The 56549-nt window shown below is 60.9% G+C and carries 59 protein-coding genes and 1 riboswitch (1 of these 60 cut by a window edge); of the genes, 24 read left to right on the top strand and 35 right to left on the bottom strand.

The window, feature by feature from the left end:
• Positions 1-336 precede the first annotated feature (336 nt).
• Entirely contained in the window at positions 337-744 is a 408-nt protein-coding gene (locus tag Clow_RS04690) for a DUF3040 domain-containing protein (RefSeq protein WP_055177582.1), read from the bottom strand.
• A 104-nt stretch (positions 745-848) separates the two neighbouring features.
• A complete protein-coding gene (locus Clow_RS04695) occupies positions 849-1310 on the bottom strand; it encodes an SAV_6107 family HEPN domain-containing protein (protein ID WP_055177020.1) in 462 nt (153 codons plus the stop codon).
• A 147-nt stretch (positions 1311-1457) separates the two neighbouring features.
• Here Clow_RS04695 and Clow_RS04700 point away from each other — a divergent pair, with 147 nt between their 5' ends.
• The 3 genes from Clow_RS04700 to Clow_RS04710 are packed head-to-tail and all read left to right on the top strand — an operon-like array spanning position 1458 to position 4699.
• Positions 1458-2084, top strand: coding sequence for a GNAT family N-acetyltransferase (locus Clow_RS04700; protein WP_055177023.1), 627 nt, complete (start codon positions 1458-1460; stop codon positions 2082-2084).
• A gap of 40 nt (positions 2085-2124) precedes the next feature.
• Positions 2125-3231 (top strand): polyprenyl synthetase family protein, encoded by a 1107-nt coding sequence (locus tag Clow_RS04705; RefSeq protein WP_055177026.1) that lies wholly within the window; start codon positions 2125-2127, stop codon positions 3229-3231.
• 7 nt (positions 3232-3238) lie between these two features.
• Positions 3239-4699 (top strand): alpha-(1->6)-mannopyranosyltransferase A, encoded by a 1461-nt coding sequence (locus Clow_RS04710; protein ID WP_055177029.1) that lies wholly within the window; start codon positions 3239-3241, stop codon positions 4697-4699.
• Here the strand turns inward: Clow_RS04710 and Clow_RS04715 are convergent.
• Complete coding sequence (locus tag Clow_RS04715; protein ID WP_055177033.1) at positions 4668-5036, bottom strand: Rv2175c family DNA-binding protein; 369 nt, start codon at positions 5034-5036, stop codon at positions 4668-4670. The genes Clow_RS04710 and Clow_RS04715 overlap by 32 nt on opposite strands.
• A 62-nt stretch (positions 5037-5098) precedes the next feature.
• Here Clow_RS04715 and pknB point away from each other — a divergent pair, with 62 nt between their 5' ends.
• On the top strand, positions 5099-7279 hold the full coding sequence (gene pknB, locus Clow_RS04720; RefSeq protein WP_055177036.1) for a Stk1 family PASTA domain-containing Ser/Thr kinase: 2181 nt from the start codon (positions 5099-5101) through the stop codon (positions 7277-7279).
• 25 nt (positions 7280-7304) lie between these two features.
• On the opposite strand, the gene Clow_RS04725 is transcribed toward pknB, so the two are convergent.
• Complete coding sequence (locus Clow_RS04725) at positions 7305-8693, bottom strand: class II 3-deoxy-7-phosphoheptulonate synthase (protein WP_055177040.1); 1389 nt, start codon at positions 8691-8693, stop codon at positions 7305-7307.
• A 44-nt stretch (positions 8694-8737) separates the two neighbouring features.
• Complete coding sequence (locus Clow_RS04730; RefSeq protein ID WP_055177043.1) at positions 8738-9262, bottom strand: polyadenylate-specific 3'-exoribonuclease AS; 525 nt, start codon at positions 9260-9262, stop codon at positions 8738-8740.
• A gap of 154 nt (positions 9263-9416) precedes the next feature.
• Between Clow_RS04730 and Clow_RS04735 the strand changes: the two genes are divergently transcribed.
• The gene (locus tag Clow_RS04735; protein WP_156334641.1) at positions 9417-10649 is read left to right on the top strand and encodes a glycosyltransferase 87 family protein; all 1233 of its coding nucleotides are present in this window, start codon (positions 9417-9419) and stop codon (positions 10647-10649) included.
• Between the two features lie 98 nt (positions 10650-10747).
• On the opposite strand, the gene Clow_RS04740 is transcribed toward Clow_RS04735, so the two are convergent.
• From Clow_RS04740 to ctaC, 13 genes are all read right to left on the bottom strand, one after another.
• The gene (locus tag Clow_RS04740) at positions 10748-10954 is read right to left on the bottom strand and encodes a hypothetical protein (RefSeq protein ID WP_156334643.1); all 207 of its coding nucleotides are present in this window, start codon (positions 10952-10954) and stop codon (positions 10748-10750) included.
• Between the two features lie 34 nt (positions 10955-10988).
• Positions 10989-12143, bottom strand: coding sequence for an acyltransferase family protein (locus Clow_RS04745; RefSeq protein ID WP_169786567.1), 1155 nt, complete (start codon positions 12141-12143; stop codon positions 10989-10991).
• A 191-nt stretch (positions 12144-12334) separates the two neighbouring features.
• On the bottom strand, positions 12335-13075 hold the full coding sequence (locus tag Clow_RS04750; RefSeq protein WP_055177055.1) for a lysophospholipid acyltransferase family protein: 741 nt from the start codon (positions 13073-13075) through the stop codon (positions 12335-12337).
• A gap of 39 nt (positions 13076-13114) precedes the next feature.
• The gene (locus Clow_RS04755) at positions 13115-14080 is read right to left on the bottom strand and encodes an ROK family protein (protein WP_055177057.1); all 966 of its coding nucleotides are present in this window, start codon (positions 14078-14080) and stop codon (positions 13115-13117) included.
• 40 nt (positions 14081-14120) lie between these two features.
• Positions 14121-15257 carry a glycosyltransferase family 4 protein gene (locus Clow_RS04760; RefSeq protein WP_055177060.1) on the bottom strand — a complete coding sequence of 379 codons (1137 nt, stop codon included), beginning with the start codon at positions 15255-15257 and terminating at the stop codon, positions 14121-14123.
• A gap of 22 nt (positions 15258-15279) precedes the next feature.
• Positions 15280-16530, bottom strand: a complete 1251-nt coding sequence (locus Clow_RS12050; protein WP_055177064.1) for an NlpC/P60 family protein — start codon at positions 16528-16530, stop codon at positions 15280-15282.
• A gap of 225 nt (positions 16531-16755) precedes the next feature.
• The gene (locus tag Clow_RS04770) at positions 16756-17406 is read right to left on the bottom strand and encodes a C40 family peptidase (RefSeq protein WP_055177067.1); all 651 of its coding nucleotides are present in this window, start codon (positions 17404-17406) and stop codon (positions 16756-16758) included.
• 10 nt (positions 17407-17416) lie between these two features.
• A riboswitch (cyclic di-AMP (ydaO/yuaA leader) is annotated at positions 17417-17617 on the bottom strand.
• 573 nt (positions 17618-18190) lie between these two features.
• Positions 18191-19810 carry a cytochrome bc1 complex cytochrome b subunit gene (gene qcrB, locus Clow_RS04775; protein ID WP_055177071.1) on the bottom strand — a complete coding sequence of 540 codons (1620 nt, stop codon included), beginning with the start codon at positions 19808-19810 and terminating at the stop codon, positions 18191-18193.
• The gene (qcrA, locus tag Clow_RS04780; protein WP_055177075.1) at positions 19810-21030 is read right to left on the bottom strand and encodes a cytochrome bc1 complex Rieske iron-sulfur subunit; all 1221 of its coding nucleotides are present in this window, start codon (positions 21028-21030) and stop codon (positions 19810-19812) included. The genes qcrB and qcrA overlap by 1 nt, the downstream gene beginning before the upstream one ends.
• Positions 21027-21914, bottom strand: coding sequence for a cytochrome bc1 complex diheme cytochrome c subunit (qcrC, locus tag Clow_RS04785; protein WP_211256927.1), 888 nt, complete (start codon positions 21912-21914; stop codon positions 21027-21029). Before qcrC ends, qcrA begins: the two co-directional genes overlap by 4 nt.
• 70 nt (positions 21915-21984) lie before the next feature.
• The gene (gene ctaE, locus Clow_RS04790; protein ID WP_082418523.1) at positions 21985-22599 is read right to left on the bottom strand and encodes an aa3-type cytochrome oxidase subunit III; all 615 of its coding nucleotides are present in this window, start codon (positions 22597-22599) and stop codon (positions 21985-21987) included.
• Between the two features lie 460 nt (positions 22600-23059).
• Positions 23060-23491: an aa3-type cytochrome oxidase subunit IV gene (gene ctaF, locus Clow_RS04795; protein WP_055177080.1), complete on the bottom strand. Its 432-nt coding sequence runs from the start codon at positions 23489-23491 to the stop codon at positions 23060-23062.
• Positions 23492-23508: 17 nt separating this feature from the next.
• Positions 23509-24585, bottom strand: coding sequence for an aa3-type cytochrome oxidase subunit II (gene ctaC, locus Clow_RS04800; protein ID WP_055177083.1), 1077 nt, complete (start codon positions 24583-24585; stop codon positions 23509-23511).
• Positions 24586-24926: 341 nt separating this feature from the next.
• Here ctaC and asnB point away from each other — a divergent pair, with 341 nt between their 5' ends.
• On the top strand, positions 24927-26849 hold the full coding sequence (asnB, locus tag Clow_RS04805) for an asparagine synthase (glutamine-hydrolyzing) (protein ID WP_055177085.1): 1923 nt from the start codon (positions 24927-24929) through the stop codon (positions 26847-26849).
• A gap of 52 nt (positions 26850-26901) precedes the next feature.
• Here the strand turns inward: asnB and Clow_RS04810 are convergent, their stop codons facing one another.
• Positions 26902-27246, bottom strand: coding sequence for a HesB/IscA family protein (locus Clow_RS04810; protein WP_055177088.1), 345 nt, complete (start codon positions 27244-27246; stop codon positions 26902-26904).
• Positions 27247-27423: 177 nt separating this feature from the next.
• Between Clow_RS04810 and Clow_RS04815 the strand changes: the two genes are divergently transcribed.
• Positions 27424-28143: a DUF3043 domain-containing protein gene (locus Clow_RS04815; protein WP_055177091.1), complete on the top strand. Its 720-nt coding sequence runs from the start codon at positions 27424-27426 to the stop codon at positions 28141-28143.
• A 62-nt stretch (positions 28144-28205) separates the two neighbouring features.
• Positions 28206-29210 carry a nicotinate-nucleotide--dimethylbenzimidazole phosphoribosyltransferase gene (locus Clow_RS04820; RefSeq protein ID WP_156334645.1) on the top strand — a complete coding sequence of 335 codons (1005 nt, stop codon included), beginning with the start codon at positions 28206-28208 and terminating at the stop codon, positions 29208-29210.
• 45 nt (positions 29211-29255) lie between these two features.
• Here the strand turns inward: Clow_RS04820 and Clow_RS04825 are convergent, their stop codons facing one another.
• On the bottom strand, positions 29256-30377 hold the full coding sequence (locus Clow_RS04825) for a branched-chain amino acid aminotransferase (protein WP_055177097.1): 1122 nt from the start codon (positions 30375-30377) through the stop codon (positions 29256-29258).
• A gap of 73 nt (positions 30378-30450) precedes the next feature.
• Between Clow_RS04825 and Clow_RS04830 the strand changes: the two genes are divergently transcribed.
• On the top strand, positions 30451-31953 hold the full coding sequence (locus Clow_RS04830; RefSeq protein WP_055177100.1) for a leucyl aminopeptidase: 1503 nt from the start codon (positions 30451-30453) through the stop codon (positions 31951-31953).
• On the opposite strand, the gene Clow_RS04835 is transcribed toward Clow_RS04830, so the two are convergent.
• Positions 31950-32360 (bottom strand): hypothetical protein, encoded by a 411-nt coding sequence (locus Clow_RS04835; protein ID WP_055177103.1) that lies wholly within the window; start codon positions 32358-32360, stop codon positions 31950-31952. The genes Clow_RS04830 and Clow_RS04835 overlap by 4 nt on opposite strands.
• A 149-nt stretch (positions 32361-32509) precedes the next feature.
• Here Clow_RS04835 and sucB point away from each other — a divergent pair, with 149 nt between their 5' ends.
• From sucB to Clow_RS04870, 7 genes are all read left to right on the top strand, one after another.
• Positions 32510-34168, top strand: a complete 1659-nt coding sequence (gene sucB, locus Clow_RS04840) for a 2-oxoglutarate dehydrogenase, E2 component, dihydrolipoamide succinyltransferase (protein WP_055177106.1) — start codon at positions 32510-32512, stop codon at positions 34166-34168.
• Between the two features lie 126 nt (positions 34169-34294).
• Complete coding sequence (gcvP, locus tag Clow_RS04845; protein ID WP_281175650.1) at positions 34295-37231, top strand: aminomethyl-transferring glycine dehydrogenase; 2937 nt, start codon at positions 34295-34297, stop codon at positions 37229-37231.
• Complete coding sequence (gene gcvT / locus Clow_RS04850; protein ID WP_055177109.1) at positions 37224-38354, top strand: glycine cleavage system aminomethyltransferase GcvT; 1131 nt, start codon at positions 37224-37226, stop codon at positions 38352-38354. The genes gcvP and gcvT overlap by 8 nt, the downstream gene beginning before the upstream one ends.
• A gap of 44 nt (positions 38355-38398) precedes the next feature.
• Positions 38399-38791 (top strand): glycine cleavage system protein GcvH, encoded by a 393-nt coding sequence (gene gcvH / locus Clow_RS04855; RefSeq protein ID WP_055177111.1) that lies wholly within the window; start codon positions 38399-38401, stop codon positions 38789-38791.
• A gap of 27 nt (positions 38792-38818) precedes the next feature.
• Complete coding sequence (gene lipB / locus Clow_RS04860; RefSeq protein ID WP_055177115.1) at positions 38819-39574, top strand: lipoyl(octanoyl) transferase LipB; 756 nt, start codon at positions 38819-38821, stop codon at positions 39572-39574.
• Between the two features lie 41 nt (positions 39575-39615).
• Complete coding sequence (gene lipA, locus Clow_RS04865; RefSeq protein ID WP_055177118.1) at positions 39616-40668, top strand: lipoyl synthase; 1053 nt, start codon at positions 39616-39618, stop codon at positions 40666-40668.
• 45 nt (positions 40669-40713) lie between these two features.
• The gene (locus tag Clow_RS04870) at positions 40714-41496 is read left to right on the top strand and encodes a DUF4191 domain-containing protein (protein ID WP_055177120.1); all 783 of its coding nucleotides are present in this window, start codon (positions 40714-40716) and stop codon (positions 41494-41496) included.
• Here the strand turns inward: Clow_RS04870 and Clow_RS04875 are convergent.
• Entirely contained in the window at positions 41493-41966 is a 474-nt protein-coding gene (locus tag Clow_RS04875; RefSeq protein ID WP_055177124.1) for an RDD family protein, read from the bottom strand. The genes Clow_RS04870 and Clow_RS04875 overlap by 4 nt on opposite strands.
• 130 nt (positions 41967-42096) lie before the next feature.
• Here Clow_RS04875 and glnA point away from each other — a divergent pair, with 130 nt between their 5' ends.
• On the top strand, positions 42097-43533 hold the full coding sequence (gene glnA, locus Clow_RS04880) for a type I glutamate--ammonia ligase (RefSeq protein ID WP_055177129.1): 1437 nt from the start codon (positions 42097-42099) through the stop codon (positions 43531-43533).
• A 208-nt stretch (positions 43534-43741) separates the two neighbouring features.
• On the top strand, positions 43742-44398 hold the full coding sequence (locus Clow_RS04885; RefSeq protein WP_082418526.1) for an excalibur calcium-binding domain-containing protein: 657 nt from the start codon (positions 43742-43744) through the stop codon (positions 44396-44398).
• 35 nt (positions 44399-44433) lie between these two features.
• On the opposite strand, the gene Clow_RS04890 is transcribed toward Clow_RS04885, so the two are convergent.
• Positions 44434-45174, bottom strand: a complete 741-nt coding sequence (locus Clow_RS04890) for an N-acetylmuramoyl-L-alanine amidase (RefSeq protein ID WP_082418527.1) — start codon at positions 45172-45174, stop codon at positions 44434-44436.
• Positions 45175-45639: 465 nt separating this feature from the next.
• Here Clow_RS04890 and Clow_RS04895 point away from each other — a divergent pair, with 465 nt between their 5' ends.
• Positions 45640-46134 (top strand): GNAT family N-acetyltransferase, encoded by a 495-nt coding sequence (locus tag Clow_RS04895; protein WP_211256928.1) that lies wholly within the window; start codon positions 45640-45642, stop codon positions 46132-46134.
• A 78-nt stretch (positions 46135-46212) separates the two neighbouring features.
• Here the strand turns inward: Clow_RS04895 and Clow_RS04900 are convergent, their stop codons facing one another.
• Both Clow_RS04900 and Clow_RS04905 read right to left on the bottom strand, forming a co-directional pair.
• Positions 46213-47379 (bottom strand): trypsin-like serine peptidase, encoded by a 1167-nt coding sequence (locus tag Clow_RS04900; protein ID WP_169786568.1) that lies wholly within the window; start codon positions 47377-47379, stop codon positions 46213-46215.
• 117 nt (positions 47380-47496) lie between these two features.
• Complete coding sequence (locus Clow_RS04905) at positions 47497-48168, bottom strand: SDR family oxidoreductase (protein WP_055177142.1); 672 nt, start codon at positions 48166-48168, stop codon at positions 47497-47499.
• A gap of 254 nt (positions 48169-48422) precedes the next feature.
• Between Clow_RS04905 and Clow_RS04910 the strand changes: the two genes are divergently transcribed.
• The gene (locus tag Clow_RS04910) at positions 48423-48656 is read left to right on the top strand and encodes a hypothetical protein (protein WP_055177146.1); all 234 of its coding nucleotides are present in this window, start codon (positions 48423-48425) and stop codon (positions 48654-48656) included.
• 64 nt (positions 48657-48720) lie between these two features.
• On the opposite strand, the gene Clow_RS04915 is transcribed toward Clow_RS04910, so the two are convergent.
• From Clow_RS04915 to Clow_RS04920, 3 genes are all read right to left on the bottom strand, one after another.
• Positions 48721-49251, bottom strand: coding sequence for an NUDIX hydrolase (locus tag Clow_RS04915; protein ID WP_055177149.1), 531 nt, complete (start codon positions 49249-49251; stop codon positions 48721-48723).
• 65 nt (positions 49252-49316) lie between these two features.
• Positions 49317-49733: a hypothetical protein gene (locus Clow_RS11705; RefSeq protein WP_156334647.1), complete on the bottom strand. Its 417-nt coding sequence runs from the start codon at positions 49731-49733 to the stop codon at positions 49317-49319.
• Positions 49734-49829: 96 nt separating this feature from the next.
• A complete protein-coding gene (locus Clow_RS04920) occupies positions 49830-50201 on the bottom strand; it encodes a roadblock/LC7 domain-containing protein (protein ID WP_055177152.1) in 372 nt (123 codons plus the stop codon).
• 268 nt (positions 50202-50469) lie between these two features.
• On the opposite strand from Clow_RS04920, the gene Clow_RS04925 reads away from it, so the two are divergent.
• Complete coding sequence (locus Clow_RS04925) at positions 50470-51096, top strand: hypothetical protein (protein WP_055177155.1); 627 nt, start codon at positions 50470-50472, stop codon at positions 51094-51096.
• Positions 51093-51533: a roadblock/LC7 domain-containing protein gene (locus tag Clow_RS04930; RefSeq protein ID WP_055177158.1), complete on the top strand. Its 441-nt coding sequence runs from the start codon at positions 51093-51095 to the stop codon at positions 51531-51533. The genes Clow_RS04925 and Clow_RS04930 overlap by 4 nt, the downstream gene beginning before the upstream one ends.
• A gap of 70 nt (positions 51534-51603) precedes the next feature.
• On the opposite strand, the gene Clow_RS04935 is transcribed toward Clow_RS04930, so the two are convergent.
• Both Clow_RS04935 and thrC read right to left on the bottom strand, forming a co-directional pair.
• Positions 51604-51996 (bottom strand): VOC family protein, encoded by a 393-nt coding sequence (locus tag Clow_RS04935; protein ID WP_055177161.1) that lies wholly within the window; start codon positions 51994-51996, stop codon positions 51604-51606.
• Positions 51997-52001: 5 nt separating this feature from the next.
• Positions 52002-53444, bottom strand: coding sequence for a threonine synthase (gene thrC, locus Clow_RS04940; protein WP_055177164.1), 1443 nt, complete (start codon positions 53442-53444; stop codon positions 52002-52004).
• A gap of 80 nt (positions 53445-53524) precedes the next feature.
• Here thrC and Clow_RS12055 point away from each other — a divergent pair, with 80 nt between their 5' ends.
• Together Clow_RS12055 and Clow_RS12060 are read left to right on the top strand one after the other, a co-directional pair.
• On the top strand, positions 53525-54262 hold the full coding sequence (locus Clow_RS12055; RefSeq protein WP_245625700.1) for an MFS transporter: 738 nt from the start codon (positions 53525-53527) through the stop codon (positions 54260-54262).
• Between the two features lie 3 nt (positions 54263-54265).
• On the top strand, positions 54266-54820 hold the full coding sequence (locus tag Clow_RS12060) for an MFS transporter (RefSeq protein WP_281175651.1): 555 nt from the start codon (positions 54266-54268) through the stop codon (positions 54818-54820).
• Here the strand turns inward: Clow_RS12060 and Clow_RS11710 are convergent.
• From Clow_RS11710 to Clow_RS04955, 5 genes are all read right to left on the bottom strand, one after another.
• Entirely contained in the window at positions 54817-55071 is a 255-nt protein-coding gene (locus Clow_RS11710) for a hypothetical protein (RefSeq protein WP_156334649.1), read from the bottom strand. The two genes, Clow_RS12060 and Clow_RS11710, sit on opposite strands and share 4 nt — an antisense overlap.
• 95 nt (positions 55072-55166) lie before the next feature.
• Entirely contained in the window at positions 55167-55295 is a 129-nt protein-coding gene (locus Clow_RS12140; RefSeq protein WP_281175653.1) for a hypothetical protein, read from the bottom strand.
• Positions 55296-55304: 9 nt separating this feature from the next.
• Complete coding sequence (locus Clow_RS12145) at positions 55305-55433, bottom strand: hypothetical protein (protein ID WP_281175654.1); 129 nt, start codon at positions 55431-55433, stop codon at positions 55305-55307.
• A gap of 47 nt (positions 55434-55480) precedes the next feature.
• Positions 55481-56173 (bottom strand): biliverdin-producing heme oxygenase, encoded by a 693-nt coding sequence (locus Clow_RS04950; protein ID WP_055177167.1) that lies wholly within the window; start codon positions 56171-56173, stop codon positions 55481-55483.
• Positions 56174-56279: 106 nt separating this feature from the next.
• On the bottom strand, positions 56280-56549 hold the end of the coding sequence (locus Clow_RS04955; protein ID WP_055177169.1) for a bifunctional [glutamine synthetase] adenylyltransferase/[glutamine synthetase]-adenylyl-L-tyrosine phosphorylase. Its footprint extends 2925 nt past the window's final position; 270 of the gene's 3195 nt are visible here — the last part of the coding sequence; its start codon lies off the right edge, out of view — the gene reads right to left on this strand; the stop codon is at positions 56280-56282.

Raw genomic sequence — 56549 nt, forward strand, 5'->3', positions numbered from 1 at the left:
TCGCCCCACAACCCCCTACAAACCCCTAAGCCCCAAGAGACATCAGCCCTCACCAGCAAAGCCCCCACCGCTTCCCTTCAGGCACCCTCCGCCAGAGAAAAAAGAGAGTGGGCAGCATGGGTGGGGGAAAGTGGGGAATACGCCGGTACATCCCCGACGCCAACAACGCGCCTGTCCCAACGCGCCCGCCCCGACCCACCTCGAAACAACAAAACCCGTGCCACGACTTCCAGCATCGGGAAGCCCAGGCACGGGCATGGCCAACCGCAAAGCGCAGCGGCCACTAAAGCGCGCGATCAAGGCAGGCAATTAAGACAAAGGCCGCGCGCCACGGCTTTACTCAAAGCGGCGTCGGAAATCTTCTTCCATCCGCTGTGCCACAGAGGAGCCGCCGCCCCGCGATTGCCTATCACGGGTTTCATTGGGCCCGCTCGCTCCCCGACGGGACAATCCCGCCTCTCCCGAGGAGGAACCGCGCAGCACCCACACGCCCGCTCCGAACATCAGCAGGAAACCCGCCACGCTCAGCACAATAAACCACAACGAGTTTTGAGCAAGTGCCACTCCGCCGACCAACAGCACCAAGCCCAGCACCCCCAAGGCGACGCCTCGCAAAAGCAGACCGGGAGAAGCCGAACGGAAATCGGAGCCTCCCGATACTGCCGCACCAAAGCGCGGGTCCTCCGCGAGAAGAGACTGCTCAATCTCTCGTAACACCCGCTGTTCCTGCTCTGATAGCGACACGATTCCTCCCAGTCCTTCCTGGCCTTGCGCGCCATTCACGCCGACCTTATGGCCGTTCATAGAATCTCAACGCCTCAACATGCGCCAGTGTTCCCCACCACGCATTAGGCTGCGGCGATAGCAGACTCCACGGCAGCCTCCACCTCATCGAGGAACTCAGAAGCTAAAGCCAGCAAGCTATCCACCACGCGTTCTTCCACTCCCGATTCTAACCCGGAATTAAGCCGCGAGCGCAGACGCGAGAAGGCTTCAAACTCATCGGCCCAATCCCCTCCACGGACATCTACCAACCTCAGCCTGGCCCAAGCCCCCGTGGGCAACCTCCGCCGCTTCCCCACGGGCGAGGAGGCGATCACCGCACCCGCCACGCGCAGAGCACAACGGTACGCAAACTCAAAAGCCTCATCACCCTGCCCCCGTTGGCGTTCAGCCCGAGCCCGATCAAGCAGCGCCCCCGCCTTAACAAGAAAAGCCTCCGGGCTCACCTCAGAGCGGCGCGAGCGCCGCGCACCGCCACGACTTTCTCGATACGCCTGCAAAGCAGTAGCGGAAATAACTTGCACCATGATCCGGCCTCCTCAATTCATCACCTTCAACGACGCTCACCTTAAACAGCCCGCGTGACCACACAGCCTCCATTATAGAACATATTTTCGAACACCCTCGTGGCACCTCACTACTGCTCATAAACATCAACGTGATTGCATAAGAGAATGAGCATCAGCATCCATGCGCTCACCGCCGAAGATTTTTCCGCCGCCGCCCCCACCTTGGTGGACCTCTATATCACGGCGATGAAGTACCCGCCGCGCATCCGCTCCACCCGCATTGAGGCATGGAAGAAAGACAGCACCTTGCCAGGATTCCGGGCTTTTTGTGCCCTTAATCGCGGTGCTTTAGCAGGGCTCGCATATGGCTTCCACGGCTGCCCACACACCTGGTGGCACGAGCAGGTCCAGCGCGGGCTGCGCTCACGACAAAACTCACAGCAAGGCGCGCAGTACAACAGGCAACAAGCCCTGTTGCCGAACGAGGGGAGCAATCCCCTCACCTTGCTAGAAAACTACTTTGAGGTGGCAGAAGTCCACGTAGCGCCACCCCATCAAGGGCAAGGGGTGGGGCGTCGCCTGCTTTCTCATCTCCTCCACGGCCTTCACGAACCCCTTGCCCTCCTCTCCACCCCCGAGGTTCCGGGCGAGGCAAACAAGGCCTTTCGCTTATATCGTTCCTTTGGCTTCCAAGATCTCCTGTGTTCCTTCTATTTCCCGGGGGATTCCCGCCCCTTCGCCGTCCTCGGCGCCCCACTGCCCCTCCCGGCTCAGAACAACCCCCTCCACTAGGTATCGTGTGAGTATTAACTTTGCGCTCTTCCCCGGAAGGATGTTCCCCGCCGTGGCCCATGATGCTTCCTCGCTTCCCCTCCGCGATGTTCCCGCAGCAACCCATGAGATCCTTTCGGATTATCTCGATTCCCGATTCCCAGAGGTCACAACCATCGGCAGTCCCGTCGCGGAGGCCGCCGAGCACCTGCGCTCCTTCGTGCTCGGCGGGGGTAAGCGCATTCGTCCCCTCTATGGGTGGGCGGGTTTTCTTGGAGCTGGTGGTCTAGAAAGTGGCGAGGACCCCGAGGCCGTGCTGCGCGCAGTCAGCGCCCTGGAGTTCATTCAGGCCTGCGCTCTCATTCACGATGACATCATTGATTCCTCCGATACCCGGCGCGGCTCCCCCACGGTGCACCGCCGTATGGAGCACCAGCACCGCCGCGAGGACTGGCTGGGGGCCAGCGATCACTTTGGGCGCTCCGTGGCCATTCTCATCGGGGACCTGGCCCTAACCTGGGCGGAGGATATGCTCAACGATTCCGGGCTTTCCGACGCCGCCCTGCGCCGCACTCGCACTCCCTGGCGCGCCATGCGCACGGAGGTCATCGGCGGCCAAATCCTCGACATCTCCCTAGAGGCTACCGCCAGCGAGGACATCGCCCTGGCGGAATCGGTGAACCGCTTTAAAACCGCCGCCTATACCATCGAGCGCCCGCTCCACCTGGGCGCGGCCATTGCCGACGCCCCCGAGGAGGTCACCCAGGCCTTCCGCCACTACGGCCGCGAGGTGGGCATCGCCTTCCAGCTGCGCGATGATGTGCTGGGAATCTTTGGCGATCCCAGCATCACCGGCAAGCCCTCGGGCGATGACCTGCGCGAGGGAAAGCGCACGGTCCTGCTCGCCCTGGCCTTAGCCGCTGCCGACGAGCGCGACCCTGCGGCGGCGGCGCGGCTGCGGGGGGCCGTCGGCACGCATCTCGATGATGAAGAACTCGCCCGCATGACGGGGATCATCGAGGCCTCCGGTGCCCTCGATGAGGTGGAGCGTCGGATTCACACGTTGGTGGAATCGGGTATCGCACACCTCAACGTTTCTTCCCTCTCCCCGGAAGTGCGCACGGCGCTGGCGGAACTCGCCGTGCGTTCCACGGAGCGCAGGAAGTAAGCCCACCATGTCTTTTCGCCCGCTTCACTTAGGTACGGTAGGCACCGCCCTCATTGCTCTTGGCTCCTTTGGTGCCGGGGCCACGCGCAATCGCGGCGGGGTTCTCCATGCCATTGGGCTCGACTTTTTCGCCTATGGGCACGGCGCGGGCCTCGCCAATACCATGCTGTGGGCGGGAATTATCCTGCTCATAGCCGCCTGGGTGTTGCTGGGTAAGCAGGTACTCAGCGCCTCTGAAACGGCGTGGCGGCAGGTGCGCTCCTGCCTCACCGCCTGGGTGCTGCCGCTCGTGGTGGCCGCCCCCATTCTTTCGCGCGATGTGTATTCCTACCTCATGCAGGGGGCCATGCTCCGCGATGGCTTTGATCCCTATACCCAGGGTGCGGCGATTAACCCCGGCCCCATGCTCCTCGAAGTCTCCCACGACTGGCGCAATACCACCACGCCCTATGGCCCCCTCCACCTCTGGATTGGTGAGGGCATCACGAGGATTGTGGGCGATAACATCACCGCCGGGGTACTGCTCTACAAGGTGCTTTCCATCCTCGGCTTTGCCGCGATTGCGTGGTCGGTACCGCGCATTGCCCGCGCTCTGGGGGCGGAGCCCGGCCTGGCCCTGTGGATTGGTGTGGCCAATCCGGTGATGATTCTGCACCTGGTGGGCGGCATGCACAACGAATCCATGATGGTGGGGCTGGTCAGCCTCGGCCTGGTCTGCGCGGTGAACCACCGCTACGCCGGGGCCATTGCACTCATCGCCGTAGCCGTGGCGCTCAAGGCCACGGCGGCCTTTGCCCTGCCCTTCGTGGTGTGGATGGCGCTGTGGCATTACACCACCAAGGAGGCGAGCCTGGCCCGGCGCGCAGGGGTTTTCACCCTCATCGCCACTCTCGGGGCGGCCCTCACCATCGCCGTGGTGGCGGCGATCACCTGGGTCTCGCGTTCCTCCTGGGGGTGGCTGGCGGAGATTTCCGGTAATTCCAAGGTCATTAATCCCCTGGCTCTGCCCTCGCTGCTCGCCGGGGTGGTCACGGATTTCCTCTTGCTCTTCGATGGCTCCCTAACCTTCAACGTCCCGCTGGGATTCCTGCGCACCGCCTCAATGGTGGTCATGGGCTTGGGGTTGGTGGCGGCCTGGTGGTTCTTCCGTTCCTCGGCGGTGCAGGCCATGCGCGGTATCGCGGTGGCCTACTGCGTGGCCTTCCTCTTTAACTCCGTCACTCTGCCCTGGTACTACGCCAGCCTTATTTCCTTGGTGGCGGTCACCCCGGTACCGCGCTGGGTGCTGCCTTGGGCCACGGGGCTTTCCATCGTGGTCACCCTCTCCTTTGCGGGTTCCGGTAACCACCAGCTCTACAACCTTCCGTGGATGCTCTGTTCCACGCTGGTGGCCTGGGCGCTGACCACGTGGCTATATCGCCCGGAGGAAAAATCCTCTAAAACGCCATCGCCTGCGCTCGCCGCATAACCTCGCGGGCTAGGTGCCCGTGCAGGGCGTCGATGGGGCGGCCCGGCAGGGTGTCGTCGGGGGTGAAGAGGTAGCGGATGATCTCCTCGTCGCTGTAGCCGCCGTCGGAAAGCAAAGCAATAACCCCTGGAACAAAGCGCTGAATGGTGCCTTTCTCCCCAAAGAACGCCTCCGGGATCACCTTGGCTCCCTCGTGGGAAAGGGCGATGATCTTGTGTTCCCCGATCATGTCCAGCACGCGGGTGACCAGAATACCCAACCGCTCCGAGGCCTCTTCCAGAGTGAGGAAGGATTCGGGGGCGGGCAGAACCTCGGAGGAAACAGTTTGAACACTCACGGCACACGATTCTAGACGATCCGGCTACCGCTCCCTTCGCTCCTTCGACCATACTGGGGGCCATGACTCAACTTCAGGTGGGAGACGTCCTTGAGGGCCGGTACCAGATAGATCACCCCATTGCGCGCGGTGGCATGTCCACGGTGTACCGCTGCGTGGATCTCCGCCTGGGCCGCGCGGTGGCGGTGAAGGTCATGGACGAGCGCTACGTCAATGACCCGGTGTTTCGCCAGCGTTTCCGCCGCGAGGCGCGCGCAATGGCGCGCATTAATCACCCCAATATCGTGGGGGTATATGACTTCGGTTCGGATGGCAACGATGTATTCCTGGTGATGGAACTCATCACCGGCGGCACGTTGCGCGAACTCATTGCCGAGCGCGGCCCCATGCCGCCCCACGGTGCTCTGGCCGTGATGCGGGCGGTGCTCACGGGCCTGGCCGCCGCACACCGCGATGGGCTCATTCACCGGGACATCAAGCCCGATAACGTGCTCATCAGCGCCGATCACTCGGTCAAACTCGCGGACTTCGGCCTGGTCCGCGCCACCGATTCCGAGCAGCACACCACCGCGCACATCGTGGGCACCGCCTCCTATCTTTCCCCGGAGCAGGTGCGCGGCACGGAGTTGGGACCCGCCAGCGATGTGTACTCCGCCGGAATCCTGCTCTTTGAACTTCTCACCGGAGAAACCCCTTTCCAGGGCAACACTGATCTCGACTGCGCCTATCAGCGCCTAGACAAGGACGTTCCCGCCCCTTCCTCTCTCATCGAGGGAATCCCCGCAGAGATCGACGCCCTCGTGGCCCAGGCCACCCTGCGCGACCCAGCCCAGCGCTTTGCCGACGCCCCCGCCTTCCTCGACGCCGCCGAGAGTACAGCCCAAGAACTGGGCCTGCCTCCCTTCGTGGTGCCGATCCCTCGCAATGCCGCCGCCCATCGCGCGGCTGCCGTTCCCACCGATACCAGCACCCTGCCCACGGAAATGCTGGCCACCGGGGTGATTGAGGCCCCGGTACCTCCCGAGCCTCCCGCGGGCGAGCAAACCTCTCTGCTGCCGGAGGCTCCTGCGCCGGCCCCTACCCCAGTCCCGGTTTCTGCACCGCAGCCCGCACCTACTCCCGAACCCGCTCCGGCCGCGGATACCCCTCCCCCGGTCAAGCCCTATACCAACCGCTCCCCGGTGCGGCTTACGGTGTGGATTACCCTGGTGGCGCTCATCATCGGGGCCGTGGCCCTGGGCGGCTGGTGGCTGGGTTCCGGGCGCTATGGGGATATTCCCCAGGTGATTGGCTCGGAGAAGATTCAGGGGCTCACCTTAGTAGAAGAAGCCGGATTCGAGGCCACCTCCCGGGATGTTTACGACGATGAGGTGGAAAAAGATCACGTCGTAGATACCGAACCCTCGGGTTCGCGCGCCGTGCGCGGTTCCGAGGTCACCCTGCTCGTCTCCCAGGGCAGGCCCTCCGTACCCGCCATTCCCGAAGGCGCCGATGTGCAGCGCTACGAGCAACTTCTCAGCGAGCGCACCCTGCACGCCACCGTGACAGAGCGCGAATACTCCGATGAGGTGCCCGCTGGCGGGGTCATCTCTACCTCCCCTTCCGAGGGGAAAACCGTGGATACGGAGAGCACCGTCTCCCTCACGGTTAGCAAAGGTCCGGCCCCGGTGGAGGTACCCGACGTATCCGGCATGAGCCAGGAGAAAGCGGAAAAAGCCCTGGAAAAGGCCGGGTTGAAGGTGAGCGCGGTGGAATGGGCTTTCGACGCCGCCCGCGATAACGGCGAGGTATCCTCCACCACCCCGGCCGCCGGTGCGGAGGCCGCGCGCGGCGATGGTGTACACCTGGTGCTTTCCACCGCGCTCACGGTGCCGGATCTCTCCGGTCTCGATACTGAGGAGGCCGCCGAGCGCCTGACCGAAGAGGGCCTGGTACTGGGCGAGGTGCTGCGCGATGAAAACGCTACCGGGGATAGCGGCGAGGTGCTGCGCTCCGAGCCGCGCTCCGGCGAGCGCGTAAACCCCGAGTCCCCGAACGTCAATGTGTACCTTCCCGGCAAGGTGCGCACACCCTTGTTGTTGGGCAAGACGGTGGCCGAGGCCGAGCGCATCGCCGAGGAGGAGGGCCTGAGCCTGGATACCGGACGGCAGGCCTCCCGCAATGCGCTGGTGATAACGCAGTCCCCGCTGCCGGGGAAGTCTCTTTCCCCAGGCTCCCCGGTGACGGTGACCGCCCTGGGTTAACCCCCTATCTGGTGGTTAACCGCACTTAGCGGCGCAGCATCTCTGCCACGAGGAAGGCCAGTTCCAAGGACTGCTGGGGGTTCAGACGCGGGTCCACGGCGGACTCGTAGCGCCCCGGCAGGTCCACATCGGTGATGTCCTGAGCGCCACCCAGGCACTCGGTGACGTCCTCACCAGTGAGTTCGATGTGCAGGCCGCCGGGATGAGTACCCAGAGCGCGGTGCACCTCGAAGAAGCCCTGCACCTCGTCGATGATCTTGTCGAAGTGACGGGTCTTATAGCCATTCGAGGCCGTGAAGGTATTGCCGTGCATGGGATCGCACTGCCACACCACCTTGTGCCCGGCGTTTTCCACGGCATTAATCACGCCGGGGAGTACGTCGCGCACCTTGCCGTAGCCCATGCGGGACACGAAGGTCAGGCGGCCCGGCTCGCGCTCCGGGTCGAGTTTCTCCGCGTAGGCCACGGCCTCCTCCGGAGTAATCGAAGGGCCGATCTTCAAGCCCACGGGGTTAGCGATCATCGCGGCGAAGTTGATGTGGAAGTCCTCGATGCCGCGGGTGCGCTCACCGATCCACAACTGGTGCGCGGAGAGATCGTAGAGGCGGGTGACGTCCTCGGCATCCTTACCCAGGCGCAGCATGCCGCGCTCGTAGTCCGCGAGTAGAGCCTCGTGCGAGCAGTACACGGTGGCGCTGCTCAGGGAGTCATCGCGCACCTGGCAGGCCTCCATGAACTTCAGCCCGCGCTCAATCTCCTTGGCCAGGGCCTCATAACGGGCTCCAGCCGCCGAGGTGGCCACGAACTTGCGGTTCCACTTGGTCACGCGGTGGAGATCCGCCATGCCCGAGGAGGTCAGGGCGCGCACCATATTCATCGCCGCGGAGGAATTGGCATAAGCACGAATCATGCGGGCGGGATCGTGCTGGCGTGCTTCCTCCGTGGGCTCCACGCCATTGACGATGTCACCGCGGTAATTAAGCAGGCCATTGGCGTCACGATCCTCGGAGCGCGGCTTGGCGTATTGTCCGGCAATACGGGCCAACTTCACCACGGGAGTGGAGGCGCCGTAGGTGAGCACCACGGCCATTTGCAGCAAGGTCTTAATATTGGCGCGGATATGCGGTTCGGTATTGGACTCGAAGGTCTCCGCGCAGTCACCGCCCTGGAGCAGGAAGGCCTTGCCCAGGGCGACGTCGGCAAGCTGCTGCTTAAGTTCGCGTACCTCGGGGGCGACGACCACCGGGGGGACGGATTCTAGGATCTTGCGCACGTTGTCCGCGCTCACGCGATCCCAGGTGGGCTGCTGGTGGGCGGGGCGGGCGATAACGTCCTCGAATACCTCTTGAATCCCGTCCGGCAGGGGTGGAAGATCGGGCAGGGCCTCTTTAGGAATGTCTACGGTCCAACTCATTCCCTCAGTGTAATCAACAAGCCCATCTTTATGCCTCTATTCATTCATCTTCCCCAGTTCAGGCCGCGTATTTGGTTATCCTCTCCGAGGAAAAGGCGTTCCTGGCATATCCGAAACTTCACGAGATTATGCCGCGCGTCCACCAAAGCATCGTGAACTCCCGCGGGGGTCTTGGGGAGTTCTGGGCGGCCCGCCATCTCCCAGAGCTGCTTCAATTCCCTGGTATAGCGCGGCACCTCCCTGGGCAGCCCCGCCATGTCCCCCCACAGCTGCGCCAACACCACGTGGTCATAGGCCCCCACCCAGGCCCATAGCTCCGGCCATTCCGGGCCAGCGGTGATGAAGTCATAGACTTCCTGGCGGATCTGCTGCTGCGGTTTCCACTCCTTCGCATGAGGGCTGGGGAGTTTACTCAGCACGTTCTCGCGCACCCAGGGGTTCGCGCGGCGCTCATCGAAATCGGTGGACACCGCGTAATACTCGCGCCCGTCCTCGGCAACGATACCGATGGAAACAAGATCTATCGTGCGGCCATCCTCTATAAACTCGGTGTCATAGAAATACCGCACAGGTAATCCTCATTCCCTTTGGCTACTCGTTGTTCTTTCGGGGCGCGGAAGCGCGCTCTCCGTTGAGAGCCTAGCGTGTGGCCTCATTCAATCGCTCGTCGCCCCTCGCCGCAGCCATTCCTTCCCCCATCGAGAGTATGCCTATAATACGCAGGTGATCGAAGATATTTCCCAGGGATCACCCAGGCCGCTGCGACCCCCGCGATGGGCGTGGCGAGCCGGAATCGGGCTTACCCTGCTCTTGGCCGCGTTTTATCTCTTTGCCGATGCGTTCCATCTTCGCTACTTCCTCGACTTTGAAGTGTACCGCGCCGGCGCCCGGGCCTTCTTGAACGGCGAGGCCATTTATGAGCGCGATTATGACATGGGCATTATCACCCTCCCCTTCACCTATCCGCCCATCGCCGCTCTTCTCTTCGCACCGCTGGCCTGGCTGCCTTCCGCCGTGGGCGCGATTGCGCTCCTAGGCATCAATATCTTCTGCCTCTGGTGGGGCAGCACCCTCACCCTGCGGCACTGCTTGCCGCTTCATCACCGCCAGGCGGCCTCCCTCTGGGCGCTCTGCGTTCTCCCCCTCGCCCTCCTGGCGGAGCCGGTGCGCGAGACCCTCGTATTCGGGCAGATCAACCTCATCCTCATGGCCCTGGTGGCAACGGATATATTAGGCCGCCACCGCCTGCCGCGCGGCGTGCTCGTGGGCCTGGCTGCGGCCATAAAACTCACTCCCGCGGTATTTGGCCTCTACTTCCTCGTCAAAAGGGATTGGAAGGCCGCCGCGTGGTCCGTGGCTTCGGCTCTGGGCCTCAGCGCCCTCTCCGCCGCCCTCAGCCCCGGCAATTCGATTACTTACTGGACCCATACCCTTGCCGATACCAACCGCATCGGCTCCCCCTTTTATGCCTCCAACCAGTCGCTTCAAGGCTTTCTCTACCGCCTCAACCTGGACCCCGGTGTGATCTCTCTGCTGTGGGTGGCAGCCAGCGTGCTCTGTGTCTTGGCCGCAGCCTGGACCATGCACCGCTTGCTCAGTGTTGGCGCCCTGCCCGCCGCGCTGGTGGTGAACTCGCTTGTGGCCCTCATCTGTTCCCCCGTCTCCTGGAGCCACCACTGGGTATGGTTCGTTCCCGCAGCGCTTGTCACCGGTTGCGCAGCAATCCAGGGCAGAAAGGTCATGGCGGGGCTCAGCGCCGCCATCGCCGCCGCGGTGATCTTCGCTCCCCATTGGCGATTGCCTAACGACGGCCCCGAACTCCACTGGCCGCTGTGGGCACTGCCCCTGGGAAACTCCTATTTCCTCCTCGCGCTCATCTTCTTGTGCTGCGCGATGTTCTTCCCCCGGTTATTCACCCCCGCCGCACCTGCTGAGTCCGCCGTATCGAGGGATTAGGTTTTCCTCGCGGCGCTGCACACAGGATTTTCTACGCAGCGACGCTGCTCGCTGGCCCTGCGCGGCTGGCCCTCCGTCCCGGCTATCCGCGCTATCTGTTAGACCTTTGCGGAGGAATACTCGGATTCCTCCTTCGCGCGCCGAGACCCCGGCAGCGGCACAAACATCACGGCGGCGATGAGCACAAAAAATACCGGCCCGGCTTCCAGGTAATAAAAATCTGAGAGAGCCATGACCAAATATGCGACGATCAGAACGACCGCCACGATCATGCGCCCCACCAGAATCTTCTTCGTTTTTTCCACGTATTCTCCCCGCCTGGTCTCTCCGTTGTCTCTCTCAAACCCGATCATCGGGTAGTGTACGCGGCCCCCGAGTTTCCTTGGCAGGGGCCTCAACCTCACCATGAGTATTCGCCGCAATCAGTCCCCGCACCTTCTGCGGAAGCCCCACGAGGGAGGGCGGCTTAAGAGTCCAACCAATCACCGGTATTCGTTGAAGCCCCCACATCACCAGGCCGCCCACAAAACTAAAGGCCAAGCAGGCCACAATCCAAAATTGGGTGCTGTGCAGCAGTTCTGTGGAATCAAGGTTAATTTCCAGGCCTTCGGCGTGCGCCATAGGAACGTGGAAAAAGAGCGTGAGAGCAATGGGGTGCCCCAGATAAATGGGCAGGGTGTGGCGGCCCAGGAATTGCAGCCCCTCAGAAAGATAGCGCACCTGAGAAAGCCCCATCGCGGCGAGCACGGCGATGGGAAGCATCAGCATTTGCCCGACCATCCGCACCAAGGTCCACACATCATTGGCTTCTACCACGGCTCCGGGCCACAGAGGCCAATTCATGAGTTCGGGGCCGTCCGCAGAAACGAGGTACCACATGGCATAAGTACCAAAGCCCAGCACATAGGCCGTGGTGGCACCGACGATCTTATTGGGTGTCATCGCGCTGCTGGCAAAACTGCGCACCAGGCTAGAAAGGTGTGCGCCGGCCATGAAAATCGGCAGGTACATGATGAACTTCCCCACCGTATCGCAGTACGAGTTCAGCGGAAGAGCCAGAATCGTGGTGAAGGAAAGGGCCACCGCCACCCACGGCGCGCATTTGCGCGTAGCCCAGAGAATCAGGTTAAAGGGCACCAGCACGTAGAGGAACCAATACATGTTCTGGCCCATCAGCAGGGCATCAAGGTAGAAATCGAGATCGGCCGGGGTGGCGCCATCATAGGCGGCGCGGTACCAATCCATCAGGCCTACCTCGATAGGGGTCCACAGCACGTAGGGAACCAGGAAGAACCACAGGCGCCGGCTAAAAAGCTGCCACAGCGACATCCGCAGCACTTTGGTGGAAAACATCCCGCTCACGAGGAAGAAGAGCGGCATACGCAGCGGATCGAGGATGTGATTGACCTGCGCCGCCAGCGTATCCATGCCAAAAGGCACCGCGAGGCACACGTGCAGGAGCACCACCCCCACGATGGATACTCCTTTGGCCACATCTGGCCACGCCAAACGCTCTCGATGCTGCGAGGTAGTTCGAGCGGGAGCGGTAATGTGCGGAGCCATAAGCATGGGAAACGGGAGAGAATCCTATCGTGAGGCCAGGGACTGTGAAGAAACTTATGGGTCTTACCCTACAATGGATTCCGCCTGGGAACTAACTCCCTCCCCAGGCCGGGGGTTCTCACTCAGGAGAAGGAAGGTTCCGCACCGCGCGGGTAGCCGTGGCCTGCTTCTAGAGATTTCTTCACCTCAGAGGCGTACATATCCACGTACTCATAGCCCGTCAGTTCCACCAGGGTGTGCATGACGTGATCGGTCAGCACCCGCACCGCCTCCTGGGAATCCGGCTCTAGGCCCTGCTCTTTCACGTAGGCGATCGGATCAATCGGCTTGCCCACTTTCATCCGCACCTTCTTGGGGCGCAGCAGCCAGGAGCCAATGGGGTTGGCATCGCGGGAGCCAATCATGCCCACCGGAATGATCTTCTCACCGGTAGCCAGGGCAATGCGCGCCATGCCGGTGCGGCCGCGGTAGATACGTCCATCGGGGGAACGGGTGCCCTCCGGGTAAACGCCAAAGAGATCGCCGCGATCAAAAACCTTCTGGGCCGCCTTATTCATGGTTTCTGCCGCGCCCGCCTCATTGCGGTTCACGGCCACCTGCCCCACCGAGGTAAAGAACCAGCTCTGCATGCGGCCCACCACGCCGGGGGTGGTGAAGTATTCGGACTTCGCGGGGAAGGTGATCTGGCGCGGGCACATCAGTGGGAAGAAGAAGGAGTCCATCACGGACTGGTGCGAGGAGGCCAAAAGCGCAGATCCCTTGGTGGGAATATTCTCCAGCCCCTCAATTTCCGGGCGATTCCACACGCGCAAGAATGGGCCAAACAGGATGTACTTGAAGGTCCAGTACCACTTATTGTGCATTGCTCGTCCTCCATCAACGGGGTTGGTCTTATCCGATGGCTAACCGGCCACAAGCCCCCGGGCCAAATCGGCTACGCCAATCATACCCGCATCGGCGCCCAATTCTGCGGTGGCTACCCTCGCTAGGGGGCGATAACCCGTTCCCACAATCTGTGAGGAGAATTGTTCTCGCGCCTGATCCAGGTATAAATCAGCGTCGCGGGAAACCCCGCCGCCGAGCAAAATCAGCTCGGGATCGAGCACATCGGCCACGATGGAAAGCCCCCGGCCAAGCCAAGTGGAAAACTCCTCGACCACGGCCATGCCCGCGGCGTCGCCCTCGCGGGCTGCCTTCATGATCTGCAAACCATCCACGGAGGTGGGATCGCGGCGCACCTGCGCGGCCAGGGCAGAGCCGGAAAAACGGCTGCGGTGCACCAATTCCACCGCCGAATCCATAAGCGCCGTGCCCGAGCAATAGCGCTCTAGACAGCCAAGCTTGCCGCAGGGGCAAGGCCGTCCCCCCGGAACCACCGTGAGGTGACCAAACTCCGGGGCCGTTCCATAGGCACCGCGAAAAATCTCCCCCTTGGTCATCAGCGTGGCACCGATTCCCGTACCCACTGCGAAGAGCACCCAGGTATCCACGCCGCGCGCCCCACCAAAGCGATATTCTCCCCAGGCGGCGGAGTTAGCATCGTGCTCCAGGCGCACGGGCAGGCCCAGACGCTCCTCTAAGATCGCGCGCACGGGGGCGTCGCGCCACGGCAGGTGCGGGGCAAAGCGCACCACCTCGCAGGAGGGGTCCAGGAACCCAGCCACCGCCACGCCCACGGCGGCAATATCGTGGTCACGGCGCAGCAGCTCCACCAGGCGAGCGATACTCGCCTCCATACCCGCAGCGTCGCGCGGGGAGGGCAGCGAGCGGGCGTCGATAATGCGCCCACGGTCATCGACCACTCCGGCGCGCATATTGGTGCCACCGATGTCGAAACCCACGGTGAGGCTACTCGACGTCTCGGACATGGCTTCTCGCCTCCGTCACACTGGCTTCTAGATAACCGTCTCAGTATAGAGGGCTACCCAGAAGGCTCCGCAATCGCTCTCCCATGATCTCCCAGGTCCAATTCTCTTCCACGTAGCGACGCCCCGCCTCCCCCATCTGCGCGCGCCGCTGCGGGGAGGCCAATATAGCCACCAGGGCGTCGGCTAGCTCCCGTTCATCATTACCGCGCACCACGATTCCCGATTCCTCGTTCACCGTCTCCGGCGCACCCCCAGAATCCCCTGCCACCACGGGAATACCGCAGGCCTGGGCTTCCAGGTACACGATACCCAGCCCCTCCACGTCGAGGCCGCCACCGCGCGTGCGGGCGGGCACCGCCGCGACGTCGGCAGCCCCAAGGAGTTCCACCATCTCGGCAAAGGGCAGGGAGCCGGTAAAAATCGCAGAGGGATCGTAGCGCCGCGCCAGGGTTTTGAGGGTGGCCTCGTAGCGCCCCTGCCCCACAATCACCAACTGTGCCTGGCCCAGTTCCGCGCGTACTCGCGGCATGGCCCGCAAAAGTTGATCTTGCCCCTTGCGCGGCACCAGACGGGAGACGCACACGATAAGCGGCACCCCCTGCGCTATCCCCCAGCGCTGACGCACCCGATCTTTAGCTGCGACGTCAAGGGGCCGAAAGACCTCCACGTCTACCCCCGAGGGCAAATGCGCGAACTCCGGGCCCTGCCCGAAGGCTCGGCGGAAACGCCCCAAAGTGTAATCGGAGATATAGGTGACCACATCGGCGCTGCGCCCAATGCGGCTCAATACCTGGCGGCTGCCCGGCAACATCGACCACCCCACCTCATGCCCGTGGGTGGTGGCGATAACCCGCTGCGCCCCGGCCTTCTTCGCCGCCGCCCCCATCACCGCCAGCGGGGCCGCGGCCCCGAACCAGACGGTGTTAATCCCCCGTTGCCGAATCAACTCGCACATGCGGCGCTGCGTGGCCGGGGTAGGCAGCATGACCGACCGCGGCCAGCGCACCACCTCGTAGGGGACCTCGGCGTCGTGCTTCTGCGCCGCCTCCGCGTCCTGGGTAGAGGCAAAGACCACGATCTCCTCGGGGTTCAGCAGAGAAACAAAGTCCCGCAAATATGACTGAATCCCGCCTACGCGAGGCGGGAAGTCATTAGTTACCAGCAGCGTTGTGGGCATAGCCCCACTGTAATCGGTATCCCTAGAAGCGTGCGGCACCAGCCCACGGCATAGAATCCACATCAACCACCTGCACCGGAATACCGTAATCGGAAGCATGCACGATCTTGCCGTCACCGATATACATGCCCACGTGCGTCACACCGGGGTAATAGCCCACGACGTCGCCCGGCTGAAGCTGATCGCGGCTCACCGGAGTGCCGCCAGCCAGCTGCGCCTGGGACGTGCGCGGCACCGTCATTCCCTGCTGCTGGTAGGCCCAGTAAATCAGGCCGGAGCAGTCAAAGGCATCGGGACCCGTGGCACCCCAGCTGTACGGGGCGCCGATCTTGGAGAGGGCGGCCTGCACGGCTCCCAACGCCGAGCCCGAACCCGTGGGCACGCTGGAACCCTGCGAGGAGGAACCCGTGGAGTTAGAAGAGGAGGTGCTCGGAGCCACCGGCCCCTGCTTGGGAGCTTCCTCTGCCGGTGCGGAACTAATCTCCTCCGCAGGCTCTTCCACGGATTCCGTGACGATGGAGGAAAGCTCGGCGGGAGCCTCGGGGGTTACCTCCTCAACGGTCTCCTCAACCACCTGCTGCAACTGCTCGGTGATGATCTCAATGTTGATCTGCTGAGGCTTATTCTTCTCTTCCCAGCGCTGACGCTGCTCCTCGTTGAGAGAATCAATGCGCTCCTTCACCTCGCGCACCTTGGCCTCTAACTCATCTTTTTCCTCGCGCAGGCCTTCAAGAGAATCTTCGAGCTTCGCGCGCTCATACTTAGCGGCCGCTGCCTCTTCCTCTGCATCATCCTGAGCGCTCAAGGCCTTCTGCGTCGCCGCGGCAAGATTGCGCACCACGCCATCCGCCTGCCGGGAAAGCGTGCCCAAATACGTGGCGCGATCAATAGCGTGCTGAGGATCATCCGCACCCAGCGTGCTTACTTCACGGTTCAAGTTCGACAAGCGATAGCGCGAGCCGGCCAACTTATCGAACTCTTCCTTGGCACGCTGCTGCTGCTCCTGCGCTTCCTCAGCGAGCTTCTCCGCAGCATCGGCGGCTTCTTGGAGGCTATCGACCCGCTCTGTTTCCTTATCCAGGTCATCTTCGAGCTGTTTCACCTCCTCATTCTTTGCCGCCGCCTCGCGGGATAGTTTCTCCATCGAGGCGATGAGATCATCGGTCTCATCCGCCTGAGCCACGGAGGCACTGCTGACGGTAAGGGCAAGGACGGTACCAGTGCCAATAAGCAAACGCTGGGTATAGCTCACGGCGCGACGCGGCTTAAACACGCTTGAACTCCATGTGAAGAGAGGAAGGATAACGAAAAGAACTATAGCGGGCCAAGGGCCATTCTGCTAGCGGGGCGCGAAAAAATCTTTCAAGGATCTCCGCCACTGAGATGGACCTCAACCTTCCTGCACAAAAAGGCCCCAAACCTCTTGATTGCTAAGGGGTTTGGGGCGATCGCTGCCTAGACCAACCACCACATATCGGCGGCGAGTGGCACTTTCAGCTTAGAAACGCACCGCGGAGTGGAAGGGCATCATATCCAGCGGACGCTCTGCCACCGGGGAACCGGAATTGAGGGCATCAATAATCATGCCGTTGCCCACGTAGATTCCCACGTGGGAAGCTCCACCATAGAAGGCCACGATGTCACCGGGCTGCAAGTCACCGTAGGCCACCGGAGTACCGGAGGAAGCCTGGGCCTGAGAGGTGCGGGGGATGGACTTACCCACCTGGGAGTAAACCCAGGAGGTGAAACCGGAGCAGTCGAAGGCGTTGGGGCCCGCAGCACCATACACGTAGGGGGAGCCAATCTTGGCGCGAGCGACGTCCACGATGCTCTGCCCGTTGGAGGAGGACGGAGCCTGCGGAAGGAAAGAAGCCTCTTCCGCACCCTCAGCCGGTGCAGCCGGGCTGGACAGCTCGGAAACGGCAGCCGGAGTGAACTCCGCCGGAGCCTGGGCGTTCTGGTCCTGCACGTACTCATAGCCCGGCAGGTTCTCCAGACCCGGAACCTCAACGGAGAAGTCCGTGTTGGGGACGGTCAGGGTGGCGGCGTTAGCGGCAACCGGGGCTACCGCGGTGGCTCCTACAGCGAGGGCAGAGGCCGCTGCAAAACGACGGGCAGTGGCGTTGTCCTGCCTACGGTGCTTAGTCACGAATGATCTCCAAATCTTCCTGTCATGCCTACCGGGTTAGCTGTCGAGTGAGGAAACGGAAGCTCCTCCCCTCAGTCCATCCGATCCTTCCCCACCGCTCAGTGCGGCTTAAGAAGTTCCAGACTCTCCCGAGGGGTAAACCCCAGAAGCGAGTGGTTCCCCGGCCCCCTGGAGAGCCTTTGCTCTCCGAGGGATTCGGCTTTAGTTTTCAGTTCATGCACTTGCTCCAGGGCGCTGCCCCGCTGCAATGTCTCAATTAGGTTACGAAACGGCCACAAAACTTGTCCAGTCGCCACGCCACCGGAGCATCGTTACCGAACCGTTATCAAAAAGATACTGAAAGTTTCCCTAGCGCCATCTTCAAGACACAAAGACGTCTCTTCTCCATCCGGAAAACTCAATAAGTGCAGGTCAACGGAAAATTATCCAAGGCCAGCCCGTCACCCCACGCTCCCTTGCCCCGGAAAAATCCAGGAAAGGCTAAGGTAAAAATATCGGCTATGTGACCTTTGACACATAGCAAAATGGTGGCTCTCATACGTCCCTATAACCACACATATAACAGTATGCCGTGCACTGCCTAGGGCTCGCCAAGTAGCTCCACGCATGGACAGTTCTGGTCACGGCTCCACGTACGGCATCACCCGTAACACACAGTGCTCTCCTACAAGGAGGAATCCTGCTGTGCTACCACCACTGACCCAATCTCCCCCTACGCCCCCTACGACAAGAAGGAGGCCCCGCGCCTGTGACGCGGGGCCTCCTTCTCTCTAGTATCTAAGGCCTATTCGCCAGAACGACGATCCTTCTCCTCATTGGCCTTATTGAGGTTGCTCAACATCTGAGTCTCCTCATGATGGTTCTCCTGCGCAATCTTGCGCTTGCGCTCCTGGATCCCCTCGGGATCGGGAGAGAACACACCGTAGGACTCGGAATCGGCAAAGCCCAGTTCATTGAGCTGCTTGGGCACCTTGGCGCCAGAATAAGGCAGCGGAATGGCGTGACCGTGCTCATCCACTCCCCCAAGCGGCTGGTGCACCTCGATGAAAGCACCATTGGGCAGCTGCTTGATAATACCGGTCTCAATACCGTGCTCCAGCACCTCGCGGTCAGAGCGCTGCAAACCGATGCAGATGCGGTAGGTGATGAAGTACGCCAGCGGCGGGAGCACCAGCAGACCGATGCGGCCAACCCAGGTCATCGCGTTCAGCGAAATCTGGAAGTGGTAAGCGATGAGGTCGTTACCACCAGAAAGCGTGAGCAGGATGAAGAAGGTCAGGCCCATCGCGCCGAGTGCCGAGCGAACCGGCACGTCGCGGGGACGCTGAAGCAGGTTGTGGTGAGCGTCGTCGCCAGTGATCTTCTTTTCAATGAAGGGGTAGGCGAAGAGCAGCGCCACCATTGCGCCCGCCAGGAGAGCTACCCAGAACACACCCGGAATGGTGTAGTTACCCAGGTACAGCTCCCAGGCCGGCATAACACGGGCGGCACCGTCCGTCCACAGCATGTAAATATCGGGCTGGGAACCTGCGGAAACCTGCGAGGGGTTGTACGGCCCCAGGAGCCAAATGGCGTTGATGGTGGTCAGACCGGCCATGAGGGCCAGCACACCGGCAGTCAGCAAACCGAAGCCCACCGACTTCACCGCGAACACCGGCATAATGCGGATACCCACCACGTTCTGCTCCGTGCGGCCAGCACCCGGGAATTGGGTGTGCTTCTGGTACCACACCAGGGCGAGGTGCGCGGCGATGAGACCCAGCAGAATACCGGGGATAATCAGCACGTGGGCGATGTAGAAGCGATCCAGCATGATCTCGGAGGGGAAATCGCCACCGAAGATCAGCCAGTGCAGCCAGGTACCCACGATCGGCAGGCCCACGATGATCGCGGACATAATGCGCAGACCCACACCGGAGAGCAGGTCATCCGGCAGGGAGTAACCGAGGAAGCCCTCGGCCATACCCAGCACGAGGAGGGTGCAACCGATGATCCAGTTCGCCTCACGCGGACGGCGGAACGCGCCGGTGAAGAAGATGCGCAGCATGTGAGCCACCATCGAGAACATGAACATCAGCGCAGCCCAGTGGTGCATCTGGCGCACAAACAGGCCACCGCGCACCTCGAAGGAGATGTTCAGCGCGGTTTCATAGGCGCGGGACATCTCCACGCCCTTGAGCGGAAGATAAGCGCCGTCATAGATCACCTTGGTGATCGAGGGGTCAAAGAACAGGGTGAGGTACACGCCCGTGAGCAGCAAAATGATGAAGCTGTACAGGGCAATCTCACCGAGCATGAAGGACCAGTGAGTAGGAAAGACCTTGTTGATCTGCGGGCGCAACAGGCCCGAGATGGTGTATCGCTCATCGACGTTATTGCCAATGTGGGCAAGTTTATTACTCATTATGACTTACGCTCCCAGAATGCCGGGCCAACGGGCTCAACGAAGTTGTCCTTGGCGATGAGGTAGCCTTCCTCGTCCACCGTGATCGGCAGCTGCGGCAAGGCACGGGCGGCCGGACCGAACACCGGCTTGCCATAGTGGAGGGCGTCGAACTGCGACTGGTGGCACGGGCACAGAATACGGTTCGTCTGCGCCTCGTACAGCGAGGTGGGGCAACCGATGTGCGTACAGATCTTGGAGTAGGCGTAGTAATCGCCGTAGTGGAACTCCTCCTGCCCTTCGCGCTCGATGACCTTAGCGGCGTCGGCGGAACGCAGGCGGATCAGCATGACGGCGTTACGCGGGCCGTGAATGGAGTGCATGTGGTTGGTGTACACATCGCGCTTGGGATCGTAGCGGTCCCCATCGTTCACGTCCTCGTCCGCCAAGGGGAATACCGTCTCCATCGCGGCGGCATCCAAATCCTCCGGACGCATGCGCACCAGGCGGGAAACACCCTCGGTGGTCATGTGCGTGCCGGTCTCGCCCTTGTGTTCCTCGGCCACCGCACCAGTGTCGCGGCCAAGGTACAGCTTGACCCCGTTCTCGTGCAGGGTCCAGCCGGAGGTCCACAGAGTTCCGTCACCGTTATAGTTCAGTTCGTGGCGCTTCCAGGGGTTCTTCACCATGCCGCCGAGCGGAGCCACGACGATGAGGCCAGCGAAAACGGCACCGGCACCCAGCAGGCCCTGCATTGCTTTACGACGCCCCAGCGTGGAGGTAGTCCACGCATCGTTGAGGAGGGCCGTCACAGTGCGGCGGTCGATCTCATCCGAGGGACCGTCGTGGCGCTTCTGCACCGAAATCTCTTCAGGAATAAAGGACTTCACATACTGAACGCTGAAGATACCCAGGCTCAGAATGCACAGGCCAGCGGTGAGGCCTAGCAAGGGGGTGTAGAACGTGTACTGCCACAGCCCCTCATCGCCCAGGCCCTTGTACTGCCACGGCCAGAAGAGGTAGGTGGCCAGGAAGCCTGCGCCGGAAAGAATCGCAATAATGAGCCACACGTTCAGCGTGCGGGCGGCACGCTTTTCTGCGGGATCATTGGGAACCGGGAAGCGCTCTTTACGATACGCCACCGTGACGCCATCGAGCTCGGTGCCCAGACGTGCCAGTTCCTCATTGCTCATGGACTTGAGCTGCTGTTCCGTATATTCGTGATGCTGTGCGTTACTCATGAGCGCGTTCCAATCCAGATAGCGGCGGCGATGAGCGCCACGATGCCAACGAACCACACAAAGAAGCCTTCCGACACCGGACCCAGGCCACCCAGCGACCAACCACCGGGGCTCGGGGTTTCCTTGGCCGACTTAATGAAGGCGATGATGTCCTTCTTCTCGTCCGCGGAAAGCTGGCGATCAGAGAACTTCGGCATGTTCTGCGGACCGGTCAACATGGCCTGGTAGATCTCCTGCTCATTGGCGGGATCCAGAACCGGTGCGTACTTACCAGAGGAAAGCGCACCGCCACGACCGGTAAAGTTGTGGCAGGAGGCGCAGTTCAGGCGGAAGAGTTCCGAGCCGCGAGCAACGTCGGCGGGGTCAATCTTGCCGTCGTAGTTAGCGCCGCGCAGTTCCTCCATCGCAATGGAGCCATCCTCGTTATAAACGAGTTCCGGGCCGCCACCATTAGCCGCCACGTAAGCAGCCATAGCGAGCGCTTGCTGCTCCGTGTAGCGCGGGCGCTTACGCTCCGCCTGGGCGTCGTTAGACATCATGGGCATGCGGCCAGAGTGCACCTGGAAGTACACCGAACCTTCACCCACGCCGATGAGGGAAGGACCGCGATCCTTCACGCCCTGGAGGTTCGCTCCGTGGCAGGTGATACAAGCGACATCGTAAATGTCCTTGCCCTCTTGGATCAGAGCCTGATCGTCTCGGCTAGCGGAGGCCGTCTGAGCATCGGGAGTGAGTGCACTGGCCAACACACCAGCGCCCGTGAGGCCGATGGTGAGCGCAAGCGCCCCACCGGCGGTCCGGCGCATCTTGCGACGGTTCCGGACCTTCTTAGCCGAGGCGGAGGAATCCTGCCGCTCGGTGTTATTTGGGTTGGTATCCATCATTTCCCTTTTTCTTTGTGCGGGGTCATGGAGGCATCAGGGGAATCCAGGTGCAGTGTCTGGATCGTCTCCCCTAATGAATCACATAAACGACCACGAACAGACCGATCCAAACGACGTCAACGAAGTGCCAGTAGTAGGACACCACCATGGCTGCCGTTGCCTGCGCGGGCGTGAACTTCGACTTTGCTACGCGCAGCAGGATCACCACGAAGGCAAGCACACCGGCCAGCACGTGGGCAGCGTGGAAGCCCGTGGTGATGAAAAAGACCGAAGCGAACACACTGTTCGAGATGGTCACCCCATTCATAATGAGGTGTGCGTACTCGTATCCCTGGAGGCAAAGGAACACCACCCCCAGCAAGATCGTCAGTGCATACCACTTACGCAGCCCGTATACATCACCCCTTTCCGCCGCAAAGACGCCGAACTGCGAGGTCACAGAGGAGGTAACCAGGACGACGGTAATCATCAACGCGTACCACACGTTGAGATGTTCGGCCTGGTGTGCCCAGTCCCCAGACTGGCCATTAGCTCGCGAGGTGAAATACATCGCGAACAGTCCGGCGAAGAACATCAATTCCTGCGACAGGAACACAATCGTGCCGACGCTGACCATATTGGGGCGGTTCAGCGTCGGTACACGCTGCGGTGCTGCCGTGCCTGAGTTTGAAATTGCGCTCGTCACGCCTATTAGTATGACTGCTCAATCCATAGAAGTCACTTCGGCTCCCCCGCCCTTTTCAGGCTCAACCGGGCCTATCTCCAGACTTTCCATCCACACCCCTCCTCCACCCCTCGCCCGCCGCCTCTCCCCGTACCCCTATCAATGCAGGTCACCGCAACAGCGAGTAGATAGAGCGAAAAGTCCTGGTAGCCACACTTAACGCAAAGACCCAACCAAGCACATACCGCGGCTCCATACACAGTTCCCAGGGGAGACATAACTCACAAAAAGCGAGGCCCATTCCCCCTTCGGCTCAAACTTTCGGATAACCCCCGGCACTCATCCTTTTTATCGAAGCCTCAGATTTCCGCACACAGCACCCCACCATTGCCCAGTATTCTTTTTGCTGAATTTTTCAGATAATAAAACAAACCTCATCGCGATTACCGCGATGAGGCAATTAATGGAGAAACGTAGATCTCTAGTGCTTTTCCCTTGGCTGACCGTACTGGAGGCTCAACTTCGTCGTCGTGTAGATGAGAAGAACCGCACCCAACGCGATCATCCACCACTTCAGATAGATAATTCCCAAGCCCAGCACGAGGATGGCGCCGGACATCGCCGCCGGCCAGATCGAACTGGGGCTAAAGAAGCCCAGGGTTCCCGCCTTATCGGCAACCTCGGCCTCCTCCCAATCCTCGGGAAGAATATCCACGCGGCGCTCAGTGAAGTGCAGGTAACCACCCAACATTGCGGTCAAGGCGGCAGAAAGAACCAATCCCACAACTCCGGCCCATTCCGTACCGTGACGGTAGCCGTCATCCTGGACGTACGTGGTGGCAAGAATGTAGATCACTGCCATGACAACCAAGAAGGCCGTCATCGCGTACATGATCTTAGTACTTGATTTCATGATGCAGCTCCTGCGCCTTAGGCGTTGTTGTCCACGTAGTTGTCACCGTCGCGGGTATCGCGATCGGAGTTGAAGGGATGCGTGCTGGTGGCATACGGCTCTTCACCAATAGCCTTGAGGGCATCCGAGTTCGGTGCCTCCGGGTTCGCCGTACGGAAAGCCATGTACTCACGGAACTGCTCCGGGGTCACCACGCGCAGCTCAAAGTTCATCATGGCGTGGTAGGTACCGCACATCTCAGCGCAGCGGCCCACGAAGGCGCCTTCCTTTTCAATTGCCTCGACCTGGAAGGAGCGCTCCTGCTGGTTGGACTCGGGGTGAGCATAAGCGTCGCGCTTGAACAGGAACTCGGGAATCCAGAAGGAGTGCGAAACATCTCCGGAGGCAAGGCGGAACTCAACCGGCGTCTGGCTCGGGAGCACCAACACGGGAACCTCTTCCGTGGTACCCAAGGTCTCCACGGTGTTGTAGTTCAGGTAGGACATATCGCGCTTGGACTTACCGTGAATCGGGTTATCCCCATCGGGATTCACCTGCGTCTCATCCGCCAAACGCTGACGCTCCGCATCGGTGCCCACATAGTCCTGGCCATTGGGCATCAGATTGCCGTCCACCTCGGCGTAACCGAACTTCCAATTCCACTGGAAAGCGGTCACGTCCACGGTCACCTCGGGGTTCTTATCCAAGGCGGTGACCTTCTGTTGCGTCTGCACCGTGAAGAAGAAAATGACCATCACGATCACAACCGGCAGCGTGGTCAGCACAAGCTCCAGAGGAATGTTGTACTGAGTCTGGCGGGGGAACTCTCCCCCACCCTTCTTCTCGGCACGCTTGGCACCCCATCGGAAGATAGCGGTGAGGAACAGACCCCACATGATGATGCCGATGATCCATGCCGCAACCCATACCCAGACCCAGAAGTTGCCCATAGCGGTAGCCTCCGGGGTAATTCCCTCGGGCCAGCCCATGCGCAGCAAATGATCCACGGCTTCTGGCGGAGCAACATCACAGCCGGACAAGGCGAGACCCGCAGCGGCAACGATGCCACCCAGGGCTACCTTCCGGCCGCGGCCTGCTCGATTTCGCTGTTCCACGTGTGTCTGCCTTTCCTTCCACACAGCTTTTAAGAACACTGCGGTTCATTCCTAACCAGCAGGATAGCCGATGAGAGTCCTGAAACCACGCTGAACCCCTCCACCTTTCTTCACAGCATGGTCACAGAATATCCCTATAAGAAGGGGATCCCACTGGCCCGAGGCCTTTTTTACTGGACAGCACCCTAATTCACTGTGGCATACCCCTCACCAAAGATCCATCGAAAGTTGTCACCCGTTCGGGGACGTCGCTTAGGCTTTATGCAGTAGATGAGCACTCGTGCCATCATGATTTATAGTATTTTTTCATCTTCCCCCACTTGAAGGAGTAGACAAAGGATATGTGCGGGCTTCTTGGTTTCCTGTCCGCTGATGGGAAGGCCACTGATTATGTGGATGCTGTAACTAACGCGCTTCCTTGTCAACGCCACCGCGGCCCCGACGACTCCGAATCATGGTCGGATAGCGACGTCGTTCTTGGCTTTAATCGGCTCTCGATCGTCGATCTTGAGCACTCCCACCAACCCCTGCAATGGGGCCCCGAGGACAACCCCGAGCGCTACACGCTAACTTTCAACGGGGAGATCTATAACTACGTGGAGCTGCGCGAGGAGCTTCAAGCCGCAGGCTACCACTTCCGCACCACGGGAGACTCCGAAACCATCGTGGTGGGCTACCACCACTGGGGTGCAGAGGTCGTGGAACATCTGCGCGGCATGTTTGGTTTTGGTGTGTGGGACTCCCAGAAGCGCACTCTCTTCATCGCGAGAGATCAATTTGGCATCAAGCCCCTCTTCCTCGCCACCACCGCGCAGGGCACTGTTTTCTCTTCCGAGAAGAAGTCCATCCTGGAGATGGCCCCCGCTCTGAATCTAGATCTCAGCCTTGACCGGCGCGCCATTGAGCACTACGTGGATCTCCAATACGTGCCCGAGCCGGAATCTCTCCATGCCCAGATCAGCCGCCTGGAATCCGGTTGCTACGCCACCATCACCCCCGGTCAAGCACCAAAGATTCAGCGGTACTTCCGCCCCGCCTTCCGCACCACGCCGGTGCCACAGGGCCGCGAACAAGATCTCTTTGACCGCATCGCGCGCGTGCTGGAAGATAGCGTGGAAAAGCATATGCGCGCCGACGTCACAGTGGGTTCCTTCCTCTCCGGCGGCATCGACTCCACGGCCATCGCTACGCTGGCCAAGCGCCATAACCCTGATCTGCTCACCTTCACCACTGGTTTTGAGCGTGAGGGCTACTCCGAGGTAGATGTGGCAGCCGAATCCGCCGCCGCCATCGGTGCCGAGCACATCGTTAAGATCGTCTCCCCCGAGGAATATGCCGAGGCTATTCCCAAGATCATGTGGTACTTGGACGATCCGGTAGCCGATCCTTCCCTGGTTCCCCTGTATTTTGTGGCCGCAGAGGCGCGCAAGCACGTCAAGGTGGTGCTCTCCGGTGAGGGTGCTGATGAACTCTTTGGCGGTTACACCATCTACAAGGAGCCGCTCTCCCTCGCTCCCTTTGAAAAGATCCCCTCCCCTCTTCTCAAGGGGCTACGCCGCCTTAGCGCCGTTCTTCCCGAGGGTATGAAGGGGAAGTCCCTTCTAGAGCGCGGCACGATGAGCATGGAAGAGCGCTATTACGGCAATGCGCGCTCCTTCAATTTTGAGCAGATGCAGCGAGTGATTCCGTGGGCCACCCGCGAATGGGATCACCGGGAGGTCACGGCCCCGATCTATGCGCAATCGCGGCACATGGATCCGGTGGCGCGTATGCAGCATCTAGACCTCTTCACCTGGATGCGCGGAGATATTCTGGTCAAGGCCGATAAGATCAACATGGCGAACTCCCTGGAACTGCGCGTGCCCTTCCTGGATAAGGAAGTATTCAGCGTCGCTGAGTCCATCCCCCATGAACTCAAGATCGCCCACGGCACCACCAAGTACGCCCTGCGCAAGGCGATGGAGCAAATCGTGCCCCCGCACGTGCTGCACCGCAAGAAGCTCGGCTTCCCGGTGCCCATGCGCCACTGGCTTGCGGGCGACGAGCTCTTTGGTTGGGCTCAAGATACCATCACGGATTCTCAGACCGACGAGATCTTTGATAAGAAGGCCGTGCTGGAAATGCTCAAGGAGCACCGCGATGGGGTTTCCGATCATTCCCGCCGCCTCTGGACGGTCCTTGCCTTCATGATCTGGCATGGGATCTTTGTCGAGCACCGTATTGATCCCCACATCGAGCACAAGGACTATCCGGTTAATATCTAGAAAGCACGAAAAAGGCGGCCACCCGGCCGCCTTTTCTCAATTCTCCGATGGATTAGTGGAACGAATCGCCACAGGCACACGAGCCACCCGCGTTGGGGTTATCAATGGTGAAGCCCTGCTGCTCGATCGTATCGGCAAAATCAATGGTCGCCCCCATGAGGTACGGGACGGACATCTTATCCACCACCAGGCGCACGCCGCCAAACTCATCGGCCTTATCGCCGTCAAGGGTGCGATCGTCAAAGTAAAGCTGATAGCGCAGTCCAGCACAACCGCCGGGCTGCACGGCAATGCGCAGGGAAAGATCATCGCGCCCCTCTTGGTCGAGAAGCGCCTTGGCCTTGGCCGCGGCGGCGTCGGAAAGCGTTACTCCGGTGCTAGTAGAAGGTGCAGTCATTTTCGGTGAACTCCTTGCTGCATGGACTCTCGTTGCTGCATCTGGTTTCCCACAACCCTACCCGTGGCGGTACGGGGGTGCCGGAGCACGGTCGGGAAGAGGGACGACATACCTTTTAACACACGCGATCAAGCCGGTATTCCCGCTGTGTCCCACCGTGCTTGTACAGTTGTATCCGTGAAATTACCGTGGCAGAACACTGACGACGCCGATACCGCTCCCGCTCAGGCCTCCGAGCCGCAGAGCGTGCCTGAAACCCATGAAGAAGGCACGCCCCTGCCCAAGGGCTATACGCCGCCCAAGGGGCGCCCTACCCCCAAGCGCAAGGAGGTAGAGATGGAGCGCGGCGTAATTCGGGGTGCCTCTATGGCTCCCACCACGCCGCAACAGCAGCGTCAGCGGCGCAAAGAACTCAAGGCTTCCATGTCCAAGGAGGAGTGGAAGGAGTACAAGCGCAAGGAGCGGGAGGAATCCCGCCGTCGTCAGCGCGAAACGCAGGCCGCGATGGATCGCGGAGAGGAACGCTACCTCTTGCCTCGTGATAAGGGGCCGGAGCGTGCCTTCGCCCGCGATTGGGTAGATTCCCGGCGCTTTATCAATAACTGGGTGATGCCCTTTGCCCTGTTGCTTTTGCTCTCCATGTTCGTTACCAATGGAATGCCCCAGATAGCAGCGGTATTTTCCTTGGTTTCTATGGGCATCATCATTATCTTTGCTCTGGAAGGCATTATCCTCGGGCGCCGCGTGAACCGCGCTGTGCGCTCGGAGTTCCCCAATACTTCCCAAGCTGGCCTGGGGCTGGGCTTCTACGCCTATTCCCGCGCTATGCAACCGCGCCGCTGGCGTACCCCGAAGCCCCGGGTGGAGCTCGGCGCGGCGGTCGGCCGCGCGCAATAAGTTCCGCAGTAAGTTCTCAGCACAGTTAGCCCTCGTCAACGACAAAATTAGTAGAGGTCATCGTGGAGTTATTCAGCCCTGTCACCTCCCCCACCGGTAGCGCTGAACACCTGCCCAGGGTACTGCCACAGGACATCGCCGGGCGATTACGCGATGTAGCCTCTTTTTTTGCCGCGGCACAGGGAGTATCGGCAACCGAGCCCCTGCGCCCCATTCGGAACAGCCGGATGATGGTTTTTTATGGCAACCGCTCCGCTACGCGGGCAAGCGTTCTCTCCACGGAACAGGCCATTAGCTTTCACCGGAAGGCCAATGAAGGAACCGGCCCCACCCATGCCTTTACCGAGGCCGTGGGAATACCCGCAACCGTCATAGATGTTCCCCCAGAGTCCTCCTTTGACCAAGCGAAGGAAATGGGTATTCAGGCCGCTGACCACCAGGCCGATCGCGGCACGGATCTCCTCTTAGCGGCGTCGATAGGCGCCGGCGAGGACGAGGAGGCCTTAGCCCTGCTGGGATTGCTTACGGGAAGGGAACCCGTGGCGGTTCTCGGTTTTCACGGCACGGCGGATAAGCAATGGAGCAAGCGCGTCACCCTCATCCGCGATCTCATGTTCCAGGCGCGTGCCCACAAGCGTTCCGCAGTAGATCTCCTGCGCCATCACGCAAGCCCCGCGCTGGTGGCCCTGGTGAGTTTCCTCGCCCAATGCGCCGTACGACGCACCCCCATCCTGCTCGATACCACGGTGAGCTGCGTGGCCGCCTGCTATGCGGAGGCTCTGGCTCCTGGGGCTAAGAACTGGATGCTCGCGGGGCAACTCACCCCCCACGCGGGCCATCTGATGGCTCTGCGCCACCTCGGCCTCACTCCGCTCTTTGCCCTCAATATGCCGCTGGGCATGGGCACCGGGGCCGCCACCACCGTTCCGCTGGTGCGCGCTGCCACCTCGCTTTATGGAGAGGTGACGGGAGAAGCCCCAGCGGACGAACCGACAAGCGCCCCCTCAAACCAACCCACAGGCGAACCCGCGAACAAAACCACAGGCCAGCCCGCAGGTGATAGATAAAGCGGCACCCCGCGCATCTCGGCGCCGCTTTACTTCGGTACCGCTTTATTCCGCTGCCGGCACCAGGGTGTGCATCCACCCGTGGGTATCTTCTGCCACCCCGTGCTGAATGTCGGTGAGGCGCTGGCGCAGCTTCATCGTCACTGCTCCAGGCTCATTATTGCCCACGGTAAACTCGCCGTCATTGGATTTCACCACGCCCACGGGGGTCAGCACGGCGGCGGTACCACAGGCCAGAGTCTCCGTGAGCACGCCGGATTCCGCATCTTTGCGCCATTCTTCCTTGGAGATGAGCCGCTGCTCGGTGGCGTAGCCGAGGTCGCGGGCCACGTGGAGCAGGGAATCACGGGTCACGCCCGGCAGTAGGGAGCCGCTGAGCTTCGGGGTCACCAGGGTGACCCCCTCCGGGGAGTCCTCGGAGCCGTACACGAACATGAGATTCATGCCGCCCATTTCCTCGATGTAGTTCCGCTCGATGGCATCGAGCCACACCACTTGGTCGCAGCCTTTCTCGCTGGCCTGTGCCTGGGCGAGGAGGGAGGCGGCGTAATTTCCGGCAAACTTCGCCGCTCCCGTGCCACCCGGCGCGGCCCGCACATAATCCTCGGAAAGCCACACGCTCACCGGCTTAAGGCCGCCCTTGAAGTAGGCACCCGAGGGCGAGGCCATGAGAAGGAAGGTATAGGAAGAAGAGGGGTGCACGCCGAGGGTCTGCTCCGTGGCAAACATGAGGGGGCGCAGGTACAGCGCGGCCTCTCCCCCGGCCTCGGGAACCCATTGCTGATCCACGTCAACGAGCACCCGCACGGCCTCCAGAAAGTCCTCCACGGGCAACTCGGGCATGGCCAGGCGACGGGCCGAATCCTGCATGCGCTGCGCATTCCGATCGGGGCGGAAGGTGGCAATAGCGCCATCCGGCATCCGATAGGCCTTCATTCCCTCAAAAATCGCCTGACCATAATGCAACACCGAGGTGGCGGGGGAAAGTTCAATCGCCCCAAAGGGCATCACACGCGCATCGTGCCAGCCGGATTCTTGATTCCAGTCGATACGCACCATATGGTCGGTAAATTGCTGGCCAAAGGCGGGGTTAGCCAGAATCTCCGCGCGGCGCTCATCGGTAACGGGGTGGGGGTTGCGTTGAACCTCAAAGGTGAGAGAAGTCATGCTCCTCACCGTACACTCCGGTTGGAAGGCGATAGGCTTATACGGTCTGCATTCTCTATTCTCAGGAGGTCTTATGCTCAGCGGTTTACCTACCCGAGGTACCCTCGCCCCCGCCACCCTGGCTAAAAAGGTCCCGCAGGACACCCAGGTCATTCTCTTCCCTGTATTTTCCGGCGAAGAAGGCCCTGAGTTTCCCCTCACCGGCCCGCTGAGTTCTTCCGCCGCGCGCGCCTTGGTCGACGCCGCCGAGGCCCTCGGCTTTGAGGGTAAGAGCGATACCTGCGTGGTATTCCCCGCCCCTTCCGCTCTCAAGGAAACCCGCGCGGTAGCCCTCGTGGGGCTTGGCGACGCCGCGGAGTTCGATACCGAGGTGCTGCGCCGGGCGATGGGCTCGGCCGCCCGGCACATGCGCACCCGTGGTTCGGTTTTCGTGGCCGCAGGTGACCTCGGGGAAGGTACCTTGAAGGCGGCCGTCGAGGGCTATCTGCTGGGGTCCTATTCCTACGAGGGACAGCGCAGCACCCCTACGCAGGAGCCGGGACCGGTGACCTTCTTGGGTTCTAGGAAGAAGGATAAGGCCGCTTTCCGGGAAGCCCTCATCAATGCCGAGGCCGTGGCCCTGGCCCGCGATCTCACCAATACCTCCGCGCGCGATCTCTACCCGGCTTCCTATGCGGATACCCTTGCTGCCCTCGCCGCCGAGCACGGCGTGGAATCGGAGATTTATGATGCCTACCGCCTTTCGGTGGAGGGATTCGGTGGTATTCTCGCCGTCGGCTCCGGCTCTCAGCGCGCCCCGCGCCTCGTGCGCCTGCACTGGGCTCCGTCAAAGGCTCATGCCTACGTGGCTCTGGTGGGCAAAGGAATCACCTTCGATACCGGCGGAATCTCCCTCAAGCCCGCCGCCAACATGGAGGTCATGATCTCCGATATGGGTGGCTCCGCCGCCGTAGCCGCCAGCATTATTGCAGCGGCACGCCTCAATCTTGAGGTGGAGATCACCGCCTGGCTCCCGCTCGCAGAAAACATGCCCTCGGGTTCGGCCACTCGCCCCGGAGACGTCATCACGCATTACGGCGGGCTCACCTCCGAGGTGCTCAACACCGATGCGGAGGGGCGCCTCGTGCTTGCCGACGCCCTCGCTCGTGCCGGTGAGGATCACCCCGACGCCATCCTGGAAGCCTCCACGCTTACCGGAGGCCAGCTCGTTGCTCTTGGCACCCGCACCACTGGCGTGATGGGTTCGGATGAACTCCGGGATCTCGTGGCTCAGGCTGGGCGGGAAGTGGGTGAATCCGCCTGGGCCATGCCGCTTCTGGAAGAACATTCCGCGGCCCTGGCCTCCCCCGTGGCAGACATGCGCAACACTCATAATTCCCGCAATGGGCAAATGCTCTTTGCCGGTGCATACCTGTCCCGCTTCATTCCCGAGGGAGTGGAGTGGGCGCACCTCGACGTCGCCGGGCCCGCCTGGAATGAGGGTGCCGCCTACGGTTACACGCCCCAACGAGCCACCGGAGCCCCGGTGCGGACTTTCCTGCGGGTCTTAGGGCAACTGGCTAACCCCAAGGCTTAGTTCTCTCGGTTCTCTTGGCGGTTTTCCTCGTCGCGCTCTAACTGAGCGCGGCGTTGCCGCTGCTCCTCGCGCTTGCGCAAGAGGCGATCCCTTTCGATCCGCTCGCGCATGCGCTGCGGGTACCCGGTTTCCTCCACGTCGTACACGGGGCAATCGAGGAGTTTCGCCAGCGCATCAATCCCCTTGGGGCCTCCGATGCGGCGGCGAATAAAGTCCCCCGATTCATCGACCACCACGGCGGACATCTCATTGACAAAGGTCTCTGGTTCCACAAAGGCCTCCACGAAAGCTCGCTCCTGGGCCCACTGCCGCAATTCCTGGGCATCATCAGGGCGAATCGTCGCCCCTGGGGCGCGCGGTGGGCGCGGCCCGGCCTTTTTCTTACGGCGACCAAAAAGTTTGAACACGGCCTACAATTGTAGGGGTACTCACTGTATCCCGCGACACCCTCCACGCCCCTCGCCGTGAGGGCACCTCCGGTGCGCACGACTTCGGGCGGGCAGGTACGGTTATTGTATTAGAACCATCTACACGACTATCGAGGAGTCTGACACACATGGCGTTCTCAGTAGAGATGCCCGAACTGGGCGAATCCGTTACCGAAGGCACGATCACCCAGTGGCTCAAGTCCGTGGGCGACACCGTAGAGGCTGACGAGCCCCTACTGGAAGTCTCCACCGACAAAGTAGACACCGAAGTCCCCTCCCCGACCTCCGGTGTTCTCCTCGAAATTAAGGCCGAGGAAGATGACACCGTGGACGTCGGCTCCGTCATCGCCGTGATTGGCGATGCCGATGAGGCCCCCTCTTCCTCCGCCCCGTCCGATGAAGAGGAAGATCCGGCCCAGGATTCTGATTCCACCGGAGAGGCTACCGAGGTAGCCATGCCCGAACTGGGCGAATCCGTTACCGAAGGCACGATCACCCAGTGGCTCAAGTCCGTGGGCGACACCGTAGAGGCCGACGAGCCCCTACTGGAAGTCTCCACCGACAAAGTAGACACCGAAGTCCCCTCCCCCGTGGCCGGCACCCTGCTAGAGATTCTTGCCGAAGAGGACGACACCGTCGAGGTGGGCGCCGCTATCGCCCGCATCGGTGACAAGAGCGCCTCGGCCCCCAAGCAGCCGGAGAAGAAGGACCCCGAGCCCGAGGCACCCGCCCCCAAGGAGGAGCCGAAGCAGGAAGAGCCCAAGGCCAAGGAGCCCGCTCCGAAGGCTGAGAAGAAGGAAGAGGCTCCCAAGCCCTCCGCCACCACCGGCAACCTTCCCTACGTCACCCCGCTCGTGCGCAAGCTCGCGGAGAAGCATTCCGTGAACCTCAGCGAGGTCAAGGGCACCGGCGTGGGCGGTCGCATCCGCAAGCAGGATGTTCTCGACGCCGCCTCCGGTTCGCAGGAGACCGAGGCCGGGGCCGAGGCCACGGCGGCGTCGGCAAGCAATGCTCCCAAGGCTCCAGGCGCTGCTTCCACCAAGTCCGTGGACCCGGAGAAAGCCAAGCTGCGCGGCACCGTGCAGAAGGCCAACCGTATCCGCCAGATCACCGCCTCCAAGACGGTGGAGGCTCTGCAAACCTCCGCGCAGCTCACGCAGGTGCAAGAGGTGGATATGACCAAGGTAGCCGTGCTGCGCAAGGCCAATAAGCCCGCCTTCGCGGAGAAGCACGGCGCCAACCTCACCTACCTGCCCTTCTTCGCTAAGGCCGTGGTGGAGGCCCTGGTCTCGCACCCGAACGTGAACGCCTCCTACAACGCGGAGACCAAGGAGATCACCTACCACGAGAGCGTGAACCTCTCCATCGCCGTGGATACCCCGGCTGGTCTGCTCACCCCGGTGATCCACAACGCGCAGGATAAGACCCTGCCGGAGTTGGCTCAGGCCATCGCGGAACTCGCGGAGCGCGCCCGCAATAACAAGCTCAAGCCGAACGATCTGGTGGGTGGCACCTTCACCATCACCAATATCGGCTCGGAGGGTGCGCTGACCGATACCCCGATTCTGGTTCCGCCGCAGGCGGGCATCCTGGGCACCGGCGCCATCACCAAGCGCCCGGTGGTGCGCACCGAGGATGGCCTCGATGTGGTCGCCATTCGCCAGATGGTGTTCCTGCCGCTGACCTACGATCACCAGTTGGTCGATGGCGCGGACGCTGGCCGCTTCCTCACCACGGTGAAGGATCGTCTGGAGACCGCCGATTTCGAGGGTGATCTGTTGCTCTAGCATTTCCCTCCGGTGATACGAGGCCCTAGCCCCATTTGGGGTTAGGGCCTCGTTGTTATGCGTCTCGCAACGCCTATAATACGGGCAGATAACTCACTTTCATTGTGGTTAAAGGAGACACCTCACTTGACGCATCTCACCCCCGTGACTGATCCTTCCTCCTATCCCGCCCGCCACCTGGGTCCAAGCAATGCCGAATCACAGGCCATGCTCAGCGCCCTGGGCTTTGATTCCCTCGAAGCGCTTATCGACGCCGCCCTCCCTCCCGCTATCCGCGCCGAGGCCTCCCCGGCCCTGCCCGCTCCCCTCTCCGAACACCAGGCGCAGGCGCGCCTACGGGAATTGGCCGATAAGAACGTGGTGCTCCACTCTCTCTACGGCCAGGGCTACTACGACACCATCACTCCGCCCGTGATCCGCCGCGGTGTGCTGGAAGATCCGGGCTGGTATACCGCCTATACCCCCTATCAGCCGGAGATCTCCCAGGGTCGATTGGAGGCGCTGCTGAACTTCCAGACCCTCGTCTCCGAACTCACGGAATTACCCATCGCCGGGGCCTCCCTGCTCGATGAGGCCAGCGCCGTGGCCGAGGCCGTGGGGCTGATGTCCCGCGCCAAGAAGAAGGGGCGCCGGGTGCTCCTCGATGCCCGCCTGCACCCCCAGGTGATCGCCGTGGCCGCAGAACGCGCCCGCGCCATCGAGTTAGAGGTAGAGGTGGAAAGCCTCAATGGCCCCATCGTGGGCGAGGATTACGTGGGCGTGGTGATCGCCTATCCCGGCACCGAGGGGGACATCATCGACCCCCGCCCCATCATCGAGGACATACACACCCGCGGCGGCCTAGCCACCGTGGCCTGCGATCTCATGGCCCTGCAAGTGCTGGAATCTCCCGGAACCCTGGGGGCGGACATCGCGGTGGGTTCCTCTCAGCGCTTTGGCGTGCCGCTCTTCTTCGGCGGCCCGCACGCGGCCTTCATCTCCGTGACGGATAAGCTCAAGCGCCAACTCCCCGGTCGCGTGGTGGGAGTTTCCAAGGACGCCGCGGGGGCTCCCGCCTACCGCCTCGCCTTGCAGACCCGCGAGCAGCACATTCGCCGGGAAAAGGCCACTTCCAATATCTGCACCGCTCAGGCGCTTTTGGCCGTGACGGCCTCCATGTACGCGGTGTACCACGGCCCGGAGGGGTTGAAGCGGATCGCGCTCGCCATTCATCGCCGCGCGGCCCTGCTTGCCGCCGCCGTGGAGGCCGCCCCCGGCCTGGAATTGGTGCACGATACCTTCTTTGACACCCTGACGATCCGCGCGGAGAACCGCGATAACCTCGCCCAGGCCCTTGCCCAGGCCGGGTACCTGGTGCGCCCCCTCGGCACCGATAAGATTTCCGTGGCCTTTGGTGAGTCCTCCACCGAGGAGGACGTAGCCGCCATCGCTAAAGCGCTGGGTATTTCGGCAACTCCGGGGGCGTCGGCAAGCACCGAGGAACAAGGCGAGGAAAGCGGCCTGCCGGAGAGCCTGCGCCGCCGCACGGAGACCTTGAAGCACCCGATCTTCTCCAAGATTCACTCCGAGACTCAGATGCTGCGCTACCTGCGCGAGCTCTCGGATAAGGATTTGGCGCTGGATCGCACCATGATTCCCCTGGGTTCGTGCACCATGAAGCTGAATCCCACGGCGGGCATGGAGCCGATTAGCTGGCCCGAGTTCGCTCAGATTCACCCCTTTGCCCCCGAGGAACACACGCAGGGCTGGCGCGAACTCATCGAGGAGATCGAGGGCTGGTTGGCGGAGATCACCGGCTATGCCAAGGTGTCCGTGCAGCCCAATGCAGGCTCTCAGGGTGAATTGGCCGGTCTACTGGCTATCCGGCGCTATCACGTGGCCCAGGGCGATCAGGGCCGGGATATTTGCCTGATTCCGCAGTCCGCGCACGGCACCAACGCGGCCTCGGCAACGCTAGCGAACCTGCGCGTGGTGGTGGTTGCCACGGCGGAGGACGGCTCCATCGACCTTAGCGACCTCGATGCCAAGTTGGCCCAGCACGGCGAGCACGTGGCGGCGATTATGATTACCTACCCCTCCACCCACGGCGTCTTTGAGCCGCAGGTGCGCGAGGTATGCCAGAAGGTGCACGCCGTGGGCGGCCAGGTGTATATCGACGGCGCGAATATGAATGCGCTGGCGGGGTTGGCCCGCCCCGGCGAGTTCGGCGGCGACGTCAGCCACCTGAATCTGCATAAGACCTTCACCATTCCGCACGGCGGTGGCGGCCCCGGTGTGGGCCCGGTGGCGGTGCGCGAGCACCTGATTGACTTCCTGCCCACTGACCCCAACGGCGTCGATCCGCTGCACCCCGCTCCCGAGGGCACCGGCGTGCCGATCACCGCCACCCGCTACGGCTCGGCCGGTGTGCTGCCGATCTCCTGGTCCTACCTCGCCATGATGGGCGGCGAAGGCCTGGAGCAGGCCACGGCGCACGCGATTCTCGGGGCCAATTACGTGGCGGCGCAGCTGCGCGATGATTTCCCGATTCTCTACACCGGGGAGACCGGCCTGGTGGCCCACGAGTGCATCGTGGATCTGCGCCCGCTCACCGACGCCTCTGGGGTCACCGCCGCCGATGTGTGTAAGCGCCTGGTGGATTACGGCTTCCACGCCCCCACCCTGGCCTTCCCCGTGGCGGGCACCCTCATGGTGGAACCCACGGAATCGGAAAGCCAGGAGGAGTTGGATCGCTTCATCGAGGCCATGCGCTCCATCCGCCGCGAGATTCAGACCATCATTAACGGCGGCATCGCCTACGAGGATTCCGTGCTTCACCACGCTCCCTTCACCGCCGCCAGCGTCTCCCGCAACGAGTGGCCCTATGCCTTTAGCCGGGAGGAAGCCGCCTGGCCGGTGGCTTCCCTGTACCGCGCCAAGTACTTCCCGCCGGTGCGCCGCATCGACGAGGCCTATGGCGACCGCAACCTGGTGTGCTCTTGCCCCGCGCCGGAGGCTTTCGATTTCACCACCTCTGGTGACGCTGCCGCTGCCACCACCCCGAACGGAGGAACCAATGTCTAACCCCGATTCCCTGCGCCATTCCCCGCTGCACGCCGAACACGAGGCCCTAGGCGCCTCTTTCACCCCCTTTGGCGATTGGTCCATGCCGCTGAAGTACGGCAAGGAGCTGGAAGAGCACCGCGCGGTGCGCGAGCGTGCGGGCCTCTTCGATCTCTCCCACATGGGTGAGGTGCGCGTGAGCGGCCCCCAGGCGGCCGCCTTCCTGGACTACGCGCTCATCTCTCATCTTTCCTCCATCGCCGTGGGACGCGCCAAGTACTCCATGATCGTGCGCCCCGATGGGGGCATTATCGACGATCTCATCACCTATCGCCTGAGCGAAGAGGAGTTCCTGGTGGTGCCCAATGCCTCCAATACCGCGGTGGTGGTAGAGGCCTTGCGCGAGCGTGCGGCGGGCTTTGAGGTCACCCTCGACGATGAATCCACGCAGACCGCGCTCATCGCGGTGCAGGGTCCGCGTGCGGAGGAGATCGTGCTCTCCCTCGTGGGTGAACAGGACCGCGAGGCCGTGCGCACGCTTAAGTACTACGCCGCTTTTTCCGCCACCGTGGCCGGTATCCCGGACGTTCTCATCGCCCGCACCGGCTATACCGGCGAGGACGGCTTTGAGCTCTTCACTCCCAACGAGAACGCCTCGGCGCTGTGGGCCGCCGCACTGGAGGCCGGGCAGCCCCACGAGATTCAACCGGCGGGCCTGGCCGCGCGCGATTCTCTGCGCCTAGAGGCCGCCATGCCGCTCTACGGCAACGAACTCACGGAGCAGACCACGCCTATCGACGCCGGCCTGGGCGTGCTCGTCTCCGCCAAGAAGGAAGCGGACTTCGTGGGCAAGGAGGCCTTGAAAGCTGCTGCGGAGCCCACCCGGGTTCTCGTGGGGCTTGCCTCCGAGGGCAAGCGCGCGGCGCGCTCCGGCGCCACCGTGCTTTCCACCGAGGGCTCTGAAGGCTCCGAGATCGGTGTTGTCACTTCTGGCCAGCCCTCTCCCACGCTGGGCCACCCCATTGCCCTGGCCTACGTGGACCGCGCCAGCGCTACCCCCGGCGCGGAGGTGACCGTGGATATTCGCGGTAAGCACTACCCCTTCCGCATCGTGGAGACCCCGTTCTACCGGCGCTCCCGATAAGATTTTTCCAACACTGCAAGCACTCACTGCTCGAAAGGAACATCATGGCTACCCTTCCCGATTCTTTCTCCTACTCCGAAGAACACGAGTGGATTAACGCCGCCGCCGATGCTGCGGTGGGCTCCACCGTGCGCGTGGGCATCACCTCCGTGGCCACCGAACGCCTGGGCGAAGTAGTTTTTGCCGAGCTGCCCGAGGTGGGCGATACCGTCACCGCCGGTGAAACCTGCGGCGAGGTGGAATCCACCAAGTCCGTCTCCGATCTCTATGCTCCGGTGAGCGGCACCGTGACCGCCATCAACGAGGAAATCGAGGATAACTACGAGATCATCAACGAGGACCCCTTCGGCGCGGGCTGGCTCTACGAGGTGGAGGTCACCGAGGTAGGCGAGTTGATGAGCGCCGCTCAGTACGCCGAGGCCAACGGCGTGGAATAGGCTCTAGGGGCTTATGATGTAGCCACTATGACTGCACCTAGGAAGCCCTTTTTCCCCGCCGATCGCTCCATCCGCGCCGCGAGCGATCCCCTCAATATTCGCCACCTCGGCGTGATGGATTATCGGGAGGCCTGGGAGCTCCAGGCCGATCTCGCGGCGCGACGCCACCGGGGGGAGGTGGGCGATACCGTGCTGGTGGTGGAGCACCCCAACGTCTACACGGCGGGTAAGCGCACGCAGCCGGAGGATCGCCCACATAATGATCTTCCGGTGATTGACGTGGATCGCGGCGGGCGCATCACCTGGCATGGCCGCGGCCAACTGGTGCTCTATCCCCTCATTCAACTGGCCGATCCCGTGGACGTGGTGGATTACGTGCGCAGGCTGGAAGAAGCCATCATCCAGGCCGTGCGCCAGGTGGGTGTGGAGGACGCCGGGCGTATCGACGGCCGCTCGGGGGTCTGGGTTCCCGCCTCTCACGGGAAGGCGGACCGCAAGGTAGCCGCCATTGGTATTCGCATTACTCGCGGGGTGACCATGCACGGCATTTCTCTTAACTGCTCCAATACCCTGGACTACTATCACCACATCATTCCCTGCGGGATTACCGATGCCGGGGTAACCACCCTCTCCGAGGAATTAGGCCGCGAGGTGAGCACCGAGGAGATGACCGCTCCCCTGCTCGCCGCCCTCACGGAGGCATTGGAGGGAAGGCTCGTTGTGGCCGATCATTCCTTTGGCTCCGCCCCCGACCCCACCAAGGGCTTACCCCGCAAGCGCTGAGGGTTTAACGCGGGGTGACCTTTAAAGGTAAGGTGACGAATGTGACTATCGCACCTGAAGGCCGTAAGTTACTGCGCATTGAAAAGCGCAATGCGCAGACTCCCATTGAGCATAAACCGCGCTGGATCCGGAACCAGGTGAAAAACGGTCCGGAATACCAGGACATGAAAAAACGTGTCTCCGGCGCTTCCCTTAACACGGTGTGCCAGGAAGCCGGTTGCCCCAATATTCACGAGTGCTGGGAATCCCGCGAGGCCACCTTCCTCATCGGCGGAGCTAATTGCTCGCGCCGCTGCGATTTTTGCCAGATCAACTCCGCTCGCCCCGAGCCCCTTGACGTGGACGAGCCGCGCCGCGTGGCGGAATCCGTGCGCGAGATGGGCTTGAATTACTCCACCATCACTGGCGTGACCCGCGACGATCTCGACGATGAGGGCGCCTGGCTCTACGCCGAGGTAGTTCGGCAGATCCACCAGCTCAACCCGCACACCGGCGTGGAGAATCTGGTGCCAGACTTCTCCGGCAAGGCCGATTTGCTCCAAGAGGTCTTTGAATCCCGCCCGGAGGTCTTTGCCCACAACGTAGAGACGGTGCCGCGTATCTTCCGCCGCATCCGCCCCGCTTTCCGCTATGAGCGTTCCCTTGACGTGATCCGCCAGGCCCGCGATTTTGGCCTCATCACCAAGTCCAACCTCATCTTGGGCATGGGTGAAACGCAGGAGGAGGTTCTTGAGGCGCTCTCCGACCTCCACGAGGCCGGTTGTGACATCATCACCATCACCCAATACCTGCGCCCCGGCCCCATGTATCACCCCATTGACCGTTGGGTGAAGCCCGAGGAGTTCGTGGAATACGCCACGGCGGCCGAGGAATTGGGCTTTGGTGCCGTTATGTCCGGCCCCTTGGTGCGCTCTTCCTATCGCGCGGGGCGTCTATACGCTCAGGCGATGGAGGCGCGCGGCCTAGAGCTCCCCGAGAACCTGAGCCACCTGGCGGAGACCTCGCAGGGTTCCACGGCTCAGGAGGCCTCCACGCTGCTCTCCAAGTATGGACCTTCCCAGGAGACTCCGGTGGTCTCCGCGCTGGCGAACTAGAGCGCACTTATCCCTTTATGTCAGCCATCCCCTATCATGAGGGGCATGGCTGACCCGAAGAAACAGGCCGCAAAGGCGGCTAAAAAGGAAGAACGCGCGGCCAAGCGCGCCCGGCGCAAGCAGAATTACTCGCAGATCTGGCAGGCCTTTAATCTGCAACGCAAGCAGGATAAGGCCCTGATTCCGCTCATGCTCGCCGCCGTGGTGGGCTTGCCGCTGGTGTTCTTCCTCATTGGCATGCTCTTTAACGGCCAATGGTTCATGCTGCCCATCGGCCTACTGCTCGGCATCGTGCTGGCGATGTGGATTTTCTCCCGGCGCATTGAATCTTCCATGTACGAGCGCGCAGGCGACTCCCCCGGTGCCGCCGGGTGGGCTCTGGAAAATATGCGCAACACCGTGGGCGTGGTGTGGTTTACCAAGACCGCCGTGGGGGCCACCACTCAGATGGACGCCGTACACCGCGTGGTGGGTGTGCCCGGCATCGTGCTCGTGGGCGAGGGGGCTCGCCACCGCGTGCGCCCCATGATGGAGCAGCAGAAGAAGCGCCTGAACCGCCTCGTGGGTGGGGTACCCATCTATGAGATCTATGCCGGTGACGGCGAAGATGAGGTTCCCCTCAAGCGCCTCCAGCGCGAACTGCTCAAGCTGCCGCGCAACTACAAGAAGAACGACGTCTACCCCATCAACGCCAAAATCGAGGCGATGGATAACACCGTGGCAGGCACGCCCGCGGGAATGCCCAAGGGCCCCATGCCCAAGGGGGCCAAGGTGTCCGGTCTCAATCGCCGGGCTCGACGCTCCGCAGAGCGTTCCAACAAGGGCTAGGCCATAATGACGGCCGTGCCGGTGGCGCGGTCGTGCATGCCGCGGCCATCAGCATCGACGAGGGCCGCGGGGAATACCAGACCGGTCAGCAGGGTGCGCACCACGGCCCGCCAGAGGCCGACGCGCTCGGGGGCGTCGATACGCGCAATGCCCATGCCCAGCACCGCCTGGCCGGGGGTGCGGGCAAAGAGCCAGCCGCTGAGGATACCGAGCACGAGATAAAAGAGGTACGTCATGGTGCTCACCCCGCCGAGGGCGGTGGTGAACATATGCACGAAGCCCGCGAGAATCCAGGCGATTCCCCAGTCAATCGCCACTCCCCCGGCGCGGCGCGCCACGGTGCTCAGTGAGCCGGGACCGCTGCGGGGAAGGCCCAGGTTGGCCCCTGGGTAGGCGCCGGGGCCCTCCGGGCCGTCGAACTGCGAGGGGATCTGGGGGCCGTCGAGCCAGCTTCGCTTGGGATTCGCCATACGCTCAATCTATCGCACGGAACACGGTAGACTACAATGTGTTTGATGGCACGAGTTTTTGGTAGCACAATAGTTATTGGGCTACACTTCAAGCCATACCCCTAGCCGCGAGGAACCCAGGAGCAAAACCATGGCTTTTACCTCACATGAAGAACTGGTCAAATATATCAAGGACGAGGGGGTTGAGTTTATTGACGTGCGCTTTACCGACGTCCCCGGCACCGAGCAGCACTTCTCCATCCCCGCCAGCGCCCTTGATGAGGATGCCCTAGAGGAGGGCCTGGCCTTCGACGGCTCCTCCATTCGTGGTTTCACCACCATTGACGAATCGGACATGAACCTCCTGCCCGACATCGCCACGGCAAGCATCGACCCCTTCCGCCGCACCAAGACTCTGAACATGAAGTTCTTTGTGCACGACCCCTTCACCCGCGAGCCCTTCTCCCGCGACCCGCGCAACGTGGCCCGCAAGGCGGAGGAATACCTCGCCTCCACCGGAATTGCCGATACCTGTAGCTTCGGCCTGGAGGCGGAGTTCTACCTCTTCGATTCCGTGCGCTACGCCGCCGAGACCAACCACGCCTTCTACGAGGTGGACTCCAACGAGGGTTGGTGGAACCGCGGCGAGCTCGAAAACCTCGACGGCACCCCCAACACCGGCTACAAGAACCGACCCAAGGGCGGCTACTTCCCCGTGCCCCCCTACGACCAGACCGTAGAGCTGCGCGACCGCATGGTGCACACGCTTGCCGACGCCGGCTTCGAGATCGAGCGCTTCCACCGCGAGGTGGGCAGCGGCGGACAGCAGGAGATCAACTACAAGTTCAACACCCTGCTCCACGCCGCCGACGACCTCCAGACCTTCAAGTACATCATCAAGAACACCGCAGCGGCAGCGGGCAAAACGGCCACCTTCATGCCCAAGCCTCTGGCCGGGGACAACGGCTCCGGCATGCACGCCCACCAGTCGCTATGGAAGGACGGCAAGCCGCTCTTCCACGATGAGTCCGGCTACGCCGGGCTTTCCGACACCGCCCGCTACTACATCGGCGGTATCCTCCACCACGCGGGCGCGGTGCTGGCCTTCACCAACCCCACCTTGAACTCCTATCACCGCCTGGTGCCCGGCTTCGAGGCCCCCATCAACCTCGTGTACTCCCAGCGCAACCGCTCTGCGGCCGTGCGCATCCCGATCACCGGTTCCAACCCCAAGGCCAAGCGCATCGAGTTCCGCGCTCCGGACCCCAGCGGCAACCCCTACCTGGGCCTGGCCGCCATGATGCTCGCCGGCCTCGACGGCATCAAGAACCGTATCGAGCCGCACGCCCCCGTGGACAAGGACCTCTACGAGCTGCCTCCGGAGGAAGCCGCCTCCATCCCGCAGGCTCCGACCTCCCTGGACGCCTCCCTGCGCGCCCTGGAAGCCGATAACGAGTTCCTCACCGAGGGCGATGTGTTCACCGAGGATCTCATCGAGACCTATATTCAGTACAAGTACGATAACGAGATCGCTCCGGCGCGGTTGCGGCCGACTCCGTTGGAGTTTGAGATGTACTTTGATTGCTGAGATTTAAAATCAAAAGCCCTGCCTTGAGCAGGGCTTTTTTGCTGTTTAAATATTTTTCTTTATCCCACCTCACCGGCACAGAGTATGAGACTTGCGCATGGGTACTGCCTCTCCCCGTACCCCCCGGTATACCCCACGAGTAACAATTTCAATAGGGATACCAATATATTTTTCATAGATACCCGGCTAACGCGAAAGGATAATCCAGATGACCACCACAAAACACACGTTCGCCTGCACGATCCTCCTCATAGGTACCACATCACTCGCTGCCTGCTCTAGCACCAGCGATACCGAACCGACCACAGAGATGACTACAACCTCAGAAGCCGCCAGTGAGCAGTATCAGAGTTGTGCAGAAGCCCGCGATGCCGGCGACACACCGTTAAGCTCTGACAACCCACGCTACAACGAGTCCTTGGATCGAGATGGTGACGGTACCGCCTGCGAAAGCAGCACCGATGATAAAAGAGAAGAAGCTACCTCCGAGGCTCAAAACGTTGATTCTTCCAAGTCAGATGAACAAACTACGGAAAGCGACACCTCCAACTGGGGTACAGCCCTCCAAGAAGAAACCCTCGCTGTTTACGGCATTGACGCTTGGAACCAAATCACTGACAAATATCCCGGAGACCCCAAGGGGCACATTCTGGACATGCACAGCGAAGGTGACTCCCTCCTTGTGGTGACAAACCTAGACCAGAAGGCTGGCAAGGAAATTGGAGAGCAAATCGCCACTCAGATGTCCAATCAACTCACCATTGGTAAGGAAAATAATGACCTCCCCGACGGCGCGGAGAAGGCGGACACGGTGAACGTCATGACGCTCACCGGTGATCTTATTGCTCACAAGTCTGTGAGCTAGATGTTCCAGGGAGCGGGCTTTGCAATATCGAATCGCTATGGCACAGAAAGAAACTCCTCCACCCCTTCCACCACTGCCTGCGCCATTCCCGCCCGCCCCTGAGCGCTATGCAGCACGGAAATGTCGTGGGAATCCTGCATATTGCCAAACTCAATGAGGATCTTGGGCTTGGTGGAAAGATTCAGCCCCGTGAGGTCACTGCGGGGATTGATCCCCTCGCTCCCCAGATAGTTCGAGGTAGCATATCCCTGCTCAACGAGGGCGTCGCGCACGTCGAGAGCAAGCTCCAAGGATTCCTCCGCCTTGTTCCCCGGCAGGGCGTCCTTGATCGGGGAGACATGGAACCCTCTATTCCCCTCTGCATTAATGTCCGCATGCAGGCTGAGCACCAGATCGGCCCCAGAGACATTTTCCTTCCGCGCGCGGGTATCAATGCAGTCCGCCATGCCGGTATCATCGGGGCGGCTCAGGCTCACCTGCGCTCCCAACTCCTCTAGTTGCCGCTTGAGTTCTTGACCCATCTCCCAGCTAAAGGTGTGCTCCGGCCAGCCATCCAGGGCATGAGTCCCAGGAGCCTGACAGGGCTTCCACCCTCCCCGCCCATCGGTCACCTTGTGATAGGGCGACTGCGTAATCGCTGCATGACCCGGATCAAGGTAAATATGACGCCCCGCCAAGGGCTTTTGTTCTGCCGAGGCCATCGGGACCGCCAAGGAGATCGGAGCTAGGTTCATCGCCACGGTAAGAGCGGCCATGCCCGCACGTACTTTTCTCATGCACTGATCTTAAAAACCCCGAGCCCCGACAAGAAGGAAAATGTAAGTTATCTCGGCCCGAATAAAGCTGCGCCACATCCACGCGTTCTGATACAAAATATCCGCGCACTCCCAAAGAGCTTCCAAAGCACCCCAAAGCGTTCCCAGAGTGCCCCAAAATGTCTCCGGGCGCACCCACATCACACCAACATCACGGCCAAAGGATCGCTCTAAAATAGCGGTGCGCCAAGGCTTGAGCCTGCCTAGTTTCCTCCACCTGGTGAGGCCTTCCGAAAATCAAAGCCCTTGCGCTCCCCGGACAATCCTTGGGGTCACTCACACGCGCTCCACTTCCCGCCCAGTCACACCAACCTCCGCCGCGCGTAGAATGGCAATGCTCACAGCACTCACCGGTGCCCCGTTGTCTAAAGAGAAATGAGGAACAGCATGCCTTCACACCGCATTGTCCAAGTACAAAGAGATCAGGTGGAAATCCTCAAAGAGATCGGCATGGAGACCTTCAACGATACCTTTGCGCAATACAATACCGAGGAAAATATGCGCGCTTTCTTTGATAGCGCCTATAACACTGAGCAATTACTCAAGGAACTCGATACCCCCAGCTCCCAATTCTTCTTCATCTACACGGAAGGAGACGCTGCGGACTCCCCCGCTGGTTACGTGAAGATCAATGTCGGGACAGCACAATCAGAACCCCGGGGCGATGATCGCCTGGAATTGGAGCGCATCTACATTCGTTCCGCGTATAAGCGCCAGGGACTCGGCAAGGCACTCTTTGAGAAGGTCCTCAGCCGGGCTGTGGAGGAAAAGAAAGATTACGTTTGGCTAGGCGTGTGGGAGCACAATACCGCTGCCCAGAAGTTTTATGCCACCCTAGGCTTCCAGGAGGTTAGCGATCATATTTTCTACCTGGGCGATGATCCGCAGCGGGACATTATCCTCGAAAAGGATATTCGATAAAAATACCCGGCTACCGTGCATTTCCTACATGGTAGCCAGGTACGTGGTTTGGCCCCAGAGTTCTGAGGGCCTTATGCCTTAGTTATTCTGAGCCGCAAACTTCTGCGGGTCAATCCCCTTTTCGGGAGCGGCAGGCTGGGGCTGCTGCCCAAACTGAGCGGGGTCAATGCCCTTCTCCGGCGCCTTCGGAGCCGGCTGCTCCGCAGGAGACTGGGGCTCCTGTGCGGGCTTTTCCGTCTGCTCCGGTGCCGGAGCCTCCGGATTCTCGGTAACAGGGCTTTCCGGGGCAGGACCTTCCGTGGTGGGGGCGTCGGTAGCAGGCTTCTCGGGCGCCGGGGCCTCCGTGGTGGGAGCCGTCGGCTGCTCCGGGGAGACCGGCTGGGTCTCCTTCTTCTCCTCTGCCGGAATATCCCCCTCGGCCGCCTGAATCAGCTCCGGCATCACCGGGGCAATGTTTCCGCCGCCACCGGAGTGCAGCACGGTAATGATCTCACCGGCCAGCTGAGGGTTGCTGCTCGTGGTGGCAAAGGGTCCACCGCTGGCGCCGCCACCCACCCAGCACTCGCGCTCGCTTTCCACGCGGCGGATCTGGCCGTTACCACCGTTGGGGTACTTGGTGTAGTTTCCTACGCACACGGACTGGGACTTACCGTTGAAAGGCGCCGGGCCGGGGTAGCCGATGAGCGATGCCTGAACTACCTCGCCTTCCTGGAGCTCCTTGTGAATACCAAAGGCACCGGTGCGATCTTGGATTTTGCGGCCCTGCTCATCCGGGGCTACTTCCAAAATCGCCACGTCCACACCCGAGGTGGCGGACACGTGCGCGTCCGTGATCTTCCAGCTCCCCAAAGGAGTGCGTTCCTCGGTATTGGTCTTTGTGCCATCGTGCGCCGGGGTGAAGATGGAGTTACCCGCAGCAATGGAATCACGGGTTGCCTGGGAGACTTCCCACTTACCGTCCTTGAAGTCGCCCAGGCAGTGAGCAGCCGTCACCACCAGGGAACGCGAAGCACTGTCGATCACGGAACCGGTGCACAGAGAGCCACCATTGAGGATCTGCCCCACGGCGCGAGAAGCCGCCTGCTCCGTGTAAGGAGTCTCCGCGAAGTACGCTCCCTTGTCATTGATCTCGGAGAGGTGCCCGTCCAGCACCGAGCCGGCCGGATTCGGCTGCGGCAAGCGCGAATCCTCATCGGCTGCGGCCAGGGGGACAAGATGGGCAGATGCAGCAAAAGCAGCAGTCACAGCCAGCAAGGCAGACTTCTTGACTATCGCAGGTCCTTTCTCAGGGAGGGCTTGTGTAGCGAGAAGCAATTATAGCAGGAAAGCACGGATTAATTGTCCATGCTTATCGACGCCCCCCTACCCCTTCCGCATGGCTGTGGCCACGGGCACAGTTCCATCATTAAAGCGCACAAATTCGTGCACCGCGGCCCCTTCCAGAGCCTCGAGAATCGTCCTTGCCACATTTTCACGGGAAGCGGTACTTCCCTTTTCCCGCCAATTATCTTCGGGATCAAGCACCTCAATGTGCCCGTCACCGGGGTCGGTGCTCAGCGTGCTCGGCCCCAAGATCGTCCAATCCAAATCGGTGCTGCGCAAGTAATCATCTGCCTGAAGTTTGGCATCTGCATAGGAGAAGAAGTCCTGATCCGCCGGTACCCCATGCTCAGGAACTGAGCCTACCCAGCTGACCATCACATAGCGCTTGATGCCCGCTTTCTCGGCAGCCTGCATCGTCCGAATAGCGGCATCCCTATCCACCGCGTAGGTGCGCTCGGGATCTCCACCGCCCACTCCCGCAGACCACACAATCGCATCGTGCCCCTCGAAGAGTTGGGCCAAGCCTTCTACATCTACATTTTGTACGTCCGCCACGACGGGATTCGCTTGGGCGTCCCGCACATCTTGTTTCTGCGACTCAGAGCGAATCACCGAATCCACCTCGTAGCCTGCCTCATGCAGTATCGGAGCGGCCAGCAACGCTACCTTGCCGTGGCCCCCGATAATCATGACCTTCTTGGTGTTTGGCATCTTTCATCCCTTTCTCGTGCGATGATCTCGTTGCGTTATCCACAACAGTCACCCCCTCAGCTCTATTCCTCACACCTACCCGCGCCAGGAAAAAGCCTGCTCAGAGCCTCCACGAAAAATAATTACTGATCTTTCCTGGGAAATTTGCTCTTCCTCTTCCCATCCTGAAAAACTGCTGCTATCTTTACTCGTGTAGCGCGTGCGTACCCCGCTTTAGCTACCGACATGTCAATAACTATCGAGAGGAAAGATCAATGAAGCTCTCCCGCAAGCTGGCCGTTTCCGTTGCCGCAGTGTCCATCGCTACCACCACCGCTGTGGCCCCCGCTATGGCTGCTGCTCCCAAGACCTACGAGGAGCAGGTTCAGCAGGCTGAGCTGACCGGCAAGCGCATCGACAACGCCAAGAAGGGCGTGGAGACCGCTAAGGGCATCGTGGACACCCTGGGTGGCCTGAACAGCCTGTTCGGTGGCGGCAGCGAGAAGTAATTTTCTCCCTCCCTGAATAAAAGATTCCCCTCTTTGGCCCAGGCCAGAGAGGGGAATCTTCTTTCTATCGTGGGCGCTTGTGATAGCCCATGCGGGGACGAAAACCCGCCGGATGCCGCAATTGCGCCACCGCATCCGCGCATAAGAGGCGAAAGCGCGGTTGCATGGGCGGCAGCTGGGCCACCTCAAACCACCCCACGTCCACGGACTCATCATCACCGATCACCGGCGTCTGTTCCCCCGAGACAGAAAGCCGCAGGGCCGTATCCACATAGCTCACGACGTCCCCGTTAGGATAGGTCACCGGCCCCACGGCCCCCACCCCCAACAAGACCTCAACCTGAGCCTCCACGCCGGTTTCCTCAAGAACTTCCCGCACGGCAGCATCGTGAGGCTGCTCTCCCGGATCTACGATGCCCGTTACCGGCGTCCATTGTCCGTCATCAGCGCGGCGGACTAATAGCACTGAGGGAGTCGCCCAGGCCGGGGCCTCCGAATCCACGTCCTTCACCACAATGGCGGTAACACCCGGCAGCCACAGTGGATCATGCCCGATCTTTTTCCTTAATTCCACAATAAAATCCGGGGTGGCCATATCGCCTTCCTCCCTTATAGAAAGGCACCCCCTATCCGAAAAGATAGGGGGTGCAAGACAGAGAATTAGTTTCGCTCTTGGCTTTCGCGCCAGGAACGCAACCAATCACTGAACTTAAAGCCCTCCGGATCATCCGAGGGACGATCAAGAGGATCAGGATTAATCACTCGACCACCGCCGGTGTTCTCCTGCGCCTTCTTCCGCTCCGGCTTGGCCACCGGAGTAGATTTCGGCCCCGAAACCTGCCGCTTCGGCTGGTTCGATTCTGCAGGCTTTTGACCCTGCGCTTTAAAACCAGCGTTCTGTTTTACCGCCTGGCTGGGCTTGGCATAAAACTTCTGCTGTGGCGCTTGGCTAGCCGTCGTGGACTTCGCCGCCTGCTTAGCTTGCGGCTCTGCCTGACGTGCAACCGACTTCTGCGGAGAAGCGGACTGCGGCTTTACCGCTGCCGAGTTCTGTGCCCGCCCCGCCTGTGGCTTCACAGGAGAGGACGCGGAGGTACTGGTTTGCGACGAGCGCGAGGGCGCGCTTATCCGCTCATTGCTGAGACGATCGGCGCCCTCGCCCCGCCTCGCCCTTCAACTACGAAGAGCGTTTACGTGGCGGTTCACCACAGAACGCAGCATCGCCAGGTTGGTGCCCTGACGGGAAACAGCCACGTAGATGAACTCGGTGTTGCTCAGCAGACGGATAAGGTGCAGCTGATCCGAAAGGGTAAGCAGCATATCCTCCAGGCCGGAATCCAGGTTCAGAGCGGCGATGGTCTTGAACTTAGCCTTAACCATCTCACTGTTGTAAGCGGAGGCTACGTCAAGATCGAAGTTGTTGAGACGGGAAATGCTGGCCAGCGACATACCGGTGTCCAGATCCACCACGGAAGCACCCAGGAAACCCTCAAGGTCACCTGCGATGTCGTTGAGCATGATATTCAGATCAGATTGGCGGGACATGTAAAGAGAACCTTTCTTACACGTTGGAGTCTGCCATCCTCCTCCACGGGGTGCGGGGGAGGTGTCCAAGTGCCACAACATTGGTCATTAGTGCAATCGTGGCAACGACACTATATTTACCAGAATTATCCGAAAGAATCATGTGATCCACCTGCCGCCACCCCCTTGCCCTACACCCTTAGCGGATTCCTTATAGAATACCCATGCAAAGTGACGACATTGAACCTCCTGGCTCCGCGCTGGTGCCATGACAACAGAAGGGAAAATCATGACCCCTCGCCATCAACTCACGAAGGATGGCTCCCCCGTGACCGGCACCGTGCATTCCTCCGGCAATACCTTCGTTGGCTCCCCTACCTCGGCCGAAGTGGTTTTTATTGGTCCCGTGGGAGTGGGAAAAACCACGGCAGTGGAAACACTTTCTAGCATTCCCACCATCAATACGGAAGCACGGCTTTCCTCCCAAGCAGACCTCTCCCCCGAGCGCACCCCCACCAAGCAATCCACCACCGTGGGGCTCGATATTGGTCTATGGGAGCGCCCAGATGGAACTCTCGTGGGACTCTATGGCACCCCCGGTCAGGATCGCTTTGTCTCATGCCGCACTCCCATGCTGAACCCACAGGCCGGAATAGTCATCTGGCTTTATGGAGATTCCTCGGCGCTGCTTGAGGATCTCTACCACTGGCTTACCGTGGCCGGAGGTCCCGAAAGCGCCGAGAGGCTCACCGTAGCCCTCAACTATGCCACCACGGATAACCTCTCTGATGTGCAGGCCAGCCTGCGCAAGCACGGTTATCGAGGTGTGCCGGTACACCTCGTGGACCCCCGCCGTGAAGAGGAAGTGCGCCAGCTCGTTACCACCGCTATTACTCGTCAAGGAATCCCATCATGATTACTCCCCACTCCAAGATTCGCACTACGGATTTTGACTCCAACCCCTTAGCACAAGCGGCCATGCCTGTCCTCAAAGACATTTTTGAGGCCTTAGAAGGAGTTAATTCGATCGTGCTCGGCACGGGCGATGGCCTCCATATCTGCTCTATGGGGCTCCCCTCCGCCGTGGAGGGCGCGCAACTTGCCGCTCTTAATGCCTCTATGGCCGGTGTATCGGCCGCTCAATCGGCCCTGCTCGGGCACAACGACGAGGAAGGAGCTGGCACCATCGTGGCCATGACCTTGCCCGATGAAAACCTGGTCATCGGTAGCGTTTCCTTCCCCGAAGTTCACGATCTTCTTTTGGGCGTTTCCGCCCGTAATTCCCAGATCGGTGTGGTGATCCAGCAGACCAGGAAGGCCTCTAAGAGGCTTTCCAAGTGGCTGAAAAAATAGCTTTTCTCTAAAGGAGGCTCCCCGGGGATTTTTCCTCGGGGAGCCTCCTGACTCGGGGAACCTTTGATCTTTACTTTGCCTCGACCAGCTGAATCAGGTTGCCGCAGGTATCATCAAGCACCGCAATAACGGCCTCGCCCACGTCCATCGGCTCCTGGCTAAAGCTCACGCCCTGTTCCTTCAATCGGCGGTATTCCCCCTCCACGCTCTCCACCTCAAATTGAGTAAAGGGCATGCCGTCACGGTAAAGCGCTTCCCGGAAGTCCCGCGCCGCAGGATGCGCTGCGGGTTCCAAAAGCAGCTCCGGCCCCTGCGATTGCTCTGGGGAACGCAAGGTTAACCAGCGATGCCCCTCCTCATCCACCACGATGTCCTTGGACACCTTAAAGCCCAAGGTATCCCGATAAAAGCGCAGGGCTTTTTCCTGGTCATCCACAAAAATGCTTATGACGCTAATTCGCATGCCTATTATCCTTCCTCATCCGCACCGTGCTCAGCGATAATCTTTTTAACCGCTTCCGCATCATTGGGCACCTCACGAACATGCCGCGGCGCCTCCATGATGCCCGCAAAACGCTCCGGGATGGCAGGCAATTCCCCTATCGCCTCACGGATGGTATCGGCAAACTTCACAGGAAGCGCGGTTTCGAGGCACACGATGGGGCCGGTAATTTCTTCCCGCCAGCGGCGCGCCACCACCAAGCCATCAGCGGTATGCGGGTCAATCAAGATTCCCAGGCGCCGATAAAGGTCCCCAATCTCCTGCACACGATCCTGGTGGGTGGAAGAGCCCGAGGCGAAACCAAACTGCTCCGCTACGCGCGGGAATGATTCATCCTCAGCCAGGCTAAAACCGCCCTCCTTGACCTGCACGCCAAAGAGTTCTTGCGTGCGAGCGGCATCGCGGCCCAGGAGATCAAAGATAAAGCGCTCAAAGTTAGAGGCTCGGGAAATATCCATCGAGGGGCTCGACGTCTCCTGGGTTTCCGCCGAAGAACGCACTCTGTACTCCCCGGTGCGGAAGAACTCATCGAGCACATTATTTTCATTCGTGGCTACGATAAGGCGGTCAATCGGAAGCCCCATCTGGCGAGCGATATGCCCCGCGCAAATATCCCCGAAGTTACCCGTGGGCACGCAGAAACTTACCTTCTGGCTGTTATCCTCAGTAACCTTCACCCAGCAGGAAATATAGTAAACCACCTGCGCCATCAAGCGGGCCCAGTTAATTGAGTTCACTGCCCCAATGTGGTGGCGGCTCTTGAAGTCTGCATCGGCAGAAATCGCCTTGACCACGTCCTGACAATCATCAAAGACTCCGTTGAGCGCCATGTTCACGATATTGGCGTCATCCAGCCCAAACATCTGTGCTTGTTGGAAAGGCGTCATGCGTCCGGCGGGGGTGAGCATAAAAACGCTAATGCGCTCACGGCCGCGCATGGCATACTCCGCCGAAGAGCCCGTGTCCCCGGAGGTAGCGCCCACGATATTCAAGGGTTGATCCCGGCGCGCCAGCTCATATTCAAAGAGTTCGCCCAATAATTGCATGGCCATGTCTTTAAAGGCCGCCGTGGGTCCCTGGGAAAGATGACCAAGGTAGAGATCATCTTCCACGGAACTGACCGGAACGATCTGTTCATCGTCGAATATCGGAGTGCGGTAGGCCCTTGCGGCAATGGCCTCAATATCCGCAGCAGGAATATCATCAATAAAAAGCTTTAATACCTCGGCGGCCAAGGCCGCGTAACCCTGGCCTGCCAAAACATTGCGGAACCTCTCTAGATCCCCCTCCCCCAGGTGAGGATAGGTCTCGGGGAGGTAAAGGCCGCCGTCGGGAGCCAAACCCCCGAGAAGAATGTCAGTGAAGCGTGCGGGAGCCGCGGTGGCGTCGCGAGTAGAGATGTAGCGCATAGCAGCCAAGTCTAGCCTGCCACCCCTCGCGCTAGGGGCGCATACGGCATCTACTATTCCCAAGAGTAGAGTGCCTTGCCGTGACTGCGCCGCAACCTACATCACCCGAAAGGCTTTCCCGGCAAGCCCTCCTCGTCTGGGCCAGCGCCGTGTGCGTTTATATCGTGGCGATCACCGGACGCACCTCCTTTGGCGTGGCTGGCACGGAGGCCATGAGCAGGTTTGATGTCAGCGCGGGCCGCATAGCCGTATTTACCTCGGTTCAGGTGGGCGTATACGCACTCGTCCAGATTCCCACGGGGATCGCCATTGATCGCTATGGCCCGCGGCGATTGCTCGCCCTGGGTGCTCTCATCATGGCCGTTGGGCAGATAACGCTCGCGCTCACGACGTCGTATCCCGTGGCTCTGCTCGCCCGCGTGCTCATTGGAGCCGGAGACGCTACCGCTTTCCTCTCCGCCATGCGGATTCTTCCCTATTGGTTCCCCCTGCGGCGCGCACCCCTTTTTGCTCAACTCACCGGTTCCCTGGGACAAATAGGGCAATTCCTTTCTGCGGTACCTTTTCTCGCGCTCCTTCACGGAATGGGTTGGACTCCTGCCTTTCTCAGCCTGGGTGCCTTGGGGGTGCTCGTGGCTCTTCTCGCCTGGATCGCTGTGATTGACGCCCCCTCGGCGCCCTCCGCCCCGCCGCAGAGCGGATCTCCTTCTTCCCTCGCTAACACGCTGCGGCGCGTGACTACTTCACCGGTGTGTTGGTTGGGGTTCTTCACTCACTGGACGGGCATCGCCGCGCAAGTTACGTTCACCCTGCTCTGAGGCATGCCTCTGCTCACCCTTGGCATGGGATTGAGTTCTCCCACCGCCGGGCTCGTGCTTACTTTTAATACCGCCGTCATGATTGCGGTCGGCCCTCTCCACGGAATCCTATCCTCGCGGCTAGACGCCCGGCGCGATCGAATTGTTCTCCTAGGCGGGCTCTTAACGTTGTGCTCATGGGTGTTGTTCTTTTTCCCATCGCACCCGCGCGGGGTCATGGCGGCCATCGGAATGAACTTCCTTCTTGGGCTTATCACTCCCACTTCTAATTACGGCTTTGATTACGTACGCGAGCGCATGGAACGATCTACCGTGGCCACGGGAACCGGCCTGGCAAATATGGGAGGGTTCATCGCGGGAATGATCGCGGGGCAGACCACGGGGTTCCTCTTAGACCAGCATTCCGACGGCGCGGCACTACAGTGGGATGATTTTCGCTTTGCCTGGGTGGGAGTCACGGCCACCGTAGCCGTGGGAGTTATAGGTTTACTAGTGAGTAGTTTCTACGTGAGACGCACAGCCTCCATGCGCATAGTGAATACCACGGACGATAGCTAATTCACGGTGGCATAGGGAACATTTGATTCCTGAACAGGGGTTCCTGGAACCATTCCTAGATCCTCGCTCAGCTGCTGCCACGTAGCCATTTGTTTATGGAAAGGAACTGCGTATTCCCGATGCCACTCTTCTATGGTTACGGAGGATTCCTGGGCGTTTTCCGTACGGGGGATAAAAACCACCGCACCCGCGATTATCCCCGCCACGATCATTCCAGCGAGTCCGCTCCACAGAATTGCTTTTGTTCGCATAAAAATAACCACCTTCCGTAGCCACTACCGATGACGTTACGAGGTGTATCTCCCAATAAGGTTCTCAATCCCTGGCACAAGGATAAGAAAAACCCTCAACGACGCGGTGGCTCCTGGCGGCCAGTTAAAATATCAATCACGCTGCGCACGGCGGCCTCGCCCACACCGCTCGTTTCCGTGCGGGGCTCCCCCTGGGCAGCACGGCGTAGCCCGTGTGCCCGCACGTGCAGCACCTACTCGTGCGTATCGACGTCGATAGCACTGCTACTTTCCGCTCCGGCGCTGCGTGCCGCCGCCACCAGGGCTTCAAGATCGCCCAGGGTAGCTCCGTGAAGATCTAGAGAAAGATGCAAAGCCATCACGCACTCCTTCGGGTTAAGGATGACCTACTGCAAACTCTAGACTAAACCTATTTTTCTCCACGCTCCAAGCCCGCAAAAACGTTCATGTTGAGCACAAAGGCCTCCGTGGCTTCTTCCAGTAGCGTCTGCCGTTCTGCGGGGTTTAGGCGCATGGCATCGAGGTTTTTGCGATAGTTGTCCTTGTAGGGCTTGAGCTTGGCGATCCCCTCAAAGCGATAAAATTGCAGCGCCTCCGGGGCAATGCCATAATTCCGGCGCATCATCGTAGCAATCACCTGGCCACCCGATAGGTCACCGAGGCATCGCACGTAGTGGTGAGCGATCAAGCGGATCTCATCGCGTTCATCGCGGATGCGTTGCAACCGCTCCACATATTCAACCGTGGCGGGAATCGGCGTTACATTAGCGCGCCACTGCCGGGTACCCTCCTCGGCAGCTCCCTCACCATAGAATTGCCGATGCAAGTAGGCTATGTCGCTTTCCAATGCGGCAGTTCTATCCAAAGCCTCATCCACGATGAGGCCAGCCCGTTCCCCGTGGCTCACGCAATGGGCTGCCTCCTCCAAAGCGGAGTAGAAGAACCACGCCTGTTCTTGGAGCCGGAGGAAATCGTGGGCACTGAGTTTCCCGTCCAACAAATCCGTCATAAAGGTGGATTCTTCCGCCCGCTCGTGTGCGGTGGCGGTAAAGGCCTTTAGGTCCGCAGCCAGGCTACTGCTAGGGAGGATTGCACTGGTCATATCCGTTCCCCTTCCTCATCCGTGGTGAGCTGTGTAACAACTCAAGAACACCTCTGAGGATAATTTAGGGTAACCATACCTAAAATCCTTCTTTTGGTTGATCTTTCTACCGCATAGACGTTTCCCCCCAGAACACCTGATCCACCACGCGCCGCGCCCTACGGGTTTTCCTCAAATAGTGTTCCAAAAAGTTCTGGTACTGGCTAGGATCCCAACCCGCCGCTCCCGCCACCTGGGCAAGCTGTGGACCAGGCTGCGGAATCTGATCCGTGCGCTTACCGCGCACCAAGACCAAAGCGTTGCGCACATTAGTAGCCTCTAACCACGCCTCCCGCAGGATGCGCACCTGCTCAACGGGGATAATCTGCTCCACTTC

Source organism: Corynebacterium lowii (genome assembly GCF_001412085.1).
Classification (GTDB): domain Bacteria; phylum Actinomycetota; class Actinomycetes; order Mycobacteriales; family Mycobacteriaceae; genus Corynebacterium; species Corynebacterium lowii.

Coding starts and splice junctions, on each gene's coding strand:
- Clow_RS04700 (WP_055177023.1), top strand. CDS start 1,458: ATGAGCATCAGCATCCATGCGCTCACCGCCGAAGATTTTTCCGCCGCC.
- Clow_RS04705 (WP_055177026.1), top strand. CDS start 2,125: ATGTTCCCCGCCGTGGCCCATGATGCTTCCTCGCTTCCCCTCCGCGAT.
- Clow_RS12060 (WP_281175651.1), top strand. CDS start 54,266: ATGCCTCTGCTCACCCTTGGCATGGGATTGAGTTCTCCCACCGCCGGG.
- pknB (WP_055177036.1), top strand. CDS start 5,099: ATGACTCAACTTCAGGTGGGAGACGTCCTTGAGGGCCGGTACCAGATA.
- Clow_RS04905 (WP_055177142.1), bottom strand. CDS start 48,168: ATGCCAAACACCAAGAAGGTCATGATTATCGGGGGCCACGGCAAGGTA.
- Clow_RS04810 (WP_055177088.1), bottom strand. CDS start 27,246: ATGACTGCACCTTCTACTAGCACCGGAGTAACGCTTTCCGACGCCGCC.
- Clow_RS04910 (WP_055177146.1), top strand. CDS start 48,423: ATGAAGCTCTCCCGCAAGCTGGCCGTTTCCGTTGCCGCAGTGTCCATC.
- Clow_RS04925 (WP_055177155.1), top strand. CDS start 50,470: ATGACCCCTCGCCATCAACTCACGAAGGATGGCTCCCCCGTGACCGGC.
- Clow_RS04870 (WP_055177120.1), top strand. CDS start 40,714: ATGGCTGACCCGAAGAAACAGGCCGCAAAGGCGGCTAAAAAGGAAGAA.
- Clow_RS04760 (WP_055177060.1), bottom strand. CDS start 15,257: ATGCCCACAACGCTGCTGGTAACTAATGACTTCCCGCCTCGCGTAGGC.
- thrC (WP_055177164.1), bottom strand. CDS start 53,444: ATGCGCTACATCTCTACTCGCGACGCCACCGCGGCTCCCGCACGCTTC.
- sucB (WP_055177106.1), top strand. CDS start 32,510: ATGGCGTTCTCAGTAGAGATGCCCGAACTGGGCGAATCCGTTACCGAA.
- gcvH (WP_055177111.1), top strand. CDS start 38,399: ATGGCTACCCTTCCCGATTCTTTCTCCTACTCCGAAGAACACGAGTGG.
- Clow_RS04920 (WP_055177152.1), bottom strand. CDS start 50,201: ATGTCCCGCCAATCTGATCTGAATATCATGCTCAACGACATCGCAGGT.
- Clow_RS04935 (WP_055177161.1), bottom strand. CDS start 51,996: ATGCGAATTAGCGTCATAAGCATTTTTGTGGATGACCAGGAAAAAGCC.
- qcrA (WP_055177075.1), bottom strand. CDS start 21,030: ATGAGTAACGCACAGCATCACGAATATACGGAACAGCAGCTCAAGTCC.
- Clow_RS04875 (WP_055177124.1), bottom strand. CDS start 41,966: ATGGCGAATCCCAAGCGAAGCTGGCTCGACGGCCCCCAGATCCCCTCG.
- glnA (WP_055177129.1), top strand. CDS start 42,097: ATGGCTTTTACCTCACATGAAGAACTGGTCAAATATATCAAGGACGAG.
- Clow_RS04695 (WP_055177020.1), bottom strand. CDS start 1,310: ATGGTGCAAGTTATTTCCGCTACTGCTTTGCAGGCGTATCGAGAAAGT.
- Clow_RS04725 (WP_055177040.1), bottom strand. CDS start 8,693: ATGAGTTGGACCGTAGACATTCCTAAAGAGGCCCTGCCCGATCTTCCA.
- lipB (WP_055177115.1), top strand. CDS start 38,819: ATGACTGCACCTAGGAAGCCCTTTTTCCCCGCCGATCGCTCCATCCGC.
- Clow_RS04915 (WP_055177149.1), bottom strand. CDS start 49,251: ATGGCCACCCCGGATTTTATTGTGGAATTAAGGAAAAAGATCGGGCAT.
- Clow_RS04750 (WP_055177055.1), bottom strand. CDS start 13,075: ATGCACAATAAGTGGTACTGGACCTTCAAGTACATCCTGTTTGGCCCA.
- Clow_RS04825 (WP_055177097.1), bottom strand. CDS start 30,377: ATGACTTCTCTCACCTTTGAGGTTCAACGCAACCCCCACCCCGTTACC.
- qcrC (WP_211256927.1), bottom strand. CDS start 21,914: ATGATGGATACCAACCCAAATAACACCGAGCGGCAGGATTCCTCCGCC.
- Clow_RS04710 (WP_055177029.1), top strand. CDS start 3,239: ATGTCTTTTCGCCCGCTTCACTTAGGTACGGTAGGCACCGCCCTCATT.
- Clow_RS04890 (WP_082418527.1), bottom strand. CDS start 45,174: ATGAGAAAAGTACGTGCGGGCATGGCCGCTCTTACCGTGGCGATGAAC.
- ctaF (WP_055177080.1), bottom strand. CDS start 23,491: ATGAAATCAAGTACTAAGATCATGTACGCGATGACGGCCTTCTTGGTT.
- Clow_RS04830 (WP_055177100.1), top strand. CDS start 30,451: ATGCTCAGCGGTTTACCTACCCGAGGTACCCTCGCCCCCGCCACCCTG.
- Clow_RS11710 (WP_156334649.1), bottom strand. CDS start 55,071: ATGCGAACAAAAGCAATTCTGTGGAGCGGACTCGCTGGAATGATCGTG.
- qcrB (WP_055177071.1), bottom strand. CDS start 19,810: ATGAGTAATAAACTTGCCCACATTGGCAATAACGTCGATGAGCGATAC.
- asnB (WP_055177085.1), top strand. CDS start 24,927: ATGTGCGGGCTTCTTGGTTTCCTGTCCGCTGATGGGAAGGCCACTGAT.
- Clow_RS04755 (WP_055177057.1), bottom strand. CDS start 14,080: ATGTCCGAGACGTCGAGTAGCCTCACCGTGGGTTTCGACATCGGTGGC.
- Clow_RS04950 (WP_055177167.1), bottom strand. CDS start 56,173: ATGACCAGTGCAATCCTCCCTAGCAGTAGCCTGGCTGCGGACCTAAAG.
- gcvT (WP_055177109.1), top strand. CDS start 37,224: ATGTCTAACCCCGATTCCCTGCGCCATTCCCCGCTGCACGCCGAACAC.
- Clow_RS04930 (WP_055177158.1), top strand. CDS start 51,093: ATGATTACTCCCCACTCCAAGATTCGCACTACGGATTTTGACTCCAAC.
- Clow_RS04885 (WP_082418526.1), top strand. CDS start 43,742: ATGACCACCACAAAACACACGTTCGCCTGCACGATCCTCCTCATAGGT.